The sequence below is a fragment of the Bacteroidota bacterium genome, from assembly GCA_013360915.1.
Taxonomy (GTDB): Bacteria; Bacteroidota; JABWAT01; order JABWAT01; family JABWAT01; genus JABWAT01.
Map to the genome: position 1 here is coordinate 1 of JABWAT010000004.1, position 56,605 is coordinate 56,605.

The 56,605-nt window shown below is 50.4% G+C and carries 63 protein-coding genes (1 of these 63 cut by a window edge); 41 read left to right on the forward strand and 22 right to left on the reverse strand.

What is annotated here, in order from left to right; all coding sequences use genetic code 11:
• The first annotated feature begins 25 nt into the window (after positions 1-25).
• The 17 genes from HUU10_07190 to aroC all read left to right on the forward strand — a co-directional run bounded on the left by HUU10_07190 (position 26) and on the right by aroC (position 13,130).
• On the forward strand, positions 26-664 hold the full coding sequence (locus HUU10_07190) for a hypothetical protein (protein NUQ81381.1): 639 nt from the start codon (positions 26-28) through the stop codon (positions 662-664).
• Positions 665-786: 122 nt separating this feature from the next.
• Positions 787-1,332, forward strand: coding sequence for a hypothetical protein (locus HUU10_07195; GenBank protein NUQ81382.1), 546 nt, complete (start codon positions 787-789; stop codon positions 1,330-1,332).
• Positions 1,333-1,873: 541 nt separating this feature from the next.
• Positions 1,874-2,575 (forward strand): hypothetical protein, encoded by a 702-nt coding sequence (locus tag HUU10_07200; protein NUQ81383.1) that lies wholly within the window; start codon positions 1,874-1,876, stop codon positions 2,573-2,575.
• A 90-nt stretch (positions 2,576-2,665) separates the two neighbouring features.
• Entirely contained in the window at positions 2,666-3,088 is a 423-nt protein-coding gene (locus HUU10_07205; protein ID NUQ81384.1) for an energy transducer TonB, read from the forward strand.
• Positions 3,089-3,259: 171 nt separating this feature from the next.
• A complete protein-coding gene (locus HUU10_07210) occupies positions 3,260-3,652 on the forward strand; it encodes a hypothetical protein (GenBank protein ID NUQ81385.1) in 393 nt (130 codons plus the stop codon).
• Between the two features lie 52 nt (positions 3,653-3,704).
• Positions 3,705-4,436, forward strand: a complete 732-nt coding sequence (locus tag HUU10_07215) for a hypothetical protein (protein NUQ81386.1) — start codon at positions 3,705-3,707, stop codon at positions 4,434-4,436.
• Between the two features lie 137 nt (positions 4,437-4,573).
• Positions 4,574-5,644, forward strand: a complete 1,071-nt coding sequence (locus tag HUU10_07220; protein ID NUQ81387.1) for a tetratricopeptide repeat protein — start codon at positions 4,574-4,576, stop codon at positions 5,642-5,644.
• Between the two features lie 254 nt (positions 5,645-5,898).
• Complete coding sequence (locus HUU10_07225; GenBank protein ID NUQ81388.1) at positions 5,899-6,531, forward strand: isoprenylcysteine carboxylmethyltransferase family protein; 633 nt, start codon at positions 5,899-5,901, stop codon at positions 6,529-6,531.
• A 51-nt stretch (positions 6,532-6,582) separates the two neighbouring features.
• Positions 6,583-7,173 (forward strand): hypothetical protein, encoded by a 591-nt coding sequence (locus tag HUU10_07230; GenBank protein NUQ81389.1) that lies wholly within the window; start codon positions 6,583-6,585, stop codon positions 7,171-7,173.
• 114 nt (positions 7,174-7,287) lie between these two features.
• Complete coding sequence (locus HUU10_07235) at positions 7,288-7,674, forward strand: RidA family protein (GenBank protein ID NUQ81390.1); 387 nt, start codon at positions 7,288-7,290, stop codon at positions 7,672-7,674.
• Between the two features lie 307 nt (positions 7,675-7,981).
• On the forward strand, positions 7,982-8,431 hold the full coding sequence (locus HUU10_07240) for a hypothetical protein (GenBank protein NUQ81391.1): 450 nt from the start codon (positions 7,982-7,984) through the stop codon (positions 8,429-8,431).
• 161 nt (positions 8,432-8,592) lie between these two features.
• Positions 8,593-9,060, forward strand: coding sequence for a hypothetical protein (locus tag HUU10_07245; protein NUQ81392.1), 468 nt, complete (start codon positions 8,593-8,595; stop codon positions 9,058-9,060).
• Positions 9,061-9,114: 54 nt separating this feature from the next.
• On the forward strand, positions 9,115-9,486 hold the full coding sequence (locus tag HUU10_07250) for a hypothetical protein (protein ID NUQ81393.1): 372 nt from the start codon (positions 9,115-9,117) through the stop codon (positions 9,484-9,486).
• Positions 9,487-9,614: 128 nt separating this feature from the next.
• Positions 9,615-10,337: a DUF429 domain-containing protein gene (locus tag HUU10_07255; GenBank protein ID NUQ81394.1), complete on the forward strand. Its 723-nt coding sequence runs from the start codon at positions 9,615-9,617 to the stop codon at positions 10,335-10,337.
• Between the two features lie 3 nt (positions 10,338-10,340).
• Complete coding sequence (locus HUU10_07260) at positions 10,341-11,084, forward strand: hypothetical protein (protein NUQ81395.1); 744 nt, start codon at positions 10,341-10,343, stop codon at positions 11,082-11,084.
• A gap of 84 nt (positions 11,085-11,168) precedes the next feature.
• Entirely contained in the window at positions 11,169-11,816 is a 648-nt protein-coding gene (locus tag HUU10_07265; GenBank protein NUQ81396.1) for a GNAT family N-acetyltransferase, read from the forward strand.
• A 153-nt stretch (positions 11,817-11,969) separates the two neighbouring features.
• Positions 11,970-13,130: a chorismate synthase gene (aroC, locus tag HUU10_07270; protein NUQ81397.1), complete on the forward strand. Its 1,161-nt coding sequence runs from the start codon at positions 11,970-11,972 to the stop codon at positions 13,128-13,130.
• A 1-nt stretch (position 13,131) separates the two neighbouring features.
• Here aroC and HUU10_07275 read toward each other — a convergent pair whose 3' ends face one another.
• Positions 13,132-14,067, reverse strand: a complete 936-nt coding sequence (locus HUU10_07275) for a diguanylate cyclase (protein ID NUQ81398.1) — start codon at positions 14,065-14,067, stop codon at positions 13,132-13,134.
• A gap of 179 nt (positions 14,068-14,246) precedes the next feature.
• On the opposite strand from HUU10_07275, the gene eutM reads away from it, so the two are divergent.
• From eutM to HUU10_07335, 12 genes are all read left to right on the forward strand, one after another.
• Positions 14,247-14,525 (forward strand): ethanolamine utilization microcompartment protein EutM, encoded by a 279-nt coding sequence (eutM, locus tag HUU10_07280; GenBank protein ID NUQ81399.1) that lies wholly within the window; start codon positions 14,247-14,249, stop codon positions 14,523-14,525.
• 9 nt (positions 14,526-14,534) lie between these two features.
• Positions 14,535-15,023, forward strand: coding sequence for a BMC domain-containing protein (locus HUU10_07285; GenBank protein ID NUQ81400.1), 489 nt, complete (start codon positions 14,535-14,537; stop codon positions 15,021-15,023).
• Between the two features lie 88 nt (positions 15,024-15,111).
• Complete coding sequence (locus HUU10_07290; GenBank protein ID NUQ81401.1) at positions 15,112-17,814, forward strand: pullulanase; 2,703 nt, start codon at positions 15,112-15,114, stop codon at positions 17,812-17,814.
• A gap of 87 nt (positions 17,815-17,901) precedes the next feature.
• A complete protein-coding gene (gene efp, locus HUU10_07295; GenBank protein ID NUQ81402.1) occupies positions 17,902-18,471 on the forward strand; it encodes an elongation factor P in 570 nt (189 codons plus the stop codon).
• Entirely contained in the window at positions 18,452-18,916 is a 465-nt protein-coding gene (locus HUU10_07300; protein NUQ81403.1) for a hypothetical protein, read from the forward strand. The genes efp and HUU10_07300 overlap by 20 nt, the downstream gene beginning before the upstream one ends.
• Positions 18,917-18,975: 59 nt before the next feature.
• Complete coding sequence (locus HUU10_07305; GenBank protein ID NUQ81404.1) at positions 18,976-19,383, forward strand: nuclear transport factor 2 family protein; 408 nt, start codon at positions 18,976-18,978, stop codon at positions 19,381-19,383.
• A gap of 33 nt (positions 19,384-19,416) precedes the next feature.
• Positions 19,417-20,760: an amidohydrolase family protein gene (locus HUU10_07310; GenBank protein NUQ81405.1), complete on the forward strand. Its 1,344-nt coding sequence runs from the start codon at positions 19,417-19,419 to the stop codon at positions 20,758-20,760.
• A gap of 115 nt (positions 20,761-20,875) precedes the next feature.
• On the forward strand, positions 20,876-21,460 hold the full coding sequence (nrfH, locus tag HUU10_07315; GenBank protein ID NUQ81406.1) for a cytochrome c nitrite reductase small subunit: 585 nt from the start codon (positions 20,876-20,878) through the stop codon (positions 21,458-21,460).
• Positions 21,457-22,935, forward strand: coding sequence for an ammonia-forming cytochrome c nitrite reductase (gene nrfA, locus HUU10_07320; GenBank protein NUQ81407.1), 1,479 nt, complete (start codon positions 21,457-21,459; stop codon positions 22,933-22,935). Before nrfH ends, nrfA begins: the two co-directional genes overlap by 4 nt.
• Before the next feature lie 8 nt (positions 22,936-22,943).
• Positions 22,944-24,137 (forward strand): alginate export family protein, encoded by a 1,194-nt coding sequence (locus HUU10_07325; protein NUQ81408.1) that lies wholly within the window; start codon positions 22,944-22,946, stop codon positions 24,135-24,137.
• Between the two features lie 151 nt (positions 24,138-24,288).
• The gene (locus HUU10_07330) at positions 24,289-24,867 is read left to right on the forward strand and encodes a hypothetical protein (protein NUQ81409.1); all 579 of its coding nucleotides are present in this window, start codon (positions 24,289-24,291) and stop codon (positions 24,865-24,867) included.
• Positions 24,868-26,082: an alanine dehydrogenase gene (locus HUU10_07335; GenBank protein ID NUQ81410.1), complete on the forward strand. Its 1,215-nt coding sequence runs from the start codon at positions 24,868-24,870 to the stop codon at positions 26,080-26,082.
• Positions 26,083-26,085: 3 nt separating this feature from the next.
• Here the strand turns inward: HUU10_07335 and HUU10_07340 are convergent, their stop codons facing one another.
• A complete protein-coding gene (locus HUU10_07340) occupies positions 26,086-27,822 on the reverse strand; it encodes a cycloisomaltooligosaccharide glucanotransferase (protein NUQ81411.1) in 1,737 nt (578 codons plus the stop codon).
• Between the two features lie 41 nt (positions 27,823-27,863).
• Here HUU10_07340 and HUU10_07345 point away from each other — a divergent pair, with 41 nt between their 5' ends.
• Positions 27,864-28,913: a hypothetical protein gene (locus HUU10_07345; GenBank protein ID NUQ81412.1), complete on the forward strand. Its 1,050-nt coding sequence runs from the start codon at positions 27,864-27,866 to the stop codon at positions 28,911-28,913.
• Positions 28,914-28,970: 57 nt separating this feature from the next.
• On the opposite strand, the gene HUU10_07350 is transcribed toward HUU10_07345, so the two are convergent.
• Complete coding sequence (locus tag HUU10_07350; protein NUQ81413.1) at positions 28,971-30,368, reverse strand: S8 family serine peptidase; 1,398 nt, start codon at positions 30,366-30,368, stop codon at positions 28,971-28,973.
• 298 nt (positions 30,369-30,666) lie between these two features.
• Positions 30,667-31,878, reverse strand: a complete 1,212-nt coding sequence (locus tag HUU10_07355) for a radical SAM protein (GenBank protein ID NUQ81414.1) — start codon at positions 31,876-31,878, stop codon at positions 30,667-30,669.
• Between the two features lie 134 nt (positions 31,879-32,012).
• Here HUU10_07355 and tsaA point away from each other — a divergent pair, with 134 nt between their 5' ends.
• From tsaA to HUU10_07370, 3 genes are read left to right on the forward strand one after another with little or no spacing between them, the layout of a single operon-like run.
• Positions 32,013-32,816 carry a tRNA (N6-threonylcarbamoyladenosine(37)-N6)-methyltransferase TrmO gene (tsaA, locus tag HUU10_07360; GenBank protein NUQ81415.1) on the forward strand — a complete coding sequence of 268 codons (804 nt, stop codon included), beginning with the start codon at positions 32,013-32,015 and terminating at the stop codon, positions 32,814-32,816.
• Positions 32,817-32,825: 9 nt separating this feature from the next.
• Positions 32,826-33,779, forward strand: a complete 954-nt coding sequence (locus HUU10_07365; protein ID NUQ81416.1) for a LysR family transcriptional regulator — start codon at positions 32,826-32,828, stop codon at positions 33,777-33,779.
• A gap of 28 nt (positions 33,780-33,807) precedes the next feature.
• Positions 33,808-34,242, forward strand: coding sequence for a YbaN family protein (locus HUU10_07370; GenBank protein NUQ81417.1), 435 nt, complete (start codon positions 33,808-33,810; stop codon positions 34,240-34,242).
• On the opposite strand, the gene HUU10_07375 is transcribed toward HUU10_07370, so the two are convergent.
• Both HUU10_07375 and HUU10_07380 read right to left on the reverse strand, forming a co-directional pair.
• On the reverse strand, positions 34,202-35,668 hold the full coding sequence (locus HUU10_07375; protein ID NUQ81418.1) for a HAMP domain-containing histidine kinase: 1,467 nt from the start codon (positions 35,666-35,668) through the stop codon (positions 34,202-34,204). The two genes, HUU10_07370 and HUU10_07375, sit on opposite strands and share 41 nt — an antisense overlap.
• Positions 35,665-36,336, reverse strand: a complete 672-nt coding sequence (locus HUU10_07380; protein ID NUQ81419.1) for a response regulator transcription factor — start codon at positions 36,334-36,336, stop codon at positions 35,665-35,667. The genes HUU10_07375 and HUU10_07380 overlap by 4 nt, the downstream gene beginning before the upstream one ends.
• Positions 36,337-36,462: 126 nt before the next feature.
• Between HUU10_07380 and HUU10_07385 the strand changes: the two genes are divergently transcribed.
• Together HUU10_07385 and HUU10_07390 are read left to right on the forward strand one after the other, a co-directional pair.
• Positions 36,463-36,972, forward strand: coding sequence for a hypothetical protein (locus HUU10_07385; GenBank protein ID NUQ81420.1), 510 nt, complete (start codon positions 36,463-36,465; stop codon positions 36,970-36,972).
• 59 nt (positions 36,973-37,031) lie between these two features.
• Positions 37,032-37,823, forward strand: a complete 792-nt coding sequence (locus tag HUU10_07390; GenBank protein ID NUQ81421.1) for an ion transporter — start codon at positions 37,032-37,034, stop codon at positions 37,821-37,823.
• 57 nt (positions 37,824-37,880) lie between these two features.
• Here HUU10_07390 and rpsU read toward each other — a convergent pair whose 3' ends face one another.
• Positions 37,881-38,075, reverse strand: coding sequence for a 30S ribosomal protein S21 (rpsU, locus tag HUU10_07395; protein NUQ81422.1), 195 nt, complete (start codon positions 38,073-38,075; stop codon positions 37,881-37,883).
• Between the two features lie 157 nt (positions 38,076-38,232).
• Between rpsU and HUU10_07400 the strand changes: the two genes are divergently transcribed.
• Positions 38,233-38,646, forward strand: a complete 414-nt coding sequence (locus tag HUU10_07400) for a hypothetical protein (protein NUQ81423.1) — start codon at positions 38,233-38,235, stop codon at positions 38,644-38,646.
• A gap of 1 nt (position 38,647) precedes the next feature.
• Complete coding sequence (locus HUU10_07405) at positions 38,648-39,439, forward strand: SDR family NAD(P)-dependent oxidoreductase (protein ID NUQ81424.1); 792 nt, start codon at positions 38,648-38,650, stop codon at positions 39,437-39,439.
• Here the strand turns inward: HUU10_07405 and HUU10_07410 are convergent.
• The 11 genes from HUU10_07410 to HUU10_07460 all read right to left on the reverse strand — a co-directional run bounded on the left by HUU10_07410 (position 39,436) and on the right by HUU10_07460 (position 49,580).
• Positions 39,436-40,212 (reverse strand): sterol desaturase family protein, encoded by a 777-nt coding sequence (locus tag HUU10_07410; GenBank protein ID NUQ81425.1) that lies wholly within the window; start codon positions 40,210-40,212, stop codon positions 39,436-39,438. The genes HUU10_07405 and HUU10_07410 overlap by 4 nt on opposite strands.
• Positions 40,213-40,219: 7 nt before the next feature.
• Positions 40,220-41,113, reverse strand: a complete 894-nt coding sequence (locus HUU10_07415) for an N-acetylneuraminate synthase family protein (protein ID NUQ81426.1) — start codon at positions 41,111-41,113, stop codon at positions 40,220-40,222.
• Between the two features lie 17 nt (positions 41,114-41,130).
• Complete coding sequence (locus HUU10_07420) at positions 41,131-41,652, reverse strand: HAD-IIIA family hydrolase (GenBank protein ID NUQ81427.1); 522 nt, start codon at positions 41,650-41,652, stop codon at positions 41,131-41,133.
• A 7-nt stretch (positions 41,653-41,659) separates the two neighbouring features.
• Positions 41,660-42,466, reverse strand: a complete 807-nt coding sequence (locus tag HUU10_07425) for an SDR family oxidoreductase (protein NUQ81428.1) — start codon at positions 42,464-42,466, stop codon at positions 41,660-41,662.
• Positions 42,466-43,797, reverse strand: a complete 1,332-nt coding sequence (locus tag HUU10_07430; GenBank protein ID NUQ81429.1) for an aminotransferase class III-fold pyridoxal phosphate-dependent enzyme — start codon at positions 43,795-43,797, stop codon at positions 42,466-42,468. Before HUU10_07430 ends, HUU10_07425 begins: the two co-directional genes overlap by 1 nt.
• Positions 43,798-43,799: 2 nt before the next feature.
• Positions 43,800-44,807 (reverse strand): transketolase, encoded by a 1,008-nt coding sequence (locus tag HUU10_07435; GenBank protein NUQ81430.1) that lies wholly within the window; start codon positions 44,805-44,807, stop codon positions 43,800-43,802.
• A 4-nt stretch (positions 44,808-44,811) separates the two neighbouring features.
• Complete coding sequence (locus HUU10_07440) at positions 44,812-45,669, reverse strand: transketolase (protein ID NUQ81431.1); 858 nt, start codon at positions 45,667-45,669, stop codon at positions 44,812-44,814.
• 18 nt (positions 45,670-45,687) lie between these two features.
• Positions 45,688-46,497, reverse strand: a complete 810-nt coding sequence (locus HUU10_07445) for a glycosyltransferase family protein (GenBank protein NUQ81432.1) — start codon at positions 46,495-46,497, stop codon at positions 45,688-45,690.
• A 2-nt stretch (positions 46,498-46,499) separates the two neighbouring features.
• Positions 46,500-47,555: a hypothetical protein gene (locus tag HUU10_07450; GenBank protein NUQ81433.1), complete on the reverse strand. Its 1,056-nt coding sequence runs from the start codon at positions 47,553-47,555 to the stop codon at positions 46,500-46,502.
• A gap of 203 nt (positions 47,556-47,758) precedes the next feature.
• Positions 47,759-48,511, reverse strand: coding sequence for a response regulator transcription factor (locus HUU10_07455; GenBank protein ID NUQ81434.1), 753 nt, complete (start codon positions 48,509-48,511; stop codon positions 47,759-47,761).
• Positions 48,495-49,580, reverse strand: coding sequence for a histidine kinase (locus tag HUU10_07460; protein NUQ81435.1), 1,086 nt, complete (start codon positions 49,578-49,580; stop codon positions 48,495-48,497). The genes HUU10_07455 and HUU10_07460 overlap by 17 nt, the downstream gene beginning before the upstream one ends.
• 5 nt (positions 49,581-49,585) lie before the next feature.
• Here HUU10_07460 and HUU10_07465 point away from each other — a divergent pair, with 5 nt between their 5' ends.
• The 4 genes from HUU10_07465 to mgtE are packed head-to-tail and all read left to right on the forward strand — an operon-like array spanning position 49,586 to position 53,346.
• The gene (locus HUU10_07465; protein NUQ81436.1) at positions 49,586-50,239 is read left to right on the forward strand and encodes a DUF4199 domain-containing protein; all 654 of its coding nucleotides are present in this window, start codon (positions 49,586-49,588) and stop codon (positions 50,237-50,239) included.
• On the forward strand, positions 50,236-51,135 hold the full coding sequence (locus HUU10_07470; GenBank protein ID NUQ81437.1) for an EamA family transporter: 900 nt from the start codon (positions 50,236-50,238) through the stop codon (positions 51,133-51,135). The genes HUU10_07465 and HUU10_07470 overlap by 4 nt, the downstream gene beginning before the upstream one ends.
• Before the next feature lie 9 nt (positions 51,136-51,144).
• Complete coding sequence (gene rsmA / locus HUU10_07475) at positions 51,145-51,927, forward strand: ribosomal RNA small subunit methyltransferase A (GenBank protein NUQ81438.1); 783 nt, start codon at positions 51,145-51,147, stop codon at positions 51,925-51,927.
• A gap of 21 nt (positions 51,928-51,948) precedes the next feature.
• A complete protein-coding gene (mgtE, locus tag HUU10_07480; protein ID NUQ81439.1) occupies positions 51,949-53,346 on the forward strand; it encodes a magnesium transporter in 1,398 nt (465 codons plus the stop codon).
• A 26-nt stretch (positions 53,347-53,372) separates the two neighbouring features.
• On the opposite strand, the gene HUU10_07485 is transcribed toward mgtE, so the two are convergent.
• The 4 genes from HUU10_07485 to HUU10_07500 all read right to left on the reverse strand — a co-directional run.
• Positions 53,373-55,553, reverse strand: a complete 2,181-nt coding sequence (locus tag HUU10_07485) for a TonB-dependent receptor (protein ID NUQ81440.1) — start codon at positions 55,551-55,553, stop codon at positions 53,373-53,375.
• Positions 55,554-55,610: 57 nt separating this feature from the next.
• A complete protein-coding gene (locus HUU10_07490; GenBank protein ID NUQ81441.1) occupies positions 55,611-56,120 on the reverse strand; it encodes a hypothetical protein in 510 nt (169 codons plus the stop codon).
• 74 nt (positions 56,121-56,194) lie between these two features.
• Positions 56,195-56,524, reverse strand: a complete 330-nt coding sequence (locus HUU10_07495; protein NUQ81442.1) for a hypothetical protein — start codon at positions 56,522-56,524, stop codon at positions 56,195-56,197.
• A gap of 32 nt (positions 56,525-56,556) precedes the next feature.
• Positions 56,557-56,605: the final stretch of a hypothetical protein gene (locus HUU10_07500; GenBank protein NUQ81443.1), read on the reverse strand. It continues 413 nt past the right edge of the window; the window shows 49 of its 462 coding nt (coding positions 414-462); its start codon lies beyond the right edge, outside the window; its stop codon occupies positions 56,557-56,559.

Below are 56,605 nucleotides of genomic sequence, written 5' to 3' on the forward strand. Positions count from 1 at the left end.
CAGGTCCGGTTGGGAAGGTAGGTTTATGCATCGGGGTTTTTTGATTGTGGTTTCTGGAAGGTGCGGTTTCAGGCAGCGCCGCTTAAACTTAGCGTTAGATTTTATGAAAAATATTTTATTACTAGTAATTACTTTAATTACTCTTAATTGCGGAAAACCCAATAAAAGTGATTCCAGTTCATCGAATATAATCCACCTCGATTCCTCAGATTCTATCATAAAATCTTTAAAAGATACAACCAAGATTGTTTACAAAATCTCTCCTCAATTGGAAGTTATTCCTCTTGAGTCAGAGGATATAGAAGACAATATATTTTATACATGGGTTACATTCTTATCAGAATCTAAAATTCTTTGGTCAGAAAATGATAGTACAAGAAGTGTTGCATTTAGAGTTTTAATAACAACATCAGAAATATACAACTATATTTATATTGAGAAAATCACATATGGTGAAGAAGGCTTTGGAAAAAGAATTGAATACAGGAGTCGTTTGAATACAATTATATTTAGCGATAAATTTAAAATTACCGGTGAATTTACGGGAGTAAAATTCTCAAATTGGATATCTTATAACTCATTTATTTTTACTATAGATAACAAACGTTTTGAATTAACAATACTAAACCAAAACGAAGCGCAAATATTATTATGTGATTCCTAATCTAACAATCAATTTCAGGCTGACCCCAGAATAGTTGGCATGAAATTGAGTTTTCGGTTCGTTCAAATAAATTGTAAAAATGTGCTGTGTTCTGGGTCAGCCTAAATTGGTCGTTAGATTTTATGGCATCTGAACCTAAATATGAAAATTATTCTTTGATTGAGTTATTGGATTCACTTAAGCATATAGATAAGGGAAGTTATCCGAATAGATATAATAAAATTCAAGAAGAGATAATTAAACGAAAATCCGAGAAGGAAAACATAGTTGAGAAGAAGTCATATTTATCAACAAAGAATAAATGGCTTATATCATTCTTAATTATTTCAACCTTAATTGGATTTGTATTTATTTATAATATTTTTATTTTATTATTTAATATTCTATTAATACTTCCAAGTTATTTTTATTATAAGTATAAAAGAAACGACAGATTATGGTTAATAATATTATTAGGGATAATATTTATTATTATTGGAGGTTTATTTTATTTTTACCCGGTTCATTTTGACGAAAACACAAGAATTTATGGTCTACCATTTATGATAGGTGCTATTCAAAGTGGTGCTGATTTTCCAAATCCAGCATTTCCTGTTTCAGTTTTGTTTAACACTATTTCCTGGTATTTGTTTTCTAAAATTGTATTGTTAGTAAAAATCAGAATCTAACAAACAATATTAGGCTTACCACAGAATGGTTATCATAAAATTAGTAGCTATATTCAGTTTGCCTTGGCTTTTATTAGTTATCAAGTTCTTTGGAAATTTGCACGTTCCATTCGCTCCATGGTAACGATTAAAACCTGGAGTTCAACTTTGTTTCTTTCGGTTTTGCAAAATGAAAAAGTGGGCGTTTTTGCTTTTTATGTTTTTTATGTTTTGAGGTCTCGGGTTTCTTGTCAGTTTTTCTCAGTTACAAAAATTAAATATTTTCCCCAAACAGTCAGAACGCGCTTTTGCTGCCCTTTAGCTTTTGGTTTAAAAATCTCAATTCCCTACTTTGTCTTGGTTTCAAAGCGTTTCTGTTAGAAAACGCATTATATCCAAGACCGTGCAAATCTAACTATCGCTTCCGGCCGATTTGCACACGGCTGGGTTTCCGGAAAGTTAAACAATTTTCTAAGGTTTTCGGCTTCGGTTGGTTCGCGTGCAAACGGCAGAAGCTAGGCGTTAAATCATTCATATGATAATATTTTTTGTCCCAATCATATTGATCATCGTTGTTTTTTCGAACAAGGACATCATTAATAGGGTACAAGCATCAGGAATGAGTTATATTGAAATTTGCCATGTTTCTTTTTGCCTTGAGTTAGAAACTCTGTACAATCCATATGTGAAAAATTTGGATTCCCTCGTATTCGATTACGGATTCTATTCTGGGACTGGTGAAATATTGACAATTGCTTCCGATAATGATTCAAGAGTATATAGTGTTTTAAACAATGTTTTTAATGTCACTGGTACTAATAAGCCTGTTCAAGAAGAAAAAGTATCATTAAAGGTTGAAAAAGACACATTAATAGTTAAAGAAAAATGTGTTGTCTTCTATTACAAATCCACGGAAGAATGGGAGCAAGTAAGTGAGACAGAAGAATTATATCTAATAGAAGAATACTCTGATTATTTTAATTATCTGGAAAGATTTGAAAGCTTATACGCTGACTCCCTGAGGTATTACGGTATCAAATTGGTCATATCGATCAATAGGTATATTTCGTTTTCAGGACTAAATAAGGAAACATTTTTTGATAGAGCAAGTTATAGTAATCTGGGGATAATTTGTTTTTCGCCAGATTCTGCTATACAAATTAACTCTGGTGTTAATATTGAATCTGGATATCTTAGAATTATCAATGAGTATTTTGGTCTAAGTATCCAGGAGTCGAAATTATCAGATAATTTTCCAGAATAATTCTAGCTATCCTTTCGTGCGTACGCTGTCGACAGTGTTTCCGGCAGCGTCGCTCATAAAAGTTGTTAAATACTAATAAAACGAGATAATATGAAGATTCTGCTTTTAATCCTTTTACCACTTTCCCTATTTTCCTGTGTAGCAATCACGAAAATGAAGGATTCCTCTGATACTAAATTGGAAAAGACATCTGTGGCCGTGGTTGATACAACCAAAGAATACGAAATCGCGGATACGTTGCCTGAAATGAAGAAGGGCCTTTCAGAACTGGCGAGCAGACTAGTCATACCAACTGAATTTTTGAACTCAGGGTTAGAAAATGGAACAGTTGTTGTTCGTGCATTGATTGGAATAAATGGGAAGGTCATTAAGACTTCAATTATAAAAAGTCTTGGTTATGGGTGTGATGAACAAGTTGTTTCTGCCTTGAATGAGACTCCGTTTTCACCGGGTGTCATAAAGGGTACAGCGGTGAAAGTGTGGATAACTATTCCGATTAGATTTAAGAAATAAATGCTATAGAATGGCAACGTAGAATCACATTGCTGCCGTTTTCGATAGCTGTCATCTGTGTCCTGATCCGATTCGGATGGTAAGGTAACTGAATTAGTATTTCATGAGTCCGCAAATTTAGAATTGTGATACATTTCCAATTGAACCTATTTTAAAAACGAGGATGAGAAAATGAAAATAGCTGGGATACTATTGGTGACTTCGCTGCTTATTTCATGTAGTAATCATACTGATAGTAATTTGATATACGGGAAGTGGGCCACAGTTAAAACGGAAATGATGGTTCATAATGCAGATGATGTCAACGAATTTGAATGGAACAATCCTATTGAAAAAGCTCCCGGGTACCTCATCATCAATAACGATGGAAGTTCAAAAAGTGGCATGTATGAAGAATCAATGGTACAATCTACCTATAAATTCAAGGATTCCACAATGATTTTTTACTCCCATTATTTCGTTCCCATGTCAGAATATACGGTGCTTCGATTGGATTCAGCATACCTGATAATTGAATCTAAGGATATGGACAGAATGAGACATTATCTGGTGAGAGTAAAATGATGCCTGCTATCGTGGTAGTGATTACAAAAAAAATAATATAAAAGGAATAGTCATGATTCGTGCTCTTTTAATTCTTTTCAGTATGACGTTTTCACACGTCGTTTCTTTTTCACAGATAAATCCTGTTGAACAATATCCACCTAAGAATTGGGAGCTGGGCTTTGCAATTGGTCCAGATTTTACTTTGGGTTCCTTTCAAGGCTCTTTTATATCTATATCAAAGTATTTTACTGAGAATGAAAAGTTGAGATTTGGATTATCCTCAGAATTATCAGCAAGTGAAACAGAAATCAACCTGACCAGGCATCACATGGATACATTGTATGCATCGAACAAATTTCCAGATGAATATAACCGCCGTTTTGTAAGATTTTCGATTCAATATTCAGAATACCTGCCAAAGTCCCGAACAATCAAACCATATTATGTTTTTGGCCCCTTTCTGAGTCTTACATCCAATAACGATACAGATAATTGGATTTCTGGTGATTTAAACACGTCCTATGTTCGTCGTAATAAAACTGAGATGATAATGGTTGGAGTAGGTGTATCGGGAGGAGTAGGCGCTGAATGGGAATTAACGGAGGCTATTTCAATTCATGCGGAATACCAATTTGGCTTTGGTTATTACTGGGGGAACACAGAGACAACATTAACTTCTCACAGAACAAGGTATGGAATGATAGATTCAGAGTCGAAGGTCAGGGAAGTCATGAAGAATGATACTTCTGAATGGTTACTAAAAGGATATGGGGTGCTTTTTGGACTCAGTTTGGCTCTGTAGATTATTTCCTCACCGTCACATTTGCAAGACCATCGGGCAGCCTTGGTTAGGTTCAAAGGTGCTTGCCGATGAAAAGGTGTTTCGATGTTAACGAACAATAAACAATTCAATCATTCAACTGGAATGGAGCAAAAGGCATGAAATGGGTTATATCATTTGTTTTTATACCATTGTTGTGGAGTCCCTCACTCTTACATGGTCAGGAGATGGAAAGGTTTCTTTCGAACCAGCAAATTATTAAGATGATGGAGAAATCACCTACGTCTTATGAAGTAAAAAGTCTGCGAGATCTCGATGGAATACCTCCTGATAAATTACGAAAAGAAATTTTTCCTGACCTGAATCAACTGATTGAATATCCATTAATTGAGGAAGATGATTCTTCATTATCTGTAAGTTCATTTGAATTTGACAGTCTTGCTCTGAGTGTTCTCATGGAGGGTGAAGAGTATTATCAGAGTGGAAACTATCAGAAAGCCCTTTCCTATTATGAAAAGGCCATTCAAATCTCAGAAAAATTCTACATCGCCTATTTGAATGCAGGGGATTGTCACTTGATGCAAGGCAATCTGAGTCAGGCATTGCAATATTATGAAAAGGCTCACGAAATAAATCCATATGACTATCGTACCTCATTTTTCCAGGGTACTGTTTATTTGAGAAACGGTGACTACTCAAATGCAAAAAAGTGTTATATAAAGGCGCTTTCTTTAAAGCCCCGACATCAGAATCTTATGTTTTTACTGAAGAGCAAAGAAAAGGAATTGGGAATCAGGGTTAACAGCAGAAGGTTTGAACCGATAGCTGTTGTAAGAAAAGAGGGAGATGGAGTGGCTATTTACGTGGATGAAGACAGGGAACCCTTTTGGATCTCATATGCCTTTGCCAAGTCAATTTGGATTGGTGAGAAAGATTATCGGTCTAGAATCAGTGCATCAAATGATAGCGGATGGAATTCGAGGGCAGAGAAACAGGCGATCCTCTCAATGTTGGAAACCTATATGATCATGATAGAGGAGGATCCCAAAAACCGTAATGAGTATTGTGAATTAATTCTTAAAATAGCGAATGATGGTTATCTGGATGAGTTTATCCTGTATGAAATAGCATCTCAGATGAATCCGAATATTGTTCTTTCCGTTCCCGGCAAATACAAAGACAGAATAAGAGAATATGTAGAAAGGTACGTCATAACCGATTTAAATTAAATGGTAATTTATTTACATTCACGCGGATGCATTCTGTCTGATATCCGGGATTCCTGTCTGTGAGAACAGGTTGATTCGTGCTGGCTGGGTACAGGTGGTATCAGATAACCGTGACAGACCTTTCTGAAAATGCTCCGTTCTCTAAGCCTGCTGCCATGACCTGATAAGGTGTATTCTTTATTCCGGAGGGTGATGCAATGGAACATACTCAGGAGCCGAAATCGAAGCTGTTAAAATTAATCGCGGGTCGGCTCATGATTGGTATTCCCATCCTGATCGGACTTTTGTTTCTTCCGGCTGGGACCTGGGCATACCGGGAGGCCTGGTTCTATCTTCTCACGCTGCTGATTCCCATGTCGTTGATTCTGGTTTATTTTCTGAAAAAGGATCCGGCACTTCTGATCCGACGGATGAAAACCGGAGAGAAAGAACCCACCCAGAAATTGATTGTCAGGCTTGCTCTCATTCCCTTCCTGCTGGCTTTCATTTTGCCTGGTCTGGATCATCGGTTCGGCTGGTCCTCTGTTCCGGATCCGGTAGTGGTTGTGGCGACCGTCTGTATCCTTTTGGGGTATCTCCTGTTTTTTCTGGTTTTGAAAGAAAACCGGTTTGCTTCACGGGTAATCGAAGTCGTGAATGAACAGCGTGTTATTCAAAGCGGACCCTATCGCCTGATTCGTCATCCGATGTATCTGGGCGCCATACTGATTTATGTGGCCTCTCCGGTTGCCCTGGGGTCCAATTGGGCCCTTTTACCAGCCGTCGGAATTATTCCTGTTCTGATGGCCCGGATTGTAAATGAGGAGCAGGTGCTTACCAGAGAACTGCGCGGATACCAGGAATACAAGGAAATAACACGCTACCGTCTGCTACCGGGTATCTGGTAGGTACCGTATGGCTTCTGATCTGCCGTTTCCAGTGAAAGGTGCTGAATTTTTATGATACTTTGTTTCTTAATTCAGGTTCTTGCTGGCATTCCTGCGGAAAGTGCAGAAAACGAGGGCTTTGCCATCCTTGATCTGGCCAAATCAACTTCATTTACTTTCTATCAGGACCGGGCATGCACAGATGAATTCACTACTCTTTTTGCGGAGGCTGATTCAACCGGAATCCCGGAATGGAGATCAGCTAGTCAACCAGACGTGAATTGGTTTGGTTGTTATGTAAATGAGTTGGCTTATTGGATTGTGTACCTGCGTGTTTTCACAGTTTCGGACCACGCCCTTGAAGTGGAAGTTAATGTGAAAACCGGACAACGGCTCTGGATAAAGAAGAGTCCGGCGGTTGTATATAAAAAGTGGCTGGAATTCCTGGTGGACCATGTGGTTGTTGCAGAGATTCCGGATTCATCGATGGTCGCCTTCTATAAGGAACCGGATGAAAACAGTGAACGCCTGGCTTTTCCTGCGGTGAAATGCTACTCTATCCTTGAGGGGAAGGGAAATTATGTTAACTATCTGGAAGTATTCTTTGCGATGAGACTGAAAGAGACCTGGGGTGGATCCGGTGGAACAAGGAAGGAAAACTGATGCTGAAACTTTTCTTTATTGAATAGGAGTCTGCTCCTTGCTCAGGAAGGCTGAATGCAGGAAGAATCTGAACACAGAATACAAGAAAGAAATCCAGAGGAACGAATGATTCTGATGAAAAGAAAATTAATTTCGAGCGGATCCGATTTTGAATCCAGAATCGGTTACTCACGTGCCGTGGTGGATGGGCCGTATGTTTTTGTGGCGGGTACAACCGGATTTGATTATTCCACCATGACCATTCCAGAGGATGTCGTGGATCAGGCCGATCAATGTTTCAGGAATATTGAGAAGGCATTACAGGAGGCAGGAAGCAATCTGAATGATGTGGTCCGTGTGCTGTACATTTTCCCCGAGCGATCTGATTTTGAGCGTTGCTGGCCGATCTTTCAAAAGTATTTTGGAGTCTGCCGTCCTGCAGCCACCATGATCGTGGCGGGATTGTATGACGAGCGGATGAAGGTGGAAATTGAAGTGACGGCAAGAATCAGGGAATACTGACCGATTTTTTTGTGATAGCGTTAAAGAGAAAGGCCGACGTACATAAAGATCTACCATTGTCTTGGATCCCGATACACCATATATTTAAAAAACTTGTTCCATACTATCATCATTCACTATATCAAGTTCGGGACAGATGCAAATATTCAGATACTGCTATAACATAAAGGACCCTTTTTCGTATGAGGGACTTTCTGAGACTTTGTGTACTCTAAAATATTCGAATCGGTGAGGTTACCGATACTGAAACATGGGACAGAGACAATAATGAAGTCGACATATTAACTAAAAGAATGGAGAAATTGACATGAAACCGTATTTCCACGTAATGATCCTGCTTATTTCAGCAAGTGTGCTTAGCGGATGCGCGACAGTTTTCAAAGGATACACGGGTGAGTTTGAGATAAGAAATGTGCCGGATAGTTTGCAGATCACAACAATTGATGGCGTCAAACTACCTCTGGCAAATAAGCCGAAAAAAATAAGTTCAAAAATGGTGAGAGATGAGAATGGAACCAGAGTGGTTTCCACCTTTGCGCCAACTGAGGGTGTAAAAATTGTAAAGTTACCAGCAAAAAAGGATTATGTGTTACTTCTGAACGCCAATGGTGAAGAGAAGCGACTTCAGTTGGTCCCCCGTCTTGGCTTGGGTTGGTTTGCTCTTGATTTGATTTGTTTTGGATTCCCCCTTATTCCGGATTTCATTACCGGTAACTGGTATTACTATGAGGATGTGGATTATAAAGAGCTTCCATAAGACATTGAAAAAGGCGGTGTCGGATTAGAGCTACCTGAAGTAATTTCTTACTGGAATGGTCTGATGGATCAACAGATCTGTTATTGAAAGCAACAAACAAGCATATCATACAAGCAAATATTACGAAAAGGATTATCGGTATTCTGAATTATTTATTTCCCTTGACTATTCTGATTCCGCTTTGGTTTTTCCAGAGTGCTGCTCATGAACAATATCCATTTTCTTCAAAGCAGCAGGAAGCTGTTGACACTTTACTTGCTGACAGCCTCAACAGCCGGTTGGTTATGACCAGTGATTGCACCAATCAGTTTCTGGAAGATTACAGACAGGAAACACCAGGCTATCTCCCCTATTTCTGTGAGGGAGATTTCAATGAGGATGGGATCGGTGATTTTATAATTGCACTAAAGACCGGGGACCGATATGACATCTATTTGTTCATCGGGTATCACGATGGTTCTTTTCGACCACATTGGTTTGCCAGCCTGAATTGGTTGCATGATGCCGGTTTCTTTAACAGGTCCGGAAGACCCAGTATTGGAATGTTCTACAGTGATGTTGTAATTCGTTTTTACTGGAATCGGGAAAAGGGGCAATTTGATGCGGTTGAGGAGAAGCTCGATGAATAGTTTATCATTGAATGAATCTGGCCGGATTTCCAACTTTCCGGAGAGGGAGGAAATATGAGTCTGGCTCTTTTGCTGAGTCAGCATGAACAGTTACGATCTTTGATTGTTAAATACCGGTATTCACATGTGAAAAATACCCAGTCCCTGGAAAAACAATTTTTCTCCTATGAACTGGTGAGGCGGGTCATCGATGTTACGGTTGGGTTTTCATATCAGCAATCGGTTATGGCCGGGAATCCGATGGTTGAAAGACTTAAAAATGAATCCAATTTTAAAATGATGCATCGGCTTGCAGCAGAGGTAAATACTTGTATTGGTGCTTCATCGGATTTAAGGGAGTGCATGTATCTGATTCAATTGCCCACCGCCGGAACACCTTTTGGTTGGTTAAACTCTGTTATCTCTCGGATTGCTGGAATTGTTTAATCTGAAAGATAACTCTGCTGCCTACCGCCGGGCCTATGACATGGTTCAGCGCAATATCATCTGTCTGAAGGAACGTTTGGAAGTGCCGGAAAGAAAACTATGAATTTCTCGATTTCTGTCCATTGGGTATGATGGAGACGGTTGTTCCATCCATCGGACTTGATGGATGCAAAGCCGGGTGGTTTCTGGTGCTGATTAATCCGGATGGCACGTGGCGGTCGGAAATCCTGCAATCGCTGAACGGGCTCGGTTCTTTTTTGACCAGTGACACTCATTGTCTCATTGATATTCCCATCGGGTTGCCTGATTCGGGTCTGGCAGAACGGACCTGTGACCTCGCAGCCAGAAAAGTATTGGGACGACGGGCCCCGACGGTTTTCAGGGTGCCTGCCAGACCCACTCTTTCTGCTCAATCCTACCGTGAGGCCTGTGACATCAACCAGAAATGGACCCACCGAAAACTTTCGAAACAATCCTACCATATTCTCGGTAAAATCGCCGAAGCCGACTGGTTCCGGCGATCATATCCACATGTCCGTTTAAGGGAATTCCATCCGGAAATCGGGTTCTGGTCGCTGAATGGGGGCCAGGTGGTTCCGGAAAAGAAGAAATCGGCGGAAGGCCAGAGAAAACGGCTGGCGATACTGCAAGAGGCCTGTGAAATGGCCGGGACCGTTTATCAGGAAAGTCTGTCGAGGTTTAAACGGGGGGTCGTTCAGCCTGATGATATTCTGGATGCCCTGTGCGGGGCCATTCTGGGAAGGTCTCCTGCCAGGTTGAAATCGATGCCGAATAGACGCGAGACGGACGGGCTTGGGTTACCCATGGAAATTGTGTACACCGGAAGGTGATGGATGAAAAGCGATCAACGAACAGAATTAACAAAGGCTACGAAGATGATCAGTGCAATTAAAAGTAACCGTCCCATCCGGTTAGTCGGATTAACCCTTCTTCTGTTTCTGACGGGCGGATGCACTCCGCCGGCCGATCTGGTTCTGAGCCGGGATTACCAGGATGTTTATCTGGGAAATGAGGGAATTGGTGTGGTCGTTCAGCGTGTTCCGCTGGATGAAGACATTCATGCCCGTATTCTGGAAGATCTTCCGCCGAACGGACGGACCGATCCGGCCGATCGTTTTTATTCCTGGCTGGAAGATACCATAGACGGAATCGCAAAGACGGTGGTGAAGGCAAACGTGCAGAGCGTGTCTGAGGGAAACTATACCGATTTGCCCATGCAGGAAGTGACGATTGGAGATGAGAGTCGGGTCATGACCATTCCGAAAGATGGATCCTCCTTTTTTGTACCTGCGGATATCCGGTATCTGCTGGTGGTGACCGATTTCGGGTTAAGCAGCAAGCCAGCCTTTAACAAATATGGCAAGGACACTGATCTGCGGATAGCAGCCTCGCTCTGGTTGTGGGACGTTGAAAAGCAGAAAGTGATTCAGTACGGGCGAACACATGGAAAAGGGACCATCGGGACAATGTTCTCAACCTCTCAGGATCATTGGGTGGTAGCCATGCGGGGTGTCATCCGATCCTTCATCGAAAAATCGCCGGTCCGGTACCGCGATCCTGCAAAGAGGGTCATGTGAATTTACTGTGACCGAAACGGAAGCAGCCGAGGGGAACAGTCCGGCCATCCGGACTGCAATCACAACCATTCTATCCACCATTTTATGATCCGTTCCTATCAACCATCCGACCTGCCCTGCTGCAAAGAAATTGTGGAAAAAGTCTGGCATTTTTCAGACAAATTCCGTCCTGAACCATTGGCTGATCTTTTCCGGTCGGTCTATACCGAAAGCAGTCTGGGTGAAAGCACCCATGGCTGGGTGGTGGAAGAAGAGGGGGTGGTGCGCGGATTCCTATTCGGAAAAGCCGTCGGATTTCCGCAGATCCGCGGTCGTTACAGCGGTGTGGGTGGTTCTTTTCGGTTTCTGTGGACCCTGTTCGGATTAAAGGGGGTCGGACTTCCGGAAAAATGGATGTACCTGAAGGCTGTTCAAGTGCATGAAGTAAGCCGACGGAAGGTGGAGCCGGAACGATTGAATGAAGTGAATTTATTCGCAGTGGATCCGGCAGCACAGGGAAAGGGATATGGCCGGTTGCTCATGCAAGCGTACCTTTCCCTGTGTGAACAGTCTGGGGTTGGGCGGGTCACCCTCGATACGGACCGGGAATGCAACGTGGGGTTCTATGAGTCGATGGGATTTTCGGTCAAAGGCGTGTTCGATTCCCCCCTTCAGAAATTGTATTCGGGCACCTCTGGTGAAAGTTTCGTCTATGAAAAACGGTTAAAAACCAATTCCGCTCAGACGATTTGAATTGATTCCCGGCGGTGGGTCGGGACCTTCCCTGCAACCATTTCTTTTCTGACCGGCCCTTTCGGGCGTATTTTTACAGTTTCCGGGTGATTACCCCGATCGTAACCAACCATAACCCTGGTTTCAGGATTGAAAAGGAACCCTGCATCTATGATCCGATTTTTTACCGCCGGCGAATCCCATGGCCCCCAACTGACGGGGATCATTGAAGGTGTTCCCTCGAATCTGCCGCTGACTGCTGACGATATCAATATCCATCTGGCCCGACGAATGAAAGGGTACGGACGCGGGGGCCGGATGAAAATCGAGAAGGACCAGGTTCTGATCAGGTCGGGCGTGCGGTTTTCGAAAACATTCGGGGCTCCCATTACTCTGGTGATTGAGAACAAGGACTGGGAGAACTGGCTCGAGCGGATGAAGATTGAAGGTGATGGTTCATCCATCACCAAAATCACGGTTCCCCGACCCGGTCACGCCGATCTGGTGGGTTACAAAAAATATCAGTTCGATGACATCCGGCCGGTGATCGAGCGGTCGAGTGCGCGGGAAACCGCCATGCGTGTGGCCATGGGGTCGGTGTCGCGTCAGTTGCTGAAAGAAGTGGGTATCGAAATCGGCTCACACATAGTGGCGCTGGAAACCATTGGCTATCCCGGATTGGAGGCCCCTGCCGGTTTGCTGGAACCGCTGGTGGCACAGGGAGGTGAACATCTCTGGAAAACAGCCGATCTCTCCGAGGTGCGGTGTCTGGATAAAACCCTGGAAGCGGCCATGATTACCCGCATAGATGAGGCGAAGGAGGCGGGTGATACACTGGGAGGAATTTTTGAAATCATCGTCACCGGTGTTCCTGAAGGATTGGGGACCTATGTGCAATATGACCGGAAGCTGGATGCCCAACTGGCCGCGGCCATTGTTTCGATTCCGGCGGTGAAAGGGGTGGAGATCGGATATGGATTTGCCAATGCGCAGCGACCGGGCAGCCGTGTCCACGATCCGATTGTCTGGACTGGTTCGGCTTATTCCCGGACTTCGAACCGGGCCGGAGGAACAGAAGGGTCGATGACGACCGGCATGCCGCTGATTATCCGCGGGGCCATGAAACCCATTCCAACGCTGATTGATGCCCTTCCCTCGGTGGATATTCGAACCAATGAACCGATCAAAGCCCGTGTGGAACGGTCGGATGTCTGTGCATTGCCTGCTGCCTCGGTGGTGGGTGAATCGGTGGTGGCGACCGTGATTGCCAATGCCCTGCTTGAAAAATTCGGTGGCGATTCGCTGGGAGAGTTAAAAAGCCGGATGGGCCGGTAAGTTACTGCTGAGGAGATTCAGTCCCGTTCACTTCCATGCCTTCGCGGTAGACAGCCACCTGATTCCGTCCATGCCGTTTGGCCTGATACAATGCCGTATCGGCCAGGGAGACCAGAGAGTTCGGGTTGCTCTGATCGGGTTCCGGATGAACAGTGGCCACCCCGAGAGAGATGGTGATGTGATCGGCCACCTGTGAATACTCATGAGGAATCCGCAGGTTGGTTACTTCTTTCCGGATCCGTTCAGCAATCAGAATACTCGCCGATTCGGTGGTTCCAGCCAGGATAACGGCAAATTCCTCGCCTCCGTAACGGGCCACCAGGTCGCCGGCCCGGTTTCCTTCCCGATCCAGAACCGTTGAAACGGTTTTAAGAACTTCATCACCGGCCAGGTGCCCGTAGTGATCGTTATAATTTTTAAAAAAGTCGATGTCGATCATGATGAGGGAAATGGGTCCGCCTGCGCGACGCTGGCGGCGCCAATCCTCATTCAGAATCAGATCGAACCGCCGGCGGTTGGAAAGTCCCGTTAATCCATCGAGCTGGCTCATTTCCTCGAGCTGGACCTGCAGCCGGATGATTCGTTCGGCCACCCGGATCCGGGCGGCCAGTTCATCCTTATCGACCGGTTTGGGCACGAAATCATCGGCACCGGCATCCATCACCTGCAAATAATTGTTCTTTCCTGTCATGGAGCTGATGAGGATGATGTAGGTGTAATGCAGCTGCTGAGAGGTCCGGACCTTGCGTGTGAATTCGGTTCCCGACATAATAGGCATGACCCAATCGCAGATAACGAGCGGAAATTTCTGGGTCTGGTGAAGATCCCAGGCTTCGGCGCCATTGTCGGCGGTCATGACCTCATGACCGAGCGAGCGGACCATGGCTGCAAGTAAATCCTGCATGCCGATGTCATCTTCAACGATTAGTATTTTCACAACATTCCGGGACTAAAGATTAAACGAAAATACAGGGCCATGCAGATGGATTGCAAAGGCAGGGCGACCGGGATGTGACGTGGCACAGACGAAAGCGGGAAACCGGGGTCGATTGACATTGAACCGGGTCGCCGTTATCTTCATCGGACCACTTTTCAACTGTAAAAAGGATTAAAAAAATGGCTTTGGATGCACTTGGCATGATTGAAACCAAGGGACTGGTCGGCGCAATTGAAGCGGCTGATGCCATGGTAAAAGCAGCAAAAGTTGAACTCATCGGCAAGGAAACCATTGGCGGCGGATTTGTGACCGTGATGGTTCGCGGAGACGTGGGTGCTGTGAAGGCTGCCACCGATGCCGGTGCTGCCGCTGCTGAGCGGGTTGGTGAACTGGTATCGGTTCACGTGATTCCCCGGCCGCATGCCGATGTGGAACTGATCCTTCCGAAACGGTCCTGATTTTTATCCATGCCGGGACCTGCTGTCGGGTTAATTGAAACCCGCGGACTGATTGCGGCCATTGAGGCAGCTGATGCCGGACTGAAGGCCGCCAACGTGCAGTTGCTTGCGCGTTACAAAGCCGATGCAGCATTGGTTACCATTGAATTTGCCGGTGAAGTGGCAGCCGTCCGGTCGGCTGTCGATGCGGCTTCTGCTGCTGCTTCCCGGGTTGGAACCGTGGTGAGCACACACGTGATTGCCCGCCCGGCCGATCAGACACTGGCCGAACTCACCCATCCTGATAAACGAAATCTGGTTCCCGATTCACGTGAAGAGGACCCTGTTCCCGCCAACTTTTCAGGAAATCCGGCCGATCTGGAAACCTTGTCTGTCAAGGAACTCAGGGGACTGGCACGTCAATATCCTGATCTGGTTCTCAAAGGCCGTGAAATCAGCCGGGCCAACCGGGATCAACTGATCGATGCTCTGCGTCCGGTTCTGTCTAAAAAGGGTTGATGATCCCCTTTCTTCCTGTTTTTTTACCTGCCGGATTAACCGACTGTTTCCTTCCTTTCCACCCATTTATTTTTGAACGGAGTGCTCAATGAAATCACTTATGGCTGTTTGCCTGTCTGTGTTTATTGCCGGAGTGGTAAATGCACAGAGTTTCACCGCCACCGAACGGGCCCAGGGATATGCACTGAGAGGTGATACCACCTGGTTTGTTTTCGATCCGGTTTTATACAAAGCCGCCGATGTGCAGAAGGTGGTGGTAACCGGTGCTTTTGCCGGCTGGAGCCATGCACTGGATGATCCTTCCCGGCATCTTAAAAAACAGGGAGACGTTTGGGCCACCTGGTTTCCGAATCCGGAATTCAGAAACATCGGGGTGGCCTCCCCGTTTAAGTTTCGCCTCAATGACGGTGAGTGGTTAAATCCGCACGATAAGAGTCCGAACAATGACGGCGGAAACCTGATTTTCATGCGTGGACTGCGTCCCGCCCGTCTGATAGCCGAATTGAACGGTCCGCGGGCCATTTGGGTGAAGCTGACCGGTGATGGGGTGATCCGTCCGGCCGATCCTTCATCCTGGGAACTGACCATGGCCGATGGGAAGCGAATCCCTGTCGCCGCCATTAAGCCGAACACCGCCAGTGAAGCCCTTCTGGTTCCCGGTCAGGACATCGATATCCGTCGTGTGTACCACCTGGCCGTGCCTTCCCTGAATCTGAAAACCCAGGTTTCCTTCGATGGCTGGTTCCGCACACTGTACTCCGATAAAGAACTCGGTGCCACGGTTTCCTCTGATAAAAAAACCACCACATTCCGGATTTTCTCACCCAGGGCTGACCGGGTAAAGCTGTATCTGTACAAGGGCAAGGATGACAAAAAGGCCTTTAAGACCATCGATATGAAAAAGGATGCTCAGGGTGTCTGGGAATACACTGCCAAGGGGAATCTTCACAAAACCTGGTATGATTTCACGATTCACGGACCGAAGGATCCCGGCAATCATTTTTACGAGAGTAAACCGGTTCACATCACCGACCCTTATGCCCGGGTGAGCGATGACAGTTTCGGTAAGGCCCGGGTCTGGGAACGCACCCGTCCGGCCACCCCGCTGAAGAATGGAATACCTGCAATGCAGGATGTGGTGGCGTATGAAGTTCACGTTCAGGATTTTACAGAGTTGCTGCCGGTCGATGACAAGCTGAAGCGGACGATTCCGGCCATGACTGTACCCGGTCTGAAAAATTCCAAAGGTCAGAAAATCGGATTTGACCATCTGGTCGATCTGGGAATCAATGTGGTTCACCTGATGCCCATGCAGGAGTATCTGCATTACCCGAATGATGAATGGCAGGCTGCTTTCGGAAAGGATCCCTGGTTTAAGGAACAGGGAATTGACAAGGAAAATTATGATTGGGGATACCGGACCACCCACGCCTTTGCGGTGGAAAGCCGGTACCGTCAGCGCGGAACCGAGCCTGGGTCCGAGCGCGATCAGTTCAGAAATCTTGTGCAGGCGTTCCATGACCGGGGTATTGCGGTGATTGTGGACTATGTGTTCAATCATACCGGTGAGCATATGGATGGACGAACCATGCCCTTCAATTTCTCGGTGCTGGATCAGTACTATTACTACCGGACCAAAGACGGCAAGCTGATCGGAGAATACGGCAATGAAACCAAATCGGAAAACCGTCCGATGATGCAACGCTGGTTTATCGATCAGGCCAAACACTGGATTGAAGAGTTTGGGGTGGATGGATTCCGGATTGATCTGGCCGGACAGACCGATGAGCAAACCCTGAAGGCCTTTGTTGATGCCATCGGCCGGGATAAAATTGTTTACGGTGAACCCTGGATTGCCTCGGCCGATCCTGATTATGAATCCAATCCCGATTGGGACTGGTATAAGGTGGATGCCCCGATCACCTTCTTTCAGGATGATGCAAGAAATGCCTTTAAAGGTCCTGCCTTTTTCGATCCGGCCAAGGACAAGAATCCGACCGGATTTTCGGGTGGTGATACGCTCATGAGACCGGCGGTAATGCTTGGACTTGCCAACGGATTTCCTGAGGAACGGCATCCCAACCGCGGAATTAACTATCTGGATATTCATGATAACTGGGCGCTGGCTGACCAGCTTGCTCTGAAAAATTACGATGGCCGGTATGGTGTGGATGAGGGAGCTTTCAAAGTGGCTTCCACCCTGCTTTTCACTTCGCTGGGACCGATCGTGATTCATGGCGGGACCGAGTTTGCCCGTACCAAAGGGGTGGCCCCCACCACACAGAAAATCGGAGAGACTAAAACCGGAAAAATCTGGTTCAATGGTCGCCGTGATACAAATACCCTTCGCAAGGCCAACTGGTTTGTCTGGGAAGATCTCGGGAAAACCACCGCAGATGAATCGAGTTATTTTCCCGGGGAAAAGGCCGCGACTGACTTTGTAAATATGAATGCCTGGTGGAAGGGGCTGATTGCCTGGCGGTTGAGTGATAAGGGAAAAGTGTTCCGGACGGCTTCCATGCCACCCGAGGGCTACTACCAGTTTATCGCGCCGGCCAATCCATACCTGCTTGGCTACTCGGTAAATGGTGAAGTAATGGTTCTGGTCAATACAGAAAAAAAGGCAAACACCTTCACTGGTGTGACCTTTCCGGCCGGAAACTGGAAACTCATCGCCGATGACAAGCGGGTTGATCATGTGAACGGACTGGGGCAGGCGCTGCAGGCAGGCGGAACCGCGGTGGATATCACCCTTCCGGCACGGAGTGTAAAAATCTGGCTGAAGCAGTAAAAGACGCCTTCCGGTCGGGTTTTTGACCTTCATGAGCCGGAGGGTTACTTTTGCAGGCTTTACTTTAATCAGGATCGGGATTGTATGATTTTAAACGCAAGCCAGTTAAAAGTCGGCTACATTATCAAATTTGATGGAAATCTCTGCCGGGTCACCTCGGTGATTCATCACACACCGGGCAACCTGCGTGCCATGGTTCAGACCAAGATGAAAAACATTCAGACCGGAGCGAATGTGGAATACCGCTGGCGGTCCGATGAAAAGGCAGAGAAAATCAGCATGGATCAGGTGGAGATGGAGTATCTCTATTCCGATGATCAGTTTCATTATTTCATGAACACCGAGAATTATGAGCAGCAATCCATTTCGGAAGATGATCTGGGTGAACTGAAGTATTTTCTGCTGCCGAACACCAAATTCATGGTCGAAATGTACAATGAAAAGCCAATGGGGATTGTACCTCCTCAGACCATGGTTCTGCAGATTGTGGAGACCGACCCGAATATGAAGGGTGCCACCGTCACCTCCTCAATGAAACCTGCCAAGTTGGAAACCGGACTGACGGTAATGGTTCCGCAATTTGTTGAGACCGGGGAGTTTATCCGGGTCAATACCGATGATCTTTCCTATCAGGAACGTGTTCAGCAGCCGAAATAAACGGTTACTGATCACCACCCTTCTTCTGGCGGGGATGACCGGATGTGCATCCGATTCACCCCGTCAGACTGAAGGAGTCACGCCGGATTCAACCGGAAACGCCATGATTCTGGTGCTGGGCAGTGGCGGCGGATTTGCCGGCACCTGGACCGGTCAGGCTGTTAACCGGCAGGGTGATGTTTTTAGCTGGACGGGCCCCTACCCCGATTCGGTGGTCTATTCACTGGCTTACCGTCTGGCACCCGAAACATTCCGTCATGTGGATTCCCTTCTCAATCTGCCGGTTCCCCCTGTTCATCAGCCGGGAAATTTTTCCTTTTACCTGCAAATCCGTCAGCAGCCAGCCATGATCTGGAATCCGGCCACCCCCGGAGACACCCTCTGGACCAGCTGGTATGAATCGTACACCACCCTGATCGACAACAATCAGCAGGGACTCCGGTAGTTCTCCCTTCAGGAACTATTTGCCGCTTCTGATGGTATAGACGATTCAGGAATGCACATATGATTACTTCTCCCGATCAGACCGATCAGCAGGTTTTGCAGGCCAACCGGCGTTTTTATCAGGCCATTGAGGACTGGGATGAACCGGCCATGGCTTCCCTCTGGCTGGATTCACCCGATGTGACGTGTTTCCATCCGGGGTGGGATCCGCTTTATGGTTATGATGCCATTCTCGATTCATGGAATTCCATTTTTAATTCCCGTCAGCCATTCAATTTCCGTCTGATCGGAATTCGGACGGTGATCTCTGGTGATCTGGCTGTGGTGACCTTACTCGAAAACCTGATTATCGAACAGGATGGGCGTGTGGCCGAGGTTTTTTTGCCGGCCACCAACATTTTCCGGTTTCACGAGGGCCGCTGGTTTCTGATTCACCATCAGGCATCGGCGGCGGTTGAAAAAGGCTAACACCTTTTCCTCATTTCCGCTTACCTTTGATTCATGAAGACTGCCATCCGGTGTGCGGCGGTGGTGACCAACACCCCGTTGGGAATCATCCGGGATCCGTTGGTCCTTTTCGGTGAGGGCCGGATTCTGCATGTGGGTCCGTTTGATGCGGCCTTACTGGCCGGTCATCAACCCGTCCATCTGATTCATCGTCCCGGATCGGTTCTGATTCCCGGACTGATACAACCCCATATTCACCTGTGCCAGACCCTTTTCAGGGGATTGGCGGAAAACCGGCCCCTACTTGCCTGGTTGCGTGACCGGATATTCCCGCTGGAAGCGGCACATGATCCTGATTCCATGTACCTGAGTGCCGTTCTGGGGCTGAGGGAACTGATTGCCGGCGGAACCACCACGATAATGGATATGGGATCGGTTTTTCACTATGAATCGGTGTTGCATGCCATTCTGGAATCGGGAATCAGGGCGCTGGCAGGAAAAGCCCTGATGGACCGGAATGACCTGTTCCCGGGTCTGCAGGAGCCAACCGCAAAAGCCTTGCAATCTGCTGCCGATCAGATGGCAGCCTGGCACGGCCGGGATCACGGTCGGATCCGTTATGCAATGACTCCCCGGTATATCCTTTCCTGTTCGGATGCGTTGCTGAAGGAATCCTTTGGGTTGTGTGAACGGGTGCCGGATTCCTTCTGGCATACCCATGCAGCCGAGCAGCAGGAAGAATCGGCAGCGGTCAAGTCGGCGGTAGGTGAGGATGCCATTCCTCACTTCGCGAAACTGGGTGTGCTGTCTCCGAAATCGGGGCTTGCACATGGAATCTGGCTATCGGATACGGATCTGAGGCTTCTGCGTGAGACCGGGACCCGTTTGATTCACTGTCCATCGAGCAATCTGAAACTCGGCAGTGGTATTGCATCCCTTGCCCGTCTGAAATCTGAACAACTGGTAACCGGGCTCGCGGCCGATGGCGCTCCCTGTAACAACCGGCTGGATGGATTCAGGGAAATGAATCTGGCAGGGCTGCTTCAGAACCTGAAAGAGGGACCGGGAGTCATACCAGCCCGAGCCATTTTTGAAATGGCCACCCTCGGAGGGGCAAAAGTCCTTCATCTGGACGATCAGACCGGATCGGTTGAAACAGGAAAGGCCGCCGATCTGGCCTTGCTCACTTTCATGCATCCAGGTCGTCTGTCGGCTCCTGGGACCGATGAGGACTGGTATGCCTTTCTGGTTCATGAGGCCAGTTCCGATCTGGTTACCGATGTATGGGCAGGTGGCAGACCGCTGAAGACGGATGGGGTTCTGGCCGGTCCCGATCCGCTGGCCGCAGGTTCACCGGACCAGATTCTTACCACTCTTCTCAGCCGGTCCGGACTGTAAAAGCGACCCCCCCCTATTCCCCTGCTAATCATTTTCTAATCTTTCGCCGTTTCCAAATTCCACCCGTATTTTCTAAATTTATACCTATTAGTCCATAAATGGAATGAGGTGTCGTATGACCTGGTTGAAATGGTTGTATCCGCCACCCGCCTGGCGGCCACTCGTCCTGATTCTTTTGGGAGGGTTGACGGGGCTGGCGGTCTATACGGCGTACATTTCCAATGCGGTTTCCTACCTGTCCGATGATCCTGAGGCTTGCCTGAACTGTCATGTAATGTCGGGGGCCTACACAACCTGGCAACATGGCTCGCATGCCCGGACGGCAGTCTGCAATGATTGTCATGTGCCGCATGATAACGTCTTTAAAAAGTATTATTTCAAAGCGCAGGATGGATTGCGCCATGCCTCTGTATTCACCATGCGTGCCGAGCCGCAGGTTTTTACACTGAATGAAGGTGCGGTTCCGGTCATTCAGGATAATTGCATCCGCTGTCACACAAAGGTGACCGAACCGGTTCACCCTGGTATTGAAGGAAAGACCTGCTGGTCCTGTCACCGGGAAACCCCGCACGGACGGGTCAACAGCCTTTCTTCTTCCCCGTACGCACGCATTCCATCCCTTTCTCCCGTTCTTTCAGAGACGGTCACCAGACTTATTGAACAAAAACCAAACGAAACCAGTAACAGGAATCAGCCATGAAATCACTAGTGGAAATCATTCAAAAACGTCCTTGGGTCGGATGGGTTCTATTTCTGGGCACCATTGTGATCGTCTTTCTGGTGGCCATCCTGGCTTCCTCCGTTGTAGAACGCCGGACCGAATCGCGTCTGGCCAGAGAGGCCTTTGCTCCGCTGCCCGAGTTTGAACCGCGAAATGCAGTCTGGGGAGAGCAATTCCCGAGGGAGTATGAATCCTACATCCGCACTGCAGATACCACGTTCCGCAGTCCGTTCGGAGGTGCTGCCACCCGTGATCTGCTGGAAGAATCGCCGGCCATGGTGGTGATGTGGGCGGGCTATCCGTTTTCGAAGGATTACAAGCAGGCCAGGGGACACTATTATGCTGTGAAGGATATCAGGGAGACTCTGCGCACCGGCGGACCGATGCCGGCGACCTGCTGGACCTGTAAAAGTACCGATGTGCCCCGGGTGATGGATATGAAAGGAATCACCGAGTTTTACAAGGGCAAACTGACCGACTATGGCAGTGAGGTGGTGAATTCGATCGGGTGCCAGGATTGTCACGATCCGGCCACCATGAATCTGCGGATCACCCGTCCGGCGCTGGCCGAGGCCTTTGAGCGCGCCGGGAAAAATATTTCGGATGCCACCCACAATGAAATGCGGTCCCTGGTCTGTGCCCAATGCCATGTGGAATATTACTTCAAGGGTGATGGGAAGTATCTCACCTTCCCATGGGATGGCGGAATGGGAGTTGAGGCCATGGAAGCCTACTATGATCAGATCCAGTTTACCGACTGGACCCACAAGGTCAGCAAGGCCCCCATGCTGAAAGCACAGCATCCCGATTATGAATTGTTCCAGGAAGGAATTCATGCTCAGCGGGGCGTGTCGTGTGCCGATTGCCACATGCCCTACAAAACCGAAGGCGGTGTGAAATTCACCGATCACCATGTACAGAGTCCGCTCAATAATGTGGCGAATTCCTGTCAGACCTGTCACCGTGAGAGTGAAGCCACCCTGTTTGAAAATGTCCGTGACCGTCAGGAAAAAGTTATGAGTCTGCGGGTCATCGCCGAACGAACCATTGCCACGGCCCATATTGAGGCAAAGGCAGCCTGGGATGCCGGGGCCACTGAAGCTGAAATGAAGAATGCGCTTACGGCCATCCGGCATGCACAATGGCGGTGGGATTATGTGGCCGCTGCCAATGGAGTGGGATTCCATGCACCGCAGGAAGCAGCCCGGATACTGGGAACCGCCATCGATAAGGCACAGGAAGCCCGTCTGGAAATCTACCGGGTTCTGGCCAGAAAGGGAATGACCGATCTGGTGAAACTGCCCGATCTGACCACCAAGGATAAGGCACAGGCTTATATCGGATTTGACAGGAAGAAAGCAGAGGAGGAGAAGGCGGAGTTTCTGAAGACCGTGGTGCCACAATGGGATGCTGCTGCGGCTGAACGTGAAAAAACCTATCAACAATCCAGGTGAGAAAAAATATGAAAGTCCTCTTTTCAGCCAGTCTGTTGCTTCTGGCATCAGGCATGACCGCGCAAACTCCGGAACCCATTGCCTTTACAGGATCGGTTCAGCTTCGAAGCGAAGCCGATGGCCGGGATTTTAATCATAAAACACCGCCCAATCTGTTTTCGACCATGCGGACCCGTCTGGCTGCTACTGCGACGTTTGAAAATCTCGGTAAAGCAGTGATTGAAATGCAGGATACCCGGACCCTGGGCGGAGAACCATCCACCTTAAGTAATTCGCCCTCCTTCGGAGCCCATCAGGCCTATGTTCTGGTTCCAATGACGGAAGGATATGCGCTTCAGGCGGGCCGGTTTGAAGTGGCTTACGGATCGGAACGCATTCTCGGATCGGTCGGGTGGTCGATGACCAGCCGGTCCTTTGATGGGTTCCGGTTAAAAACACCGCTGCTCGGTTCACTCGATTTCTTTGCACTGACTGTCAGGGAAAATCAGGCAGCCACCTCGGTTCCTGCGTGGTCAGCCATTAAAAACCAGGGATCCGATTTGTACGGAGCCTGGTTGACTCATGCTCATGAGTCTGTCACTCTTGAAGGATTTCTGCTGTATGAATCCGATAACAGCCCCACCGTTCCGATTGACCGGTACACGGCCGGGGGCACCATGGTCTGGAAACTGCAGGGAACCACGCTGACCACCGAAGGAGCCTGGCAAACCGGCACCTTTAAAAACATGGATATTCAGGCATGGATGGCTGCTGTGAATGTGGCCTTTTCTGGTTTGACCGGCGAGGGAAGTCTGCTTACTGCAGGGGCTGACCTTCTGAGCGGCACAGAGGCGGGTTCATCGGAATACAACACGTTTTTCGTGGGGTACGGCACCAACCACAAGTTTTACGGATACATGGATTATTTTCTGGCCAATCCGGCAGGTGGGTTGCAGGATCTGTATCTGAAGGTAAAACAGGATGGATTGCCCTGGTCGCTGACTGGCATGGCCGATTTTCACCTGATGAACAGTTTTGAGGAGATGAACGGAGAGACTGGTCTGGGATATGAAGCCGATTTTACACTTTCCCGTCCGATCGTCAAAGGAATGAAACTGACTGCAGGTGCATCGGCCTTTATTCCAGGTCCGTATATGAAGGCTCTGTATGCCAGCAAGGACCCTGCCTGGTGGGGATATCTGCAACTTAACGTCTCCTTCTGATCATTGAGGCAATCCGGGACCGGAAAGGTCCCGGATTGAATCCTTTATAAGTGATTAAAAAATAATCACTTACCTGCTTATCCGGTGGTTCATTTGAAAATCCTGTTCAATTGTTTAACTTTAAAAACCCGTTAAATAGCAACAGGTTCTGATGATCCGACGACAACATCTGTTTCTCCTGGTGGTCCTGGTGGCCGCCGTGATTCCCTTCTGGATTCCCACCTGGCATTTTTCTCTTGGGTTGGTGGATGAATCGGATCCGCCCATGGTATTTGAACTGACAGCGGTTTCACTGGTACTCGATACCAGTTCGGGGACAGGCTTGTTTTCGTTTGAGGCACTGAAGCCCAAGTATTGGTTTATCAATACACTGGGACATGCGTTGCTGGTGATTGTTTCTCTGGTGGGTCTGTTTCATCTGAACGTGAAGGGAACCCTGGCCGAACTGACAGTCCAGATACGATGGTGCTGGCTGGCCATGCTGGGGATCGGGGCCGTAGCCGGATTTACCGCTCTTCAGGTGTACCAGATCAACCGACATTTTGAGCCCCTTCTGGGGTCGGTGGCCAATCCCATGGGAGTGGCAGCCAATAACGGACTTTTCCTTCTTTCATCTCCCACCCCTGCCTTTTTTATTGTGACCGGAGTGGCATTTCTGGCTGTGGCAGGAGCCATTATTTCTGTTCAGTTAGACATCCGACGCATACAGGCCAGTTCCCGGATCCGGTAAATGCTATACAAAGACCTGCTCAACATTCAGGAAGAGGTGGTCCTGAGCCCACAGGAGCAGATACGGATTTTTGATCCTGCCCGTAATGAACTTGCAATTGGTGTTCCGAAAGAGCGGACCAGCGAAGAGCGCCGGGTCAGCCTCACTCCACCCGCCATCCGCACGCTCGTTCAGCGCGGACACAAAGTGTTTGTTGAGCGGGGTGCAGGTGCCGACAGTCATTATTCTGATGATGAGTATGCTTCGGCAGGAGCCTTCATCGTGTACAGCCCTGATGAGCTGTTTAATAAATCGACGCTGATTGTCAAAGTTCTGCCCCTGACCGAAGAGGAATGCAGCCTTATCAAGCCCAACCAGGTGGTGATTTCGGCTCTTAATCTAGGGACACTGAGAAAGAACTACTTCAGGACACTCATTGACAAGCAGGTCACCGGTATCGCATTCGAATACATTGAAGATCAGGCCAGGGAGTTACCGGTGGTCAGGGTGCTGAGTGAGATTGCCGGCATGATGAGTATTCAGATTGCGGCCCGCTATCTGGAATCGGATAAAAAAGGACGTGGCATCCTGCTGGGGGCGATTGCCGGCATTCCGCCGGCCACCGTGGTTATCCTCGGTGCGGGAACTGTGGGAGAGTCGGCAGCCCGCAGCGCCTTGGGTGCCGGTGCCCAGGTGATGATTCTTGACCGGGATCTGGGACGGTTGCGCGAAGTGGATCAGCGGCTGGACCGGCGTGTGGTGACTGCCATTTCCAATATGCACTTTCTGAACAAGGTGGTCCGGTTTGCAGATGTTCTGATCGGGGCCATTGCCGTCCGCGGTCAGAAAAACCCCTACATCATTACCGAGGACATGGTCAAGGCCATGAAACCCGGGTCGGTGATTCTGGATATTTCCATCGATCAGGGTGGGTGCATTGAGACCAGCAGGCCGACCTCCATGTCCAATCCGGTGTTTGTTAAACACGGAATCACCCATTTCTGCGTACCGAATATCAATTCATTCGTGGCCCGAACCAGCAGCACCGCCCTGACCAACGCCTTGCTTCCTTTTCTTCTGGATATTGGTGACCAACCCGATATGAATACTGCACTTTGGAAAAACCTTCCGTTGAGAAACGGAACCTATGTATACCGGGGTTATTGCACCAAGACCAGTCTGACCGATTTGTTTTCGGTTCCTTTCCGTGACATTGAATTGCTGCTCAGTGAGTAGCGGTTACCACTCCAGAACCAGCATCGTCCAGTAATCAAGTGTGGGAAGGGTGACCGTCACACGGCCACTTTCCATTTGTGCATCCAGCAGGAACGGGTCACCAAACCGGTGATCGGGAGAAGCGGCCCACACTTTCTTAACCGGATCTCCCGTTTGAATAACCACCTTCAGATTGACCAATTTCATCGGTGGATACCGGTTCGCATTGGTATCGCGCCAGTCGAGAGAGGCGTTGTTACTGAAATTGAGCAGGTGGATCACCTGACGGTTGGAAAACCGGCGACCGATGGCGGAAATCTTTCCTGCGACCGGTGGCCATTGATTAATGGTGACAGCCTGGTCTGGTGCTGTGACCGTCACGGCGTTCAGGGATCCGCCATCCCGGAGAATATTCTGGTAACCAGTCAGAAAATCGTAGAAGGTGGTGAGCCGGTACGTCAGTCCGGCAGGCATTTTCAGGTTGTTATTCGGAAAGTATTCCTTGCCAAGCATGTGTTCGCCGAGTTCGATGTGAGATCCGCCAAAGGCAAAAATGACGGCATTGGCCATGAGAACTCCCGGTGTATTGAATTCGCCCGGTGAACTGGCCTTGTCATAATTCAGGTAAGCAGCCAGTACCGTCCGCTTTTTACCGCCGGAATACTGTTCATTGGTGGTGATCATCCGTGCAAGGTCGGCATAGCCGTTGTTGGGGGACCAGACCTCGGTGTAGAGGAATCCGACATCGGTGGAGGCAATCTGCGACTGGCCGTACTGATTAACGGCGTTAAAGACCAGATCCTTTTCGGAGTGGGCCGATTTCATGGCTGCGATGAAGCCGGGAAACAATCCGGTCAGTGCAACGGTTTTTCCATCATAATCATACAGGGTTCCCCGGTCTCCCAGCTGATCAATATGAAATCCGTCAAAGGGATAGACTGCATACACATCGTCATTCCGCTGAGCCAGCCAGGTGGTCCATTCCGTCAGGCCGGGATGAACCACATAAATGTCTGAGAGAAAGGGAGGTTTCGGAAGGACGTGAAGATCGGGTTGTGCATGAGATTTGTCCTTATAAAGGAACCAGGTGGCCGGAACCCCCTCAGATTGGGCTGTTGAGGTGGCTCCATATGCCAGATTGTAGGAAAGGGCCTTCATATTCCGGTTGTGAGCCTCGGTTATATACCGGCTGACGGTGGATCGGTGGTTGGTCCGGTTGATGATATCCTTCCAGGAGGCAGCGGGTTCGGACCGGGTTCCGGCCAGAGGAAGGTGATGTCTGAAATGCCAGTCATAAAACTGCAGGCCATTGATCCGGTAGCGGGTAAGTGACCGGATCACTTCAGTGACCGGTGCCGATTCGCCGAAGTGGGAAATAAACCCGTATCGGGGGAACCGGGTCCAGTCGGATGAAACATCAATGGCAATCGAAGTCTGTACGGTTGAAGCGGGTCCTTCGGGACCAGACAGGGTGATCAGGTAACCTTTGAAATCCTCTGTTGGTGGCATCCAGGTCCACGATGAGCCCGATAGCGGATGTGAGTGAATCAGACTGTCGAGATGAAAATAGCGGATGGTGTAGCCGCTCCCGGGAAATTCGTTCAGGGTAAAACGGACACTCTCACCGGGAAGGTAAGTGGCTTTGTCGGTTTCGAGCGTCAGCTGATCGGGATATCCATCAAACCCGGGTTCCTTTTCGCAGCCTGACGAAAGCAATTGGATGACCATGAACCCCAGGATCATCGGTCTGATCTTATTCATGAATTGAGTACCTTTATTTTCTTTCCGTTTCTGGATTTTTCATGATCAACCTATCCCACTTTCTGCTTGTATTTCTGCTTCTGACCTTCCGGCCGGTGCTTAGTCAGCCTTCTGATCCCACTGCCAGGGAAAAGGACAGCACGCCGGTTATTCCTTCCCTTAAAATCGGGGCCCTGTTTCAGACCATGGGTGAGTGGTCATCTCAGTCCGGAACCACGTCAAACGGCTTGTATGTGTCAAATATGCGCCTGAAACTGACCGGTGAACCCATTGGAGGAGTTGGTTATTTCCTGCTGACCAACTTTGTAAAATCCTATTCGCTGCTCGATGCCTATGTCTGGTATCAGAGTCCGGCCGGTTTCAGAGTGGATGCCGGACAATTCAGGGCTCCTTACAGTGCCGAATATACCATTATTGCTGGTGAAATCGAGTTTACCGAACGGTCCTTTGTTTCTGACCGTCTGTCGCCGGGCCGGCAAACCGGACTCATGTTCACCTGGCGGACTGCAGGAAGGGAAGCCCGGGTGAGGGGGGGTGTTTTCAACGGGAATGGCATTGGTTCCGGATTGAAAAATGATAACCGGGATTTTCTGTATGTCGCACGGCTGGAATGGTATCCGGTTCCACGGCAGGCCGGCTGGTCACTGACCGAACCCATCACTGAATTCGGATTGAATGCCGCCCGGTCTTCCGATCAATCGGTTCGTCTGGCCGGGGCACCTGATCAGCAGGAACTGGCTGCCTTTTCCGGAATCCGCACGTTGCTGGGAGGGGACTTCCGGCATCAGAAGGGAGATTGGCTTCTGAGTGGCGAATACACGCGACTTATTGCGGACCGTCGTGAATTGAGCACCATCCGGGTGGATGGTTTTCACCTGACCGGAGGCTATTTACTTCATCCCGACCTGCAGTTTCTGTTACGGGTTCAGTCGATCAGTCATGATGGGTACGGGAACCGGTTGTCTGAATGGGTGACGGGCCTGAACTGGTTTCCCTCGCCGATTACCAAATGCCAGTTAAATGTGGCGTGGCGGGAAGAGGAAACAGGTGCGGCGGCTCGTGTGACAGCGAAATGGCAGGTGATGTTCTAGAAAAAAAAAGGCTGTCCGTTTGATGGACAGCCTTTAAAGTTGGTAATTCCGGAAGGATCAGAATCCGCTGACGTTCAGTCGTCCGCCGGTAGAAACTTTTCCGTTAAGAGAGGCAGTCGGAACCACACTGCTCAGGATCGCGCTTTTGATCTGAGCGGCAGTAGCGCCGGGATGAGTGGAGGCATAGAGTGCTGCTGCACCGCTCACGTGCGGAGTAGCCATGGATGTGCCATTGTAGCTGGCATATCCTGAAACGACTTTGCCTTTGGAGCTTTTAGGCACAGATGACCAGATTCCCGACCCTGGTGCACCAATATCCACGCTGGTTGCACCATATTGTGAAAAGCTGGAAAGTCCGCCCGTGCTGGTAATGGAAGCCACTGCAATAACGTTAGCACTGGTATATCCGGATGGATAGCTGGGTGTTGCATCATTGTTGGTTCCGCTGTTTCCGGCGGCTGCGATAAACAGGATGCCGGCTGCATTGGCACGTTCAACGGCATCGGCCAGAGCCTGGGAATAGCCGCCACCGCCCCATGAATTGTTTGTGGCAACCAGGTTGATGCCATGACGGGTTTTCAGGTCGGTGAAGTAATCAACGGCTTTAATGGCATTTGCAGTGGTACCGCCACGGCTGCCGAGGAATTTGGCGCTCAGTAATTTTACGCTCCATACCACACCGGCCACTCCTTTACCGTTTCCGCCAACGCCACCGATGGTGCCGGCCACGTGTGTTCCGTGGTCATCTCCCACTCCATCAAAAACGGTGTTGTTATTTCCGTCGAAATCCCATCCGTACACATCGTCAACCAGACCATTGCCGTCATCATCGCGGCCGTTTCCGGCTATTTCACCAGGGTTGGTACCCGCATTGGCGACCAGATCCTCGTGTGTATACATGTATCCTTCATCAATGATGCCGATCCAAACGGTGTTGGATCCGGTTTTGCCGGCGGCCCAGGCTTCAGCGGCCTGACTTCCATACTGATTGGCAGGTGAGGAGCCATCCCCATACATGCCCCACAGGGAGCCATTGGTGTAATAGGTGTCATTTGAGGTGGCCTGATGCTGATAAATGTAGTTGGGCTCGGCATAGTCAACCACACCGGAAGCAATCAGTTTCTGAATAGCTGTCTGAACACCCAGACCTGTTTTAAGAACGGTGATGCCTTCAGAAATACCGGCCGATTTCATGCTGGCAGTATGGATGGTTTCCTTCACTTCGGAATTAACGGCCCGAAGGACCGAACTTCGCTGGGAAGCCAGAGTTCCGGCTTTAAATTTTACCAGCACTTCACCGGTTACAAATTCGTTATCCAGGGCTGCATATTTGACTTTGCCCATGGAGGCTGTTTCGCCCGCTGATTCGGTCTGAGACATCGAAGCGGGATCACTGCAACCGACTGCCATCAGAGAGAGAGCAAGTCCGGTTGAAAAAAGAAGCGATTTATTCATGAGTTTCCTTTCAGAGCGTGTTACAATGGTTTGTTTCGGCTGATCCTGGTTCCACTCCGGAAGCGGATCTGGTCATGAGGTGTTTCCAAACTTTTGAAACCACCCCGGTATTCAGGTCTTTTTTAAGGTAAACAAAGGTTTAATCTTAATATATAAAGACCACGTGCATTTACAGATGGAACCAAAGGTAGGGCTGGTTCCATTACTTGTCAAGAAGTTGTAAAAATTTATTTCTGCAAACAAACAGACATGATGATCTTTTTATAAACAAGAAGAGAGGATGTGGGGCGGAGGCCGATCAGATCAGAAAGAAACGGGTGGGATACTTTCTGGCATTCAATTCCGGATTGATCCGTGCGATGTCCTGTTTCCACAACAGGAAATCAGCTTCCAGTTCGTCGGGGGACAGGAAATCCGTTCCGAACGGGTAATGCGACGGAGCAAGGGATTGATTAAAAATGGAAAGCTGAATCCGGTCTTCAGGTCCGAGGTCGAGGTGGCTGATCAGTTTCATGGAGGCTTCCCGGTGGCGGTCACGCCAGGAGTGACCCCCAAGACCGATGAGGAAAATCAGCTGCAGGGTAAAACCAGCCGATTTGATCCGGTTGATGGTGGAAGCAATGAGGTCGGCAGGATAGGGTTTGCCCACTGCATTGAGCAGATCGGTATGACCCGACTCGATTCCGATGGCAATATCGGTCAGTCCAGAGGAGCGAAGAGCTCTCCAGTCTGAATTGCTTCGCTGATCGGCGGTGAATCCATCCATAAAGCTTCCGATACGGCTGACCCGGAACCGGGGATAGACCAACTGAATCCGGTTTATCCAATCCTGCAGTTCATCCATCAGAAAAAGGAACCGGCGGTTCGGAATGGCGAGTGCATTGGCCTCACCGATGAAGATATCCCGGCGGGCGGTGATTCCTTCACCGAGGAAATCTGAAATGGTATTCAGGTGTTCATTCACTTCCGGCACGTTTTTAATCCGGAATCGTCTGTCCTTATAAAAGCTGCAGAAGGAACAGTCATCGTAGCTGCAACCGGTGGAAAAGTTCACAATGACCGATTGATAGAACTCGGGAGGAACAATGGGAATATGACCCCAGATGGACCGGAACTGTTCCAGGTTATAGCCGATGTTTCGGGCAAAGAGAACGGGCCTCAGCATGAATTCCCTGATGGGAATGGGATCGCAATCGATGAACCGGACATCCATATTGGTATCAGGAGCAGCCAGCCAGGATTGCCACTCAACACTCCAGTCCTTCAGTTTCTGGTCCCGGTTTTCATCGGTGAGAAAGTGATCATACCGGTCCGGATTGGAGGATCGGAAGAGCAGATTGCCATCAAGGCCCATCCGGTAATGGTCGCCGTGGTCCGAGAAGCCGATCAGACGACCGTTGTAATCAAAATGAAACTGTCTGACCGGGTCGGTTAAGACACTGATCGAGGTTGGTTTCACATTGATCTGAAGTCCGGCCTGACCGTTTGACTGATCTTTACTTTCTATCATGAAAAGAGGATATTCCAATGTAGCTTTAATGCAGATTTCGGGTTTTCCAACGGAATTTTAATTTAAACCCCGAAATCGGCCTGTTTTCATCTAACTTGCTAAACATTTAATCGCGATACAATCGCCTGCCGACTATGACTTCCGAGATTAATCAACATTTAATTGAGCCGGTGCAGCTGACGCCCATTGGAGTGATCCGGTCTCCCTATCAGGAAAAGTACTCGGCTCCGCGTCAGCCGGGGGTGGAAGTCAGTGAACAAACCGGGGTGATTGAGCTGATTCCCGGCGTTCAACCGGGGACCTCGCTTCGGGATCTGGCCGGATTCAGTCACCTGTGGGTCATTTCATGGTTTCATCAGGCAGAAGGCTGGAATCCGATGGTCAAGCCGCCGCGCGGATCGTCGGTCAAGCGGGGTGTGTTTGCCACCCGGAGTCCGCACCGGCCGAATCCCATCGGGTTATCTCTGGTCAAAATTATCAGCATCCGTAAAAACCGGATTACGGTTTCGGGAATCGATTTGCTCGATGGCACCCCGGTGCTGGATATCAAACCCTACCTTCCAGCCGTTGAAGCGAAGCCCGATGCAACCTCGGGCTGGATCTCTCCGCAGAGCAATGATGATACTTCCCGGGTTTTTACGGTTGCATGGTCTCTGATGGCTTTGCGTCAGCTTTCCTGGCTGGAGCAGCATGGCATCACCGGGTTCCGGGCAAGGGCTCTTCTGGTGCTCTCCACCGATCCGTTCCCTCACCCCTACAAGCGAATCCGGCAGCAGGCCGATGGGTCGCTGGTCATGGCCTGGAAAGACTGGAGGCTCTCTTTTCTGAGGCAGGAGCAAACGATTCAGGTTCAAAAAGTGTTCTCAGGATATGCTCAGACACCGAAGCCGGATCTCCACCGGCAGTTTGAGATGGAATTTATAGGAATGGATGACTGAAGCCTGGCCATGATTAATGTATCACTGACTCAACTGGAATATCTGACGGCGGTCGACACGTACCGGAATTTTAATCAGGCTGCCCGGCATTGCCTGGTCACTCAGCCCACACTGAGCATGCAGATACAGAAGGCGGAGGAATCGCTGGGAGTGATCATCTTTGACCGCAGTAAGTCGCCGGTTGTGCCGACTCCGCTTGGTGAAAAGATCATTGAACAGGCCCGGCTGATTCTCCGTGAAAGTTCACTGCTGGGAGAAATTGCTTCGGCGGGAAATCAGCAGATTGCCGGTGACCTCCGGATCGGAATTATTCCCACTGTCGGTCCGTATCTGATTCCCCGGTTCCTGAAATCCTTTGTAATCAGCCATCCGTCTGTGACCCTGCAGGTCAATGAATTGCAAACCGATGCGATCCTCGAACTGATTCAGAAAGATCAGCTCGATGCCGGCGTGCTGGCCACACCGGTTGAACGGCCGGGTGTTTTCGAATTGCCGCTTTATTATGAGCCTTTCAATGCGTTTCTGCCCGATGACCATCCCCTTATCGGACGACCGTTTCTGGCACCTGATGACCTGAATCTATCCGATCTGCTGCTGCTGGAAGAAGGCCATTGTTTCCGTAATCAGGCCTTGCAGATCTGTGCACATGATGTGGTACATGAGAAGCCACAAGCCACCTTTATCAGCGGAAGTCTCGATATGCTGCGCCGTCTGGCCGAACAGGGATTCGGTGTCACCCTGCTTCCCCAGCTGATGGTGCTTTCCTGGGATCAGAAGCCAGTGAATCTGAAGCAGTTTGGTGAACCGGCTCCCACCCGCGAAATCAGTCTGGTTTACAGTCGGACTTACCTGAAACGGGCCATCATGGATGCCCTTGCGGATGCCATACGGGCATCGGTTCCGCGTGAGATGCTTAAAAAATCGGGCAGTGTGCTCAAACCTCTGATGGGGGCCGGTTCATGACTGAGTGTCCCGGTTTCCGGCCGATGGTATGACGCATCAGGTAGTTAAGGTCGTTTTTTTTATTCTCGGAGCGTTGTCTACCGGGCTGGCTGTTTTGGGAGTGGTGCTGCCCTTCATTCCGGCCACCCCATTTCTGCTGCTGGCCACCTGGTTTTTTTACCGGTCTTCCGACAAGGCCCACCACTGGCTCACCAAACACCGGATCTTTGGTCCGCTGATCACCGATTTCAGAGATTACCGTGCCATCAGACGCCGGTCCAAATGGATGATCGTGATTTTTATCTGGATTTCTTTTGTGCTTTCCTGGATCGGCTTTTATCACAGCATTTGGCTGGTGGCCGGGCATGCCACCGGTGCCCTGATCGGGTCACTGGTCATCTGGAAGTTCCCGACGCTGGAAGACGTCAGGCGCAGTGAAACGGCTACGATTGACCCTGAATCAGATGAGAATCGGGGAAGGTAACGGTAAAAATGGTTCCCTTCGGGCGGTTGGACCGGATATCGACTGTGAGACCGAGCAGTTGAATAATCTTGCTTACCAGTGATAATCCAAGACCCGATCCGCCGGTATCCTTCGACCGGCTTTTTTCGATGCGGTAAAACCGCCGGAAGATGTTATTCCGTTCGATAACCGGAATCCCGGGTCCCTCATCGGCAATCTCAATCGACAGTCCGCCGAAGGCGGGTTTGTAGACGTTTCTGATGCAAACCGTTGAACCAGCCGGACTGTATTTCACCGCATTATCGAGCAGGTTAATAAAAAGGGTGTGTATAAGGTTCTCGTTGGTGAGCACCAGCGGCAGCGGGTCAGAGAGTTGATTGCTGATCTGAATGGATTTTTGAGCAGCCAGATAATTCAACTGTCCGACCAGAACCGAAAAGATGATCTTAAGGTCAACGGCTTCCTTTTCGACCTGTTCCTCACTGATTTCATCCCGTGAAATTTTCAGAAGAGTCTGAGTCACGTGAATCAGCTGATTGGTCTGAGTGAGTGCATTGGTCAGAGACGTTTTATAGTACACCGAGTCCCGGTCACGGCTGAGCGCCAGTTCCAGTTCCCCTTTGATAATGGTGAGCGGGGTGAGAAGTTCATGGGAGGCATCGGCAGTGAATTGCCTGATCTGGTCGAAACTGCCCTGCAGTCGCTCAAGCAGATGGTTCAGGGTCTGGGCCAGCATCCTGACTTCCTCATCGTCCCGGTAATCGGGAATACGGGTATCAAGATGGCTGATGGTAATACTCTGGGCCGTACGGATAATGTCGGTAAGCGGGCGCAGAGACAGGTCGGCAATGATAATAGAGAAGGCCAGGGCGATGATCACCCCGATTATGATCATGCCAATGAGAACCCGGGTAAGGTTATTAATAAACTCGGTCACATCCCGGTTATCGGCTATTGTTACAATCCAGCCGGTCAGACGGTGAGATTCCTGGTCAAGAGCCGGGAAGGTGAACGGGTAGTAAAGACTTTTAAAATTCCGGTTCATGCCGGGTACCGGAACGAACATGGGTAAGTCACCCGACTGTGGTTTCCTGATTCTGGAACCAAGGCCAGAGAGTCTGGCCGGTTCCGATTCGAACAGAATGGACGTATCAGGTGCCAGGACCCAGACCAGAAATTTACTTTCGATTGTTTCGGCTTCGAGGGAGGTCAGGACCGACGGGTATAAGGTTGAAGTGGGCGTTAACGTGGTCTGATTCTGAAGCCGGGTAATCATATGAGTACTCAGCTGAATCATGTCGGTGTCGCGAGCCTGAATCATCCATAACCGGACCGAAAACAGGATCATGCCCGAAAAAATGATCATGAGTGCTGCAATGGAAACCACAAACCAGAGGGTGATTTTCCCTTTCAGCGAGGATAAAAAACCGGCTAACCGGCCACTCATAATTCTTCTATCTGATACCCGACTCCACGAACAGTCTGGATGAGTTTAAGGGGAAACCCATCGTCAATCTTTTTCCTGAGGGAATTGATGAAGACTTCCACAATGTTGCTTTGCGGGTCAAAATCGATATCCCAGACGGCTTTGAGAATATCTGCTTTGGAAACCACCTTCCCCTTATTGGTGACAAGGATTTCGAGCAGGGAAAACTCCTTGTTGCTCAGATAGATGGATTTTTCGCCACGAAGAACCTTTTTGCTCACCAGATCCAGTTCCAGATCGGCAGCGGAGATTTTGAATGTCTTGGTGGCATTTTTCAGTTTTCCGAGCGCTGCAATTCTGGCGACCAGTTCCTTGAGACTGAAGGGTTTCCTGATGTAATCATTAGCTCCGGCCTCGAATCCGCGGACCGCATAACTGTCCTGAGTATGAACGGTCAGCATGATAATGAGCAGTTCGGGTTGTTCCGACCGCAACTTCTGGCAAATCTCAATTCCTTCAAGACCGGGCATCATCCAGTCCAGAATTACGAGATCAAATCGTTCTTCCGATGCTCTGGCATAGCCTTCCACGCCATCATGGGCGACATCAACGGAATGACCTTCCTCAATCAGGCCTTTCCGTAAAAAATCGGCGAGTGGTTTTTCGTCGTCTACAACTAGTATTCTCATGGTTTTATCCGAAAAAATAGTAAGATACTAACAGATCGGTTTTGTTTCTATATGGTAAGCGTGTTTTAATCGTTCTTGAAAGCGGGCATTAACTGATGCATTTTCGCAGATTTCCGGAAGACCACCATGACAACCTGCCAGTTTATCCATCAAACCACCCCCACCATCCCGGTCGATGCCATTTTGCTGCCGGTGACCGGTTCAGGCCATCCGGTCGGGTCCTGGACTGACCTTCATGGCCACGGCATCCTGAAAGGGGCTGTCGCTGAGCGGGCTACCCAGGGTGACATTCCCGTGGGAATGGCAGTTATTGAGCTGACAAGGCTGGAAAGTGTCTCTGCGGTCATCCGTGCAGCCGTCGGGCTGGAGGGAAAGCCAGTGACAGAGGCCGCCTTGCGAAAGGCCTTTTATTATGGGCTGATGGTGGCAGAAGCCAATCAGTTGAAAACCGTCTGGATGCCGCTGGAAGATTGGTTGCCGGATGGATTGCAGAAGGAAACGGCTCTGCAGGCTCTGGCCGAAAGCTTCCGGCGTTTCCGGTCCGAGTCGGGATTGCTGGAAACCCTCACCATCGCAACCGGAGACCAGACGGTCCGTGAACTGGCTTCGGCCCGTTTTGCATCTGTTCTCGCCTGAGGGAATTAACGGGACGGGGACATTGTTTTCAAAGCACCCGCAATGAAAGCAACCTTTATATGTCTGTAAAAGAGTCCATCCGGGCGGTGGTTGAATCGCCCCGGTTTAAAACCTTCATCACCGTTGTCATTATTCTGAACGCCATCACGCTGGGAATGGAAACCTCTGCTTCCCTGATGGCTTCAGCCGGCACCTGGCTTCATCTGGCCGATCAGGTGGCGCTTGGCATTTTCACGGCTGAAATCCTTCTGAAACTGGCTGTTTACAGATGGAAATACTTCACCGATGGCTGGAATTGGTTCGATTTTCTGATCGTGGCCATCTCGCTGGTTCCGTTCAGCAGCAATGTGTCGGTTTTGCGGGCGCTGCGTATTCTCAGGACCCTCCGGCTTTTTTCGGTGATTCCTCAGTTCAGGCGTGTGGTGAATGCCTTTGTGACATCCATTCCCGGCATGTCATCAATCATTGCCGTGCTGATGCTGGTTTTTTATATCACGGCTGTTCTGGCTACCAAACTATACGGTGAGGCCTTCCCCGAATATTTCGGCGATCTCGGGGCCTCCATGTTCACCATGTTTCAGATCATGACGCTGGAAAACTGGGCAGATGGTGTGGTTCGTCCGGCCATGGAGGTGTTTCCCTGGGCCTGGTTGTTTTTTGTTCCCTTTATTGTAATCACCAGTTTTGCAGTGCTCAATCTGTTCATTGGTATTCTGGTGGGTGCCATTGAAGAGGAAGCATCGGCGGCGCGTCAGGAAAAGCAGGATTCTGACCGGGAAGCATTGCTGAATGAGATCAGACAACTGAGAAGCCAGATACACGACCTGGCAGAACGGATCGGGCCGAAATAAAAAAGCCTTCCTGCCGGGGAGCAGGAAGGCTTACTACAAAACCGGTATCAGTGGGGATTACTGATTTTCCAGATTGGCTTTCTGAGCCCGGCGGACTGCTTTCAGCATCTCGGCCCGGCGCTCAACGGAAGGCTTGGTGAAGAAGGTTCTCTTCTTGAATTCCTTTAAAACCCCGCTCCGCTCATATTTTTTCTTAAACCGGCGGAGGGCGCGGTCAATGCTTTCACCTTCCTGAACAACGATTCCAACCATGCAGCTTATTCACCCACTTTCTGTAAATTTTTAGAACAGCAAATTTATTAACCAATCTTCTGCGGGTCAAGTGTGTTACAATGATTTTTTCCAAAGGGGATAAATCCTCCCCGGGCGTGCTTGATAACAGGTTCCGATTCAATCATTTTTATACTCTATGATACCGGAATTTATCCACATCATCTCCCTCCCGGCCGGAATTCTGGTGAATCTGGTCCTGACCCTGTTGTTTTACCGTTACCGTACCTATATCATCAAGACGGATGACCTGCCGGAGCATTTGGTAAACTGGTCACTGCCGGTTCTTTCAGACTTCCTGAAGGCGGGCATTATCTGGGTTTTCCTCATTGCACTGCTTCCATCCCTTGAACTTGGAATGACCGGATTGATGATGATCGGCTTTCTGGGCGGGGTGCTGAATACACTTTTTATGCTGCAGCTGAACGGGATGATCAATCCGGCATTTGGTCGGATGGCCGTATGGGTGATCATTCTTTCCATGGTTCAATGCACATTGAGCACGGTGGTGATGGGCGTTATGATTCAGAATTTTTTCATGCCGGAGTTGTAAAATGTCCTTTTCGCTTAAAAACCACATTGCCCTGATCACAGGAGCCAGTTCGGGAATCGGAGAGCAGACGGCCTACCGGTTTGCAGAAGCAGGTGCCCGTCTGATTCTGACCGGCCGGAATTCCGACCGGCTTCAGGCGGTTGCCCGCAAGTCCCTGGAGAAAGGGGCTCCCGATGTCCTTCCCCTGATTCTGGATGTCTCGGACCGCAAAGCGGTGGCCGATCGGCTGGGAACTCTGCCTGACAACTGGAAGGCCGTTGATATTCTGGTAAACAATGCCGGTGTGGCGCTTGGCAAGGATCCGGTTTACCGGTATGATGCCGATGAAATAGAACGGATGGTGGATACCAACATCAAGGGCTTGCTGTATGTCACCCTTGCCATCCTACCGGGAATGGTGGAACGAAACCGGGGGCATGTGGTCAACATGGGGTCCACGGCCGGACATGATGTGTATCCCGGGGGAAGCATCTACAATGCCACCAAGTTTGCAGTGAATGCGCTTAATCAGGGGATGAAAATGGATCTGACCGGTACTGCCATCCGGGTGAGCAGCATCGATCCCGGCATGGTAAATACCCATTTCAGCACCACACGTTTCAGAGGGGACAAGAAAAAAGCTGATGACGTGTATGCCGACATGACTCCGCTGGTGGCCGAAGACATTGCCGATGCCATTCTGTGGGTGGTTACCCGTCCCTCCCATGTCAACATCAACCAGATCATCATGATGCCCACCGATCAGTCTTCCAACTCACTGGTGAGCCGGGGCGGAAAGCGGCTTTTCAGTTAAGCCAGCTTGTCAAAAGGTCTGAACAGGTACAGGTGCTGGCCGGTCCAGGTATCGGGAAATGCCTCATCGGTCAGACCATAACCAGATGGCTTTTTCCCTTCCGGTAACCAGGCGGTTCCGAACATCCAATCCCACACTGCCAGTTTGGTAGCATAGTTAAGTCCGCCTTGCGTGATTTCAATGGCATGGTGCCACCGGTGCATTTCGGGGCCGTTGATCACGTACTGAAGCCATCCCGTTTTCACATCGATGTTTGAGTGGATCCATGTTCCCCAGATTCCATCAATGGTTCCTTTGATCAGGGCCACTTCAGGGGCAGCCCCCATGAGAATAACCGGGGCAAACTCAATGGTCTGATTAATGAAGATTTCGAACGAGTGGCTGCGCATGCCCGCGATCCAGTCGACCTGACGGGTGGAGTGATGGGCTTCATGAACCCGCCAGAGAAGGGCCGACCGGTGCTGCCACCGGTGGAACCAGTAAATGTAGAGATCGTGGGTGATGAGGAAGAACGCGACCTGAACCCAGACCGGCCAGTCGGAAATCAACCCCGTTTGTGACCATCCGGAAACCGAATCGATCCAGTGAATCAGACCAAAAATAATCCAGCCAAGAGCGACACTCTGTAAGATGCCATAAAAGGCGAGATCGAGAACGAGCCCCTTTCTGAAAAACGGCTGCCCCGGTGTGTACGGAAACAGTCGTTCCAGCAGGATGACCAGTCCCATGAAGGCCACCAGACCGGCTGTAAGGTAGATCTGCAGCGGTGACATGTCCGGTTTACACGTTCAGGTCTGCTTTAACCCGGCGGAGTTTTTTCCGGGGACCCAGTTCACTTTCATACACCCGTTTGATTCCATCACCGAGTGACTGTTCAATGTCCCGTATATTCCGGACGAGTTGCATGAGTCCGGTTATTTCCACCGAAGCAGCCTGATCGCTGCCCCACATGGCACGGTCCAGAGTAATATGGCGTTCGATAAATGTGGCACCCAGGGCCACTGCAGCCCAGGTGGGAGCCAGTCCGGTTTCGTGGCCCGAATAACCGATGTGGCACATGGGATACATGGTTTTGAGGGTATTGATCATGCGCAGGTTCAGTTCGGTGACCGGACATGGATAGGTTGAGGTGGCATGAGCAATCAGCAGATTCTCGGTGCCGAGAGAATCGACCGCATCGATGATTTCCTGCATGGTCGACATGCCGGTGGAAATGATCAGCGGACGCCCGGTGTTTTTCTTTTTCGTCAGCAGATCCAGATCGGTCAGGGAAGCCGAGGCGGCTTTGTAGGCTGGCGGATCGAACTGTTCCATGAAATCGACGGCTTCTTCATCCCAGCAGGAAGCGAACCAGTCGATGTGTTTTTCGCGGCAGTACCGGTCGATTTCAGCATAGTCTTCCAGGCTGAATTCCACCTTGTACCGATAGTCAATGTAGGTCATCCGACCCCAGGGGGTATCCCGTTCGATATGCCACTGATCGCGGGGCACACAGAGTTCGGGGGTGCGTTTCTGAAATTTAACGGCATCGCATCCGGCCAGTTTGGCCCCATCGATGAGTTTCTTGGCAATTTCGAGTGAACCGTTGTGATTGATCCCGATTTCGGCGATGATGTACACCGGCTGCCGGTCTCCAACCTGACGGTTTCCGATTTTTATTGAGGCTTGTCGCATGAAGTCTACCTTTTTTTTTAAATTTCTTGCCGCAGCCCGATGAGCCACTCGGCGAAATCCCTGAAAGCCCCGTTTCCTGCCGGAGCTGTTGTGTGAAAATGGACCAGCGGTTTAATCACCGGCATGGCATCGGCCGGGCAGGCGGTGATACCAACAGGGGAAATCCGGTTGATGATGTCAATGTCGTTCACGTCATCGCCGATATAGGCAATTTCATGAATCCTGCAACCGGTTTCGGTCAGGATGGAATCGAGTAACGTGGCCTTGTCTTTCACCCCGAGGTAGAGAAATTTCATTTTCAGTTTCTGGGCGCGGGCTTTCACACTGCCCGAGGTTTCACCGGTGATGATGGCGGTTTCGATTCCGATGTTTCTTAACCGTTCGACCCCCATCCCATCCCGGATTGAAAACCGTTTCATCACTTCGCCGGCATCAGAGTAATAAACTCCGGTATCGGTCATGACACCATCGTTATCCGACAGGACCAGCCGGATGGCACGGGCCCGTTGTTTCAGTTCTTGTTCAGTCAGTTGTATCATTTTTTCCTCACCAGGCCGTCCATCCGCCGTCCACAACAAGGTTGGCACCCGTCATGTAGGCCGACGCATCGCTTGCCAGAAAAACCACAGCGCCGTGATAGTCGGTTGGCGCTGCCATCCGGCCCAGCATGGTTTTGCGGCTGTAATTGTTGATAAAAAAATCGTCCTGATTGTTTTCCACTCCGCCGGGTGACAACGTGTTGACACGAACTCCACGATTTCCCCAGTACGCAGCCAGAAATTTCGTGAAAGCGATAATGCCCCCTTTTGTCGTCGAATAGGCAGGCGGTTTAAAAAAGGGTTGTGATCCATCCGGACGGATGTAAATGGACTGATCGGGTCCGTTCATTCCATAGGTTGAGGCAATGTTGATGATGCTGCCTTTCCCGGCTTCGGCCATAACGGTTCCAAGAACCTGACAGCACAGGAAAGTGCCGAGAATGTTTACCTGAAGCGATTTTTCAAACAACTCCACCGGGTAATTTTCGAACCGGGACAGGTCGGCGGTTGCTTTCGGATTTTCGAATTGATCATTGATGGCTGCGTTATTCACAAGAATATCGATCCGGCCGGTTTCCTTCAGAATGGTATCGCGCAGATTGGTAACCGATTGCTTGCTGGTGATATCGGCGGCAAGTCCAAGGGCATTTCCGGGAAGCTGTGAAGCGAATGACCGGCAACCGTCGGCATTCAGATCGGTGACGACCACCCGTGCACCGGCCGAGGCCAGTGCAAGCGCATGTTGTTTTCCCAGAAGACCCAAAGAACCGGTGACAACGGCAACCCGGCCGGTCAGATCAAACAGTGGTTCCATCAGGATTTTGGCTTCATGTTAAAGTTGCTGGTTTTTCTGAACACGGGACCGACCGGTTTTCCTTTCAGATAACCGGCCACGTTTTTCTCATCAACGGCTTTCTTCAAGATGGCAAGCACCTCGGTAAAGGCAGACAGGGTATAGTCCACATCGGCATCGGTGTGACTGAAGCTCATGTTGTGGAATCCGCCCCAGAGTATGCCTCGTTTAATCAGTTCCTGCTGAACCAGCGATTTCATTTCGAGCGGATTTCCTGCCGTTGCATCGAAGGAGACGATGGTTCGCACATCGAAACCCGAGCACCGGGTATAAGGCATGTTCAAATCGGCTGCAAGCTGGTTGTATCCTTCCCGGATCCGTTTGCCACGGGAGGCAAGCACCTGAGGGACCTGATGGTCCCGGATAAACTGAATGGTGGCCTTTGCCGCAGCCAGTGACAAAGCTTCACCTCCGAACGTGGTGAAGAAGAAAATATCTTCATGAAGCAAGTCCATCAGATCGGCACGGCCGGTCAGCATCGAAATGGGCATTCCGTTGGCGACGGCCTTGGAAAAACACGCCAGATCGGCCCGTACTCCAAAGTACTCCTGGGCCCCGCCGGGTGCCAGACGGAAACCGGTCCACATTTCATCGAAAATGAGTACAATGCCATGTTCGTTACACAAATCGCGCAGCTGATGCAGGAAGTTGTTCTTTGGTGCTTCAAAAACCACAGGTTCCAGAATGATGGCTGCAATGTCTCCATCGAGTGAATCGATTACCGACTGGATGTCGTTGTAATTGAAAGTGAAGCTCATGTCACGGGTTGATTCCGGTATGCCCTTGTTCCGGTCGGTGACGGCAATGTACCAGTCATGCCAGCCATGATATCCGCAGCACAGCACCTTGTTTTTCCCGGTGAAGGCTCTGGCCACCCGGATGGCAGCCGTGGTGACATCACAGCCCGTTTTGCTGAACCGGATGCGCTCGGCACCAGGAACGGTATCGCGGATCAGTTCAGCCACTTCCACCTCGAGCGGGTGCATCTGACTGAAGGTGATCCCATCGGCCAGTTGCGCTTTAATTGCTTCATCAATCGGATCGAATGCATATCCCAGTGACAGCGGACCAATTCCCATCTGGTAGTCGAGATATTCATTCCCGTCGGCATCCCAGACACGGGCCCCTTTGCCCCGTTTCAGGTATTTGGGAGCCACCCCCTCAACATATTGCTGAGGTCCCTTGGCCAGGGTTTGCGTGTAGGCCGGAATCAGGCCTTTGGCACGGTCGAACCAACGGTTCGATTCGGTAATGACCGGGTAAGCCGGATTGAATTTAACGGAGTTTGACATGGTCAGTTTTTGGATGGAAGAATGGATTTCTGTTTCAGTTCGGTCTGGATGCGGTGAGCCAGTTTTTCGCCGGTAAACCCTTCATGATCGAGCACCCTGTCTAGCAGGGCAGGCTTAAACCAGCGGTTTTCCAGAGCGATGGGATAAACCTTTGCCAGCCGGTAATCTTCATGGTAAGTGAAATAGGGCATGTTCGTTTCACGCATCATCAGCGTTTCAGAGGATCCCCAGTTGTGATCATACAGGTATTTCATGTAGACTTCAGATACAATGCTGTACAATCCGCCCTTCAGGAAATGATCCTCAATGGTGACAACCAACTGGTGTGAACGGCCTGCCCGTAAAATGGTTTCCTCATCAACCGGACTGAGCATCCGCATGTTGATGACACTGACTGAATAACCGGCTGCCTCGAGTTTTTTCCGGGCACTCATGACTTCGCGGATCAGAAATCCGTAACTCAGCAGCGCCACATCGGTTCCGGTGGCCAGCCACTCGGCTTTTCCGTATTCGAAAGGCTGATGGTCAACCACGGCTGGTCCGCCGTAATAGCGGATATAGCAGGGTTTACCCGAGTCGATGATGGAGGGAATTCCTGCTGCCAGTTCGACCGCGTCGGCCGGACAGAACACCTGCATATTGGGGATGCCGCGGAGAATGGAGATGTCTTCAATGGCCTGATGTGTGGGTCCGTTGCCATCCGACAAGAAGCCTGGAACACCGCCGACCAGCGTGACGGGAAGACCGGGAATGCCGATATCGGTGCGGATGAATTCAAAAGCCCGAAGCGTGAGAAAGGTGGCCAGGGCATGAATGACTGGCTTGCGACCCCGGAGAGCCAGTCCTGCTGCCATGCCAACCATGGTTTGTTCGCAGATTCCCACATCGATGAACCGGTTTCCGAGATGGGGAGGCAGGTTCCGGATGGCGGCCCGGTTTTCGGCGGTCATGACCACCAGAGAATCGTTTTGCTGTGCGTACTCGCGTAAAAAATCTTCGTAGGTTTTCATGGGATTATCTGACCATCAGGGTTTCGCTGGTTAACTGCGTCTGTGCCTGGCCGTGCAATTCCTTCAGCAGGTTTTCCACTTCTTCCTGAGAAAAGTTCACGAACCAGCGATCGGCTCGCTTTTCGATGGATGGAAGTCCTTTGCCACGGACGGTATTGGCTATCAGCACAGATGGTTTCCCGGTGTTCCGGGGCAGAAAGTTAAATCCGGTTTCGAGCGCCTGGAAATCATGTCCGTTCACCCGGGCAGTCTGCCAGCCAAAGGCTTCGAACTTGGTTGGCAGGGGCTCCAGCGGCATCAGGTCTTCGGTGCGGACATTCGCCTGAAACTCATTCCGATCTACAATAGCAACCAGGTTATCCAGTTTCAGGTTGGCGGCAACGAGGCAGGCTTCCCAAATGGAACCCTCGTTCAACTCGCCATCGCCGAGAATTACGAACACGCGGTTTTTCTTTCCGCGCATTTTCATATCCATGGCGATTCCGGCTCCCACCGACAGCAGGTGACCCAGCGATCCGCTGTGAAATTCAATGCCGGGAACTGCACGGTTCGGATGCCAGTAAATGGAATCGGTTGTGTGAAGGTGGTTAGCCAGTCGTTCCTTTTCGAAAAAGCCGAGTTCGGCCAGCGTACCATACAAGGCCGGAACGTCGTGACCTTTCGAGAGCAGCAGATAGTCGCGGTCAGGATCGTTCACCTGGTCGGGCTGAACCGAGAGCACTTCCTTGTAGAGGTAAACAATGAGGTCGGCACAGGACAGCGAGGCGCCGATAAAGCAGCCGCCGTTGGTGGAAAGCCGGATGATATGTTCCCTGACTTTCAGGGCCAGTGATTCCAGTTCGTGAAGTTTGTCGGGGGTCATGGGTGTCGTTTTTTCTGGTTAATTTGATTCCGGATGTCGGGTGTCGGCGGCGGTGACCGACTTCAGGTCGTCAAGATGATGACGATACCAGTTCACTCCGGCAAACCGGGCATTGAGTTTAAGAAGGTCTGGTTTCGCTTCCAGCAAGTCCAGAATGGCCTTTACCCCGAATGGAGGTTCTCCTTCACGGTGCAGGTCATCATATACCGACCGGATGAATTCATAATCGTCGGGGTAATCGATGGTGAACCGGTGCGACATGGAAAGATCCAGTCCGGAAGGCCAGATCACGTTTCCAATCCGGAACCGGTCGGGCTGGTCCCAGATAAAGGGCGTGGTGTGTTCACGCTCGTGGGGTTTCTTTGCTTCCTTCCAGGCGGTTTCGAGAGCCGCAAAACTCATGACTTCCACATCGTTTCCGTCTGGCCAGGTGGCCGGATGCAGATTGCTGACAAAATCATAATCCCGATACGCATAGCGATAGAAATCAAGAACCAGTGATATCACTTCCGGATCGATGAGCGGACAATCACTGGGAATTTTCACGACTGCATCGGGTCGGGTGGCAGAAACAGCCCGGTAATGCCGGTCAAGCAGATCGGTCGGGTGCCCCGAGTAGCACCGGATCCCCAGTTCCCTGCATAAATCACGGACCGCGTCATCGGCCGGTGAGTCGGTGGTCGCAACGATCAGATCAGCCCCAGTGTCAGCAGCCTGAATCCGTTCCAGTTGCCGCTGAAGCAAGGGTTTCCCTGCCAGAGGCATGAGAATCTTGTTCGGTAATCGTGAAGAACCGGTCCGTGCCTGGACCACAATGGTGAGTCGCATGGTCAGGATGAAAAAAGACGTCCGGCAATGACCGTCGCCAGTTGTTTAACCGGATTGGGAAGTAAACTTTTTCGGGGTTCGTTACGGGCAGTGGCCGGTGCGCCCAATACCTCCCGGCAAACCGCAGCGATGTTTTGTGCTGCCCGTCCATGCTGATCGGGGCATTGGGATCTGAGTTCATCCAGATCAAACCAGGAATACACTTCCTTGCCAAGCGCAATGCCCACATAAACAGTCGATGAATACTTGGTAATCAGGACCGAACAATTGGCAATCATGTGTTCGGCGCTTCCCGACGTGTAAACCAGCGCCCCGGGAGCCCACCGGTTGATTTCGCGGGTGGCCCGTGAAAAATTTTCGTTGGGATGCAGCTTAAAGATCAGTTGCCGGCCGTTGGCAATGCGGACTGCATCCAGAATGAATGCCTTCCGGTTCTCAAATTTGAAAGTCTCCCGTGAATCACTGGTGCAGACCAGAACGAAATGACGGTGGGGGAAATCGTTATCCAGAAACCGTCTCATGTTGTCAAAATTCGGGATTCCGGTAACGGCGATTTTGGCCGGAGTCACGCCTTTCCGGATGAAGAGCTGTCTGTATCCTTCGCTGGCCACGCAAAACCGGTCGTAAGAATGGCTCAGTCCGGTGGTTGAGGTGCTGGCCAGCCATCGTGGCAGAAACCGGAAGGTTTTCACAACATGATACCAAAACTCTTCTGGATCGGTCATGCCCTCCTGAACGAGGACCACGCGTTTATCGAGGAGATTGGTTGGAATTACCAGATCGGAACAGGTGACGACGAGGTCGTAGTCGTTTCGTTTTCCTCCGTCATCAATGGCCAGATCATGCAGTTTCAGGTAACCCAGGCACCGGTTCCGGTGCTTGTCGCCCAGGACCGACATTTCGGCCAATCCGGCCCTTCGCAGCCAGTCGGTAAATCCATCGGCATAGTACGGTGAAAACCAATGGGTGGCCTCGGGTAACTGTTGGGCAATCTGGTGCATCTGCGTGGTTTGATTAATCGAGCCGCAGATAAAAAGAATGTTGGGTCGTTTGGTCATACCGTTTGACTGAGGAGTCTGGTTCATCCTGCAAAAGTGCGAATGGAAGATTAACCGATTCCCAACCGAATGTTACCCAAAAATTAAATCGGATTCCAATGCTGGTCGGTAAATCTGCCTGATCAGATGAAACCAGAGGGGGCTGAAGGCGGATCAGCGGGTTGGAAAAGGGGAAGAAAACCGTTCTGCCCTATCCGGTTGATTCAGATTCCCAGATTGTCTTTCATGCCGGCGCTCACCACCAGTTCGGTTCGGGCTTTGTCCTTCATCCGGACCTTGTATTTCCCCCCGAACCACTTAAACACCTCGAGCACATAGTCCATGTTGATCAGGGTGGACCGGTGGATCCTGACAAAATTGGACTGCCTGAGCTGGGATTCAAGCTGGTACAGTGTGTCATCAATCAGGTGAACTTCATCGACGGTGTGGACACCCACATACTTATCGGTCGCCTGGAAAAACACAATGTCGTTCAGGTTGATGAACCGGATTTTATCGCCGAGTCTGATCCGGATCCGGTTGGTGGCCTGTGGAGTCTGAATCGATTGGATCAAACCTTTCAGCCGGTCTTCGAGCACCGTTTGGTCAGAAAGCGTTAACCGGTTCAGTTTCTCCATGGCCAGAGCCAGCCGTTCCTTATCGATGGGTTTAAGCAGGTAGTCGATGGAGTTGGTTTCGAAGGCTTTCAGCGCATATTCATCAAAAGCGGTGGTGAAAACAATCCAGGGCTGATGCCTGATTTCCTGAAGGACCTCGAACCCGTTTCGTTCGGGCATCTGAACATCGAGAAATACCAGGTCGGGTTTCAGGTTATCGATCCGGTCGATGGCTTCCCGTCCATCCGATGCAGTACCAATCAGAGAAATCTGATCGGGATAGGGTTTCAGTAAACGGGTGAGCCGATCGAGAGCCAGGTTCTCGTCATCCACCAGCAGCGTTTTAAAGGGAGGCTTCATGGACTGGTTTTGGTTGAGTGGGAAGGGTTAATTGTACAGTGGCGCCGTGACCCGGAATCACCTCGAGCCGGGCTGAAGGTCCGTAGTGCAGCAGCAGGCGGTCACGGACTCCCCTTAATCCGAAACGGTCTTCCGGAATGGTGCCGTTAAAGCCAACACCGTTGTCGCTGACAGTAATGGTCCAGAAACCCGTGTTTCGTGCGGCACTTACCACCAGGGTTCCACCGCCCGACTTTTTGGTGAGACCATGCTTAATGGCATTCTCGACCAGCGGCTGAATAAGGAAAGGGGGTATTTTCATGGTCTCCAGTTCAGGATCTACTTCGATGGAATAAATGAGGCGGTCATTTAAACGCACTTTTTCAATGTCGAGGTAATTTCTCACAATCTGCAATTCCCGTTTCAGATCGACCAGATCATCCCCTTCGTGATCGAGGGAAAAACGGAAAAGATTGGCCAGCTTCTGAATCATATCCTCGGCCAGTTCCGGATTGGTGTATACCAGACTGGAAATGGAGTTGAGGGTGTTGAACAGAAAATGCGGATTCACACGTGCCCTCAGACTTTCCATTCTCGCCTTGGCCTGAAGGTTCAGAATGCGCTGTTCGTTCACCTGTTTTTCTGCCAGTTCGTGGGCCAGATTTTCGAGCCGGATGGCGTAGTAACTGTAAATATTGACCACCGTTCCGGCAATAAGTGTGACCATCCAGTTACTCAGAAACATCAGCGGAATGGGGTGGGGAGGATTAACGCCGGGAGCAAAGACAGCAATTCCGGCAATCGCAATAAAGGAACCAACCGCGGCGGCAAGAGTCAGAGACAAATAGCTGTAGACCACCCGTTTCCAGAAGGTTTCCCGCTCAACCGCCCTGAAAAACATCACCATAAAAAAGGATGTGACCGTCAATACCGAGGTGAACCACAGATTCAGCGCCAGATGTCCGGGTGTCCATTTCTGTTCGGGGAACACAAATTGAAGGGTGGTCGAAATGGTAACGATGGCAATGACAATGACCCATAAGGAGGTCGGGCGGCGAAGGTAGTCGATGGTTTCTCTGAAGGTGCGCATGTCGATTGTTTTTTCCTGGTTGCCGATACGAAATTGCACCATTTTTCACCGATTCGCTTTCCCTTTCCGACAAAACCCCGAAAATGGCCGATAAAATGACAGACGATTCCCGCAAATCTCCGATTCCTTCTTTCCTTTCCGGTCTGGAAGTCCGGTATGGACTGATCCTCGGATTGGTGCTCCTCCTCACGATTGTGACCGATTTTCAGGTGGTCCGGTCCCCCGCCGACCTGCTTTCCATCCGGTTCTGGCCCCTGATTCTGCTCGCCATTCCCATGGGGGTTCTCATTCTGTACTACATGGGACTGGTCCGGACCGGATTTCCCCCGTTCAGGGAGGCGTTGCTTTCGGGTGTGATGATTTCTCTGATCGGGTCAGTGGTTTATTCGGTGGCTCAGACGGTGTACCTTTTTTACATCTTTCCCGAACGGACCGAATGGTTTCTGATGAATGAAGCAGCCGCTCTGTCGGCCCAGGGGCTGGCCGATTCAACCATTGTCAGATTGAAGGAAACTTACCTTTCCAACCGGACTCCCTTTCTCGTGTTGTTTAAAACAACATTTGAAAACCTGTCGGTTGGAGCCGTCAGCGCCCTGATCCTGATTCCCGTCTTCCAATACATCAACTGGAAACGCCAGAAAGGATCGTCTGACCGTTGAAACCAGCCCCCAACCGCCTGGCGATTATCCTGTCGTTTCTGGCCATTTACCTCATCTGGGGATCCACCTATCTGGCCATCAAGGTAGGAGTCGATACCATTCCGCCCTTTCTTATGGCCGGATCGCGGCATCTGGTGGCCGGAGTGATCATGCTGGCTGCGGCCCTTTTTCTGGGGGCCACCCGGCCGTCCCTCGCCGAGCTAAAAGGAGCAGGTCTGGTAGGGGTTCTGCTTTTGCTGGGCGGGAACGGATTGGTTTCCTGGGCCGAACAGACGGTTGATTCGGGATTTGCTTCCCTGATTATTTCAACCACTCCGTTTTTTATGCTGTTATTCGACCGGTTGGGTCCGGCCAGACAAACACCCAGCCTGGGGTCGGTTGCCGGCCTTATCGTTGGTTTTGCCGGGGTGATTCTGCTGATAGGTCCATCAAATCTGCTGACTCCCGGATCGGTGGATTGGGTAGGGGTGGGCATGCTGCTGATTGCCACCGCCTCGTGGGCGTTGGGCTCGATGGTGGCCCGGTATCATGCCATGCCAACCAATCCTGTCATGTCGACGGCCATGCAGATGCTGGCGGGAAGTGCGGCGGTTCTGATTGTGTCCCTTCTGATGAATGAACCAGCCGACTTTCGGTTGTCACAGGTTTCTGCGGCCTCCTTCTGGTCCTGGATCTACCTCATTGTGGCGGGATCCATTGTGGGCTTTTCGGCTTTTGTCTACCTGATGCGGCATGTGTCGCCCGCCCGTGTTTCAACATATGCGTATGTGAATCCGGTGGTGGCGGTCCTGCTGGGCTGGTGGCTGGGAAATGAGCCGCTCACAGCTGGTATGATAGCTGGCGGTGTGCTGATTCTCGGATCAGTTGCAGTTATTTCGGTTTTAAAAGGAAGGTAGCAGATAGATATGAAAGCATCCATCCAGCCGAAAAAACAGTTGGGGCAGCATTTTCTTCACGATGACCATTATTGCCAGAAGATCACCGGTGCCCTCGACCGGACCGGATCGCTGCCTGTTCTTGAAATCGGACCCGGAACGGGTGCCCTTACCCGGTTTCTGTTTCCCGAACTCGGGGACCGGTATACAGGTCTTGAGATTGATCCGCGTGCCGTCTCGGAACTCCGCAGCCGGTTTGGATCGGGAATCCGGCTCATCGAAGGTGATTTCATGAGCATTCCCTTTGACGCCTGGCTGCCTGAGACTGAAAAAATTCAGGTGGTGGGAAATCTTCCGTATTACATCACCACCCCGATTCTGTTCCGTCTGATGGAAGTGGCCGATCGTCTTGGACGAACGGTGATTATGATTCAGCGCGAAGTGGCCGAGAGGATGGTTTCCAGACCCGGATCGAAGGAATATGGGATTTTAAGTGTCCGGTTTCAGCAGGCGGCCGATCTGAAACTGATTACCCGGGTTCCGCCGGGGGCTTTTCATCCGCCCCCCACCGTGGATTCTGCAGTTCTGGCCATTGACTGGTTCACAGATCCGCCGTTGAAGCCGGTTTCAATCCGGGATTTTGAAATTACCGTCCGCACGGCTTTTCATGCGCGCCGTAAAACGTTGCGGAACAATCTGCAGGGACTCTTCGGTAATCCGCTTCCCGATCTGATCGATTGGTCGCGCCGGGCCGAGACGCTAACCGTCAAAGAATTCGTAACTTTGTCCGATTATCTGACCACTCACCGATAAACCCAGTCAGGGAGACAGCCGATGGCCAATCCGGAAACCGATCCTGAGCTCAAAACCGGTCCCGATCCCGAAGATGATTCGCTGATCATTGATCAGGGACTGACCGATGATATTCTTGAACTGATTGCCGACCGTGATCAGGGCAGTCTGATGAATCTGCTGGTTGATCTGCATGATTCCGATATCGCCGTTATTCTCGATCACCTGCCCCCCGATGATGCAATCTATCTTTTCCGCCTGTTGCAGGATGAACAGGCCGCCGCCGTTCTGCTCGATGTGAATGACCACACCCGCGGTGTCATTCTCGACTCGCTGGGAAATGTGGAAATCACCAACATCATCGATGAACTCGATTCGGATGATGCGGCCGACGTTATTCAGGAACTGCCCGAGGAAGTTGCCGAGGTGGTTCTCGAATCCATCAGCGAGGAAGACCGGTCCGAAGTCCGGGAACTGCTCAGTTACGAGGAAGATACCGCCGGTGGTCTGATGGCCACCGAGTTGATCCGGATCCATGAGTCAAGCAGTATTTACGATGCCATCATGGAAATTAAAAAACAGGCCGAGGAAGTCGAGGACCTGTATGATCTGTATGTGGTCGATGCCGGTGAACGGCTGGTAGGCACCATCGATCTGAAAACCCTGATCATAACCCCGAGCTATAAAAAGGTTTCCGAAGTGATGGATACCGGATTTCTGACGGTTCGGGTGGATATGGATCAGGAAGAAGTGGCACACGTCATGCAGAAACATGACCTGGTTTCCATCGGGGTGGTGAATGATCAGGATCAGATTGTGGGTCAGATCACCATCGATGATATCGTGGACGTTATCCGCGATGAAGCACAGGAAGATATTCAGCGGCTCACCGGGGTGGTCGAAGAAAGTTTCTCCTCCCGCATTCTCAAAATTGTGGGATCCCGGCTTCCCTGGCTGCTGATTGGTCTGTTTGGCGAAATGATTTCCGGAATGGTTATCCGGAGTTTTGAAAGCACGCTTTCCCAGATGATTGTGCTTTATGCTTTTATTCCACTGATCATGGCCATGGGCGGATCAACCGGTGTGCAATCCAGTTCCATCGTCATTCAGGCCATTGCCCGCGGTGAACTCTGGATGTCTGACATCTGGAAAAGGCTCGGAAAGGAATTGGGTGCCGCCCTGCTGATTTCCTTTACGTGCGGACTGATCGTGGTGGTGGTGAGTATGCTGACCGGCGGATCGCTCGATATGGGACTGACCATTGGCGGGGCACTGATGGTCGTGATGGTCAACGCAGCCATGATGGGAACCGTTCTGCCTCTCATGTTCGAAAAACTGAACGTCGATCCGGCCATGGCCACCGGACCGTTCATCACCACCCTGAATGATATTCTGGGGCTGACGATCTACTTTTCTATCGCCTACGTGGTCTTTTTCTGATTTCTGCCGGGAAGGTGTCTTCCCGGTCAGAAATAATAACGGACCATGGCTTTCACATTCCGGCCGGGTTCAGGCATGATGGATTTAACCCGTGACAGATGATTCCGGTATGTGGTGTCAAACAGATTTTCCACAGCCAGATCGAGGGTCAGCAGGGCCTCCTCGAATTGCCAGTGAAACTGGCTGAACCAGTCCGTTACCCAATACCCGTTGGTCGGTTCCTCAAATTCCCCGGTTCTCCATTGTCTGGCTGCCCAACGGCCGGTCAGTCCGTATTCCTGCTGACCAGGACGGTAACGGAGCTGAACTTTTCCAGAAACAGGCGGAATCTGCGGCAAAGGGTGGTTGCTTTCCGTCAGGGTTCCTGTAACGGAACTCACCGAGGCAAACAGCTGCCAGGGTCCCCATTGCTGGTCCACCTGTCCTTCAGCACCTGCCAACCTGGCATCGGCTCCTGAAAACTGATAGTCGAGAAGCGGCGGAAGTTTTGAATTGACGCGTCCGGTGTTGGCCGGGTACAGATACCCGCCGATGAAACTGTGAAAAACCGCCAGCCGCCAGGTGCGATCGGGCGTTACCGATTTCAGCCACAACTCCTGACCCAGGCCGTTTTCCTGGTTCAGTTTCGGGTTCCCGATTTCGAAGGAATAGGCAGCAAGATGGGGTCCGTCTGAATACAATTCTTCAATTCCGGGAGCCCGGAACGTTCGCATCAGATTTCCACCTGCCGACAGGGTTTGGGTAATGGGAAAGTCCACACTCAGACCGCCAGACCAGTCGCTAAAAGTGCGGGGAGCCAGATATCCGATCCGGTTCGAAGTATCCGGGCGGTTGGGAGCGACCGATTTATAATCCAATCGTAAGGCTGCCTTGATCCGCAAGGTGTTCCATGTCCACTCTTCGATCAGAAATCCGGCCACCGATTGCTCGGTGGAGGCGGGTGTGAATGTCAGTTTCCCCGAGGCATAATTGCGGTTTTCGAACCAGAAACCCCAGCGGCCCCTTTCCAACGTTCCCTGATGTCCATGAGTAAGATGTAAAAAGGCATTGGTGGTCAGCAGTCCGAATTCGGCGCCGGTGATTCCTTCCTTTTCCTCTTCCATATGGTGATAAAACACGTGATTCACCCCGGTTTCCACACGATTGGCAAACCAGTAGGGGGTCGCAAATCCGGTGCGAAACTCAAGCGATCGCCGGTTGATCGAAATATCCACTCCGTTCCGGTGACCACCCACAAATCCGCCCGGGATTCCGTAACCCGTCTGATACAATCCGGCAGAAACTCCGCCGTATCCATCCGACCAGATGTGCGACAGTCCGGTTGAGACAGTTTTTGTCTGGATCCAGGTGTTTTTTAAAGTGCCTTCCGGTGTGGATATATCACCAGCCTGACGGAAACTTCCATCGGTCCGCATCATCAGAGGTCCTGCCGGACCCGAAACAGCCAATCCGGCGGTGCCGCCTGCATTCACCGATTCGGCTTGTCCCGACACGGCGCCATGATAGTGTGGGGAGGGATCGGTCATGATCTGGTTTTTCACCACATTGATCACGCCGCCCAGGACCGAGGATCCGAAAAGGAACGCTTCCGGACCCTGAAAAACCTCAATCCGCTCGGCTGTCATCGGGTCAATGGTCAGGGCGTGATCAGGGGAAGTGGCAGACAGATCACCGGTCCGGCTCCCATCATCCAAAATGAGCAACCGGTCACCGCTGAGTCCACGGATAACCGGACGGGAAGGGGCGGGACCCATGGACCGCTGAGCCAGGCCAGGTTGGGTGGCCATGGTTTCTGCGATGGTTTTTCCAAGCTGATTCCGCAGATCCTTTCCGGCCAGAACGGTTTCAGGCTCATTGCCCGTCCGCAGGGTGGCTTCCGATTCGACGATAACCGTTCCGGTGGCCGTTTCAGACTTTTGCAGAAGGATGGTCAGGCGGACGGGTTCATGCTGGGTGACACGCACCCGCTGAGTGAACGGATGGTAGCCAACCCGGTAAAACCGCAGGGTGTAACTTCCGTAAGGAATGTCCTGAATGTCGAATGATCCATCCTGGCTGGCAGCCACCACCCGGTTGAGTTCAACCAGATGAATAGTGGCCAGCTCGACCGGGTCGCGGGTATCGGAGTCACGGACCGACCCGGTAACCGATCCAAGGTCAAGTTCTTCATTCCCGCCGAGGAGCAACCAGATAAAAAGTATTATCACGATGGTACCCTCTTCCGGATGGCTTCACAGAGAAACCATCCGGTCAGAGAAAAAGAATTACTTACCTGGAGCGGTAACGTTGATTCCGATGGCCGTCGGACTGGTGACTTCCGGGGTCCGGAAATCGGCATGACCACCGTGATTCAGCGAGAACTGAACTTTAGTGGAACCAGCTTTTTTGCCAACGAGAACAAACTCCCACTTTTCGGCTGATACTTTTGACAGGTGATCGTGCTGTTCGACTTCAGCAACCGAGGTGTCAGCAACCGTCCAGGTCAGGGTATATTCACTTCCTTCGGGTTGAAAGGGTTTCTGGTTTTCATCAAGAAAAAATATCTCGATATGATCGGTTTCAGTTCCGGCAACCACATTCAGAGAGCCACTCTGAACAGCGCCATTCCAGACACGAACCAGCTCGGTTTTCGACCCGGTGGACTCTTTCAGAATCAGACCCTCGGCTTCGGCATGATCTTCATCATCATGGGCCGGATTGTCACAACCGGTAAAAGCAACGGATACGGATAAAATAAAAATGGAAGGAATAAAAAAACGGGAAAAGGATTTCATGGGTTTTCCTGAAAAAATTAAATTGGTTGCCCGTGCCACCGGGCGTTAATCTGGCAAATCAGTGTGTCTTTGTTTCAGGAAAGGACGGGCGGACCGCGATGCAGGGGGAGGACATGACCTCCCGGAACGGGAATGTGAGAGGGCGACTGAAAAACAGCAATCCCGGAATCTGCGGGAAGGGTAAACTGAACCGATTCGGTCAATCCGCTGCCAAAGGTATGATGCAGAAGACAGAAGGACCCAAAATCGGAGTGATGTGCACCCGTTCGTTCGGTCCCAGGGGTCAGCGAAATGTGATCATGAAGGGCAACCGCGTGGAAGTGCCACAAGGTATGCGTGCTGGTCAGCAGGGTAAAAACCAGCAGCAGAAGTCGGGCGGTTGTCTTCAGACGATTGTTGCGCATGGAGCGAAAGTAGCGATTATGCCCGAAAAAAGCTAAAACTGGTAGTGTATCCCAACCCCGGCATCGAAGCCGATGGTCGTG

Excerpts from the sequence above, each read along its gene's own strand:
- HUU10_07190 (NUQ81381.1), top strand. The coding sequence starts at position 26 with ATGCATCGGGGTTTTTTGATTGTGGTTTCTGGAAGGTGCGGTTTCAGG.
- HUU10_07195 (NUQ81382.1), top strand. The coding sequence starts at position 787 with ATGGCATCTGAACCTAAATATGAAAATTATTCTTTGATTGAGTTATTG.
- HUU10_07205 (NUQ81384.1), top strand. The coding sequence starts at position 2,666 with ATGAAGATTCTGCTTTTAATCCTTTTACCACTTTCCCTATTTTCCTGT.
- HUU10_07210 (NUQ81385.1), top strand. The coding sequence starts at position 3,260 with ATGAAAATAGCTGGGATACTATTGGTGACTTCGCTGCTTATTTCATGT.
- HUU10_07215 (NUQ81386.1), top strand. The coding sequence starts at position 3,705 with ATGATTCGTGCTCTTTTAATTCTTTTCAGTATGACGTTTTCACACGTC.
- HUU10_07220 (NUQ81387.1), top strand. The coding sequence starts at position 4,574 with ATGAAATGGGTTATATCATTTGTTTTTATACCATTGTTGTGGAGTCCC.
- HUU10_07225 (NUQ81388.1), top strand. The coding sequence starts at position 5,899 with ATGATTGGTATTCCCATCCTGATCGGACTTTTGTTTCTTCCGGCTGGG.
- HUU10_07230 (NUQ81389.1), top strand. The coding sequence starts at position 6,583 with ATGATACTTTGTTTCTTAATTCAGGTTCTTGCTGGCATTCCTGCGGAA.
- HUU10_07235 (NUQ81390.1), top strand. The coding sequence starts at position 7,288 with ATGAAAAGAAAATTAATTTCGAGCGGATCCGATTTTGAATCCAGAATC.
- HUU10_07240 (NUQ81391.1), top strand. The coding sequence starts at position 7,982 with ATGAAACCGTATTTCCACGTAATGATCCTGCTTATTTCAGCAAGTGTG.
- HUU10_07250 (NUQ81393.1), top strand. The coding sequence starts at position 9,115 with ATGAGTCTGGCTCTTTTGCTGAGTCAGCATGAACAGTTACGATCTTTG.
- HUU10_07255 (NUQ81394.1), top strand. The coding sequence starts at position 9,615 with ATGATGGAGACGGTTGTTCCATCCATCGGACTTGATGGATGCAAAGCC.
- HUU10_07260 (NUQ81395.1), top strand. The coding sequence starts at position 10,341 with ATGAAAAGCGATCAACGAACAGAATTAACAAAGGCTACGAAGATGATC.
- HUU10_07265 (NUQ81396.1), top strand. The coding sequence starts at position 11,169 with ATGATCCGTTCCTATCAACCATCCGACCTGCCCTGCTGCAAAGAAATT.
- eutM (NUQ81399.1), top strand. The coding sequence starts at position 14,247 with ATGGCTTTGGATGCACTTGGCATGATTGAAACCAAGGGACTGGTCGGC.
- HUU10_07285 (NUQ81400.1), top strand. The coding sequence starts at position 14,535 with ATGCCGGGACCTGCTGTCGGGTTAATTGAAACCCGCGGACTGATTGCG.
- HUU10_07290 (NUQ81401.1), top strand. The coding sequence starts at position 15,112 with ATGAAATCACTTATGGCTGTTTGCCTGTCTGTGTTTATTGCCGGAGTG.
- HUU10_07305 (NUQ81404.1), top strand. The coding sequence starts at position 18,976 with ATGATTACTTCTCCCGATCAGACCGATCAGCAGGTTTTGCAGGCCAAC.
- HUU10_07310 (NUQ81405.1), top strand. The coding sequence starts at position 19,417 with ATGAAGACTGCCATCCGGTGTGCGGCGGTGGTGACCAACACCCCGTTG.
- nrfH (NUQ81406.1), top strand. The coding sequence starts at position 20,876 with ATGACCTGGTTGAAATGGTTGTATCCGCCACCCGCCTGGCGGCCACTC.
- nrfA (NUQ81407.1), top strand. The coding sequence starts at position 21,457 with ATGAAATCACTAGTGGAAATCATTCAAAAACGTCCTTGGGTCGGATGG.
- HUU10_07325 (NUQ81408.1), top strand. The coding sequence starts at position 22,944 with ATGAAAGTCCTCTTTTCAGCCAGTCTGTTGCTTCTGGCATCAGGCATG.
- HUU10_07330 (NUQ81409.1), top strand. The coding sequence starts at position 24,289 with ATGATCCGACGACAACATCTGTTTCTCCTGGTGGTCCTGGTGGCCGCC.
- HUU10_07335 (NUQ81410.1), top strand. The coding sequence starts at position 24,868 with ATGCTATACAAAGACCTGCTCAACATTCAGGAAGAGGTGGTCCTGAGC.
- HUU10_07340 (NUQ81411.1), bottom strand. The coding sequence starts at position 27,822 with ATGAATAAGATCAGACCGATGATCCTGGGGTTCATGGTCATCCAATTG.
- HUU10_07345 (NUQ81412.1), top strand. The coding sequence starts at position 27,864 with ATGATCAACCTATCCCACTTTCTGCTTGTATTTCTGCTTCTGACCTTC.
- HUU10_07350 (NUQ81413.1), bottom strand. The coding sequence starts at position 30,368 with ATGAATAAATCGCTTCTTTTTTCAACCGGACTTGCTCTCTCTCTGATG.
- HUU10_07355 (NUQ81414.1), bottom strand. The coding sequence starts at position 31,878 with ATGATAGAAAGTAAAGATCAGTCAAACGGTCAGGCCGGACTTCAGATC.
- tsaA (NUQ81415.1), top strand. The coding sequence starts at position 32,013 with ATGACTTCCGAGATTAATCAACATTTAATTGAGCCGGTGCAGCTGACG.
- HUU10_07365 (NUQ81416.1), top strand. The coding sequence starts at position 32,826 with ATGATTAATGTATCACTGACTCAACTGGAATATCTGACGGCGGTCGAC.
- HUU10_07370 (NUQ81417.1), top strand. The coding sequence starts at position 33,808 with ATGACGCATCAGGTAGTTAAGGTCGTTTTTTTTATTCTCGGAGCGTTG.
- HUU10_07375 (NUQ81418.1), bottom strand. The coding sequence starts at position 35,668 with ATGAGTGGCCGGTTAGCCGGTTTTTTATCCTCGCTGAAAGGGAAAATC.
- HUU10_07380 (NUQ81419.1), bottom strand. The coding sequence starts at position 36,336 with ATGAGAATACTAGTTGTAGACGACGAAAAACCACTCGCCGATTTTTTA.
- HUU10_07385 (NUQ81420.1), top strand. The coding sequence starts at position 36,463 with ATGACAACCTGCCAGTTTATCCATCAAACCACCCCCACCATCCCGGTC.
- HUU10_07390 (NUQ81421.1), top strand. The coding sequence starts at position 37,032 with ATGTCTGTAAAAGAGTCCATCCGGGCGGTGGTTGAATCGCCCCGGTTT.
- rpsU (NUQ81422.1), bottom strand. The coding sequence starts at position 38,075 with ATGGTTGGAATCGTTGTTCAGGAAGGTGAAAGCATTGACCGCGCCCTC.
- HUU10_07400 (NUQ81423.1), top strand. The coding sequence starts at position 38,233 with ATGATACCGGAATTTATCCACATCATCTCCCTCCCGGCCGGAATTCTG.
- HUU10_07405 (NUQ81424.1), top strand. The coding sequence starts at position 38,648 with ATGTCCTTTTCGCTTAAAAACCACATTGCCCTGATCACAGGAGCCAGT.
- HUU10_07410 (NUQ81425.1), bottom strand. The coding sequence starts at position 40,212 with ATGTCACCGCTGCAGATCTACCTTACAGCCGGTCTGGTGGCCTTCATG.
- HUU10_07415 (NUQ81426.1), bottom strand. The coding sequence starts at position 41,113 with ATGCGACAAGCCTCAATAAAAATCGGAAACCGTCAGGTTGGAGACCGG.
- HUU10_07420 (NUQ81427.1), bottom strand. The coding sequence starts at position 41,652 with ATGATACAACTGACTGAACAAGAACTGAAACAACGGGCCCGTGCCATC.
- HUU10_07425 (NUQ81428.1), bottom strand. The coding sequence starts at position 42,466 with ATGGAACCACTGTTTGATCTGACCGGCCGGGTTGCCGTTGTCACCGGT.
- HUU10_07430 (NUQ81429.1), bottom strand. The coding sequence starts at position 43,797 with ATGTCAAACTCCGTTAAATTCAATCCGGCTTACCCGGTCATTACCGAA.
- HUU10_07435 (NUQ81430.1), bottom strand. The coding sequence starts at position 44,807 with ATGAAAACCTACGAAGATTTTTTACGCGAGTACGCACAGCAAAACGAT.
- HUU10_07440 (NUQ81431.1), bottom strand. The coding sequence starts at position 45,669 with ATGACCCCCGACAAACTTCACGAACTGGAATCACTGGCCCTGAAAGTC.
- HUU10_07445 (NUQ81432.1), bottom strand. The coding sequence starts at position 46,497 with ATGCGACTCACCATTGTGGTCCAGGCACGGACCGGTTCTTCACGATTA.
- HUU10_07450 (NUQ81433.1), bottom strand. The coding sequence starts at position 47,555 with ATGACCAAACGACCCAACATTCTTTTTATCTGCGGCTCGATTAATCAA.
- HUU10_07455 (NUQ81434.1), bottom strand. The coding sequence starts at position 48,511 with ATGAAGCCTCCCTTTAAAACGCTGCTGGTGGATGACGAGAACCTGGCT.
- HUU10_07460 (NUQ81435.1), bottom strand. The coding sequence starts at position 49,580 with ATGCGCACCTTCAGAGAAACCATCGACTACCTTCGCCGCCCGACCTCC.
- rsmA (NUQ81438.1), top strand. The coding sequence starts at position 51,145 with ATGAAAGCATCCATCCAGCCGAAAAAACAGTTGGGGCAGCATTTTCTT.
- mgtE (NUQ81439.1), top strand. The coding sequence starts at position 51,949 with ATGGCCAATCCGGAAACCGATCCTGAGCTCAAAACCGGTCCCGATCCC.
- HUU10_07490 (NUQ81441.1), bottom strand. The coding sequence starts at position 56,120 with ATGAAATCCTTTTCCCGTTTTTTTATTCCTTCCATTTTTATTTTATCC.
- HUU10_07495 (NUQ81442.1), bottom strand. The coding sequence starts at position 56,524 with ATGCGCAACAATCGTCTGAAGACAACCGCCCGACTTCTGCTGCTGGTT.